Here is a 56,761-nt window from a genome sequence, read left to right as displayed (position 1 = left end):
GCCGGTGAGCACGGGCGTCGGGGCCACCCGGAACCGGTGTTCGCCGTGCACGGAGCCGACCGTGGCCGTCACCGTCGCGACGTCCACCGGGTCGGCGCCGGCGTGCAGGGTGCCGTCGGCGTCGATCGTCCCCGAGGACGTGGTCCAGCGCACGCCCTCGAGCGGCACGGTCGCGCCGTACTGGTCGGTGCCGGTCGCGGTGAGGTGCACCGTGCTCCCGGGGGCGACCGTCCTGGCGCCGCCGTCGAGGGCGACCGCGACGTCGGTCAGCCGGGCGTCGAGGTGCGAGGTGATCTGCGTCCGGGCCGGGACCGCGATCTGCCCGATCACGCGCTGCCCCTCGTAGACGTCGTAGGTGTGCTGGACGTCGTCGATGTTGTCGAGCACGTACGAGTACGTGCCGTCGGCGGCCCGGAACACCTGGCTGAGCGGGTTCGAGGTGTGCCGGTCGGTGACCTCGGTGCCGACGGTGCGGTTCGACATCGCCTGGTGGTAGACCAGGCCGGCCATCGACTGCCCGGTGACGGCCGGGTCCTGCTCCGCCCAGAGCGCCGCGTGCACGTCGGCGTAGGTGTCGGGGTCGTACTGGGCGAGGAAGCCGAGCACGACGTTGCCGAGGGCGTCGCCCATGTCGCTGAACACCGCCGCGGCGTGGGCCGTGTCGACACCAGGGCGGTGGTCGGTCAGGTCGACGCCGTACAGCCGGTCGATGGTCGCGGTGTCCGCCCGGTAGTCCGTGACCAGGAAGGACAGCAGCGGCGAGCGCACCGGCCAGTCGGCGGGCTGCCGGTCGGCGGTCGGACCGTCGAGCTCGGCGGGCACGAGGGCCGCTGGCAGGGTCTCCGGCGTCCAGTACGCGTCCGGGAACACCACGGTGCCGTCCTCGGCGACCGAGACGTACAGCGTGTCGGTCGCGCGGTCGTACAGCGGGTTCGCGGCCGTCCGGGCGGTGACGTACCCGGGGTGGTTCCGCTCGGCGGCGCGGACGGCGTCCTGCAGCTCGCGGATCGCCGCCGGTCGGTCCCGGGTGATGACGGCGTCGCCGTAGGTGCCGACGCCCCACCACTTCTTCGTGAGCATCTGCACGTGGCCCGCGTTGCCGCCGACCACGCCGTCCTGTCCGACGACCTGTGGTCGTGCGCGCATCATCTGCCGCATGAGCGACGCCGAGAAGTCCGGGTCCCAGCCGAAGTACGCGAACCACGGGGCGGTCGGCATCCACTGGATGCCGTAGATCCAGGCCGGGTCGCCCGAGAAGTACGTCGCCTCGGCCTGGCCGGAGTCGAACAGGATGCCCGCCTGTCCGGCCCGGTACGCCGCGGGGAACGCGCCGTTCCCGTCGTACGCCTTCGACGCGGGGTTGCCGTGCGCGTTCTGGTAGTAGTCCCGCACGGCCGCCCGCTCGGTGACGTACTGCATCGCGCCGGTGGCCTGCATCTCCTCGTCGCCGAGGACGGTGCCGAGCAGGAACAGCCCGGCCTCGGACTGGATCGCCTCGGACGACGACTCCTGGTTGTTGCCGCCCGGCGAGGAGACCCCGCCGGCGTTCGAGTGCCCGGTCCAGACGCCGAACGTCCGCAGGTACGGGAAGCGGGCGTCGTCGCGGTCCCAGTTCGCGTACTGCTTCGCGACCAGGGTGGCCATGCCGCCGTAGCGCTCGGCCCACGCCGGGTCGGCCCGACCGAGCATCGCGGTCGCGAGCGCGAAGTAGCCGTAGTGGAAGTGGTTGTCGTTGAACTGCGCCGAGCCGTACGAGTCGCCGAAGCCGATCAGGGCCTTCCACGTCGGGTACATCGCGAAGAAGTGCTCGCGCTCCCCGATGGAGTACGTGTACCAGTCGGTGAGCGCCCGTTCGAGCGTCGACCGGAGCCGCTCGGCGTCCGCGTCGTCGCCGATCTGGTCGGCGATCGTCATGTACGCGCCGAGCTGCTGCAGGTCCTTGCCGCCCCAGTAGGTGTCCCCGCCGTAGGTGGTCTTCGCGGCGTAGTCGGCGAGGTACCGCCGCATGACGTCCTCGCGGTACGGGTCGTCGCCCGTGGCCGTGGGTTCCGCGCCGACCGGAGTGAGCCCGCTGAACGCGTAGCGGAGCGTCCAGCCGTCGTGCCCGACGGTGGTGCGCATGGTGCCCCGGGGCGTCGCGTACGTGGCCCCGGTGAAGCGGAGGTCGTTCGTCGACTCGGCGTACTGGTGCTGGAGCCAGCCCTGCACGGTGTCGTGGTCGGTGCCCTGCAGCAGGTCGGTGCGGAGCGACCAGCGCTGCTCCACCTGTCCGGCCGCGGGGTCGTACGAGTAGGCCATCGTGGTGTCCCGCGGCACCGCGAACGCCGTGCGGTGCAGGTCGTCGAGCGTCAGCCCGTGCTCGGGCACCGCGCTGACCACCAGGTAGGGCGTGCCCGCGGACGCGTCCAGGACGTCGCCCGTGCGGGTGAACGTCGTGCCGGTCGGGGCGTGCACGCCGAACACGTGCCCGTCCTGGCGGATCTCGAAGCGGTCGGCCGTGATCGTGCCGGTCAGGCGCTCGCCGTCGCCGTCCGTGAGCGTCGCACCGGGCTGCAGCGTCAGCCGAGGGGTCGCGCCGTGGAACTCGAACCACTCGTAGGGCGAGCCCTGCACGCTCGTGACGTCGACGGACTGGCCGCCGGGGCCGTCCTGGGGCATCCGCCAGCTGACGTTCCAGTCGCCCCACCGCAGGGCGTCGGCCTCCTTCGCCGAGAACGTCGTGGAGGACCGCTCGGCGAGGCCGTCGGGCGCGTCGGTCAGCAGCACCTGGTCGAGCAGGACGTGCGCCCAGCCGGCGCGCAGGTCGTCGACCACGCGGAGCTGCGCGGTCCTGCCGCGGAGCGCCGAGACGTCCCACGACGCCCACCGGAGCACCTCGCTGTCGGTGCCGGTCGCCTGCTCGACGACCTGCCCGTCCACCAGGAGCTGCACCGCCTCGTGGTCGGGGTGCCGACCGCCGCCGACGAGGAACGCGAGCGTCGAACGGTCGATCGTGAACGCGGGCGAGGTGAGCGTGCCCGTCGCGCCGTCGCCGTCGTCGTCCGTGAAGGAGTCGAGGAAGCCCTTCCCGAGCCACCCCGAGACCGCGCTCTGCCCGCGTGCCGTGCCGGTCGCGGTCGTCGTGAACGCGTCGCCGGTCGCGGTCCAGTCGGCGGGGACGCCGTCCTCGAAGTCGGCGAGGAGCCGGTCGGAGGCGTCCGGGGTCGGCTCGACGGTCGCGCCGACGGTGATCGGGGCGTCGAGCCGCATGGCCGTGCCGTCGGCGTTCCAGGTGGTCGGGTAGCTGAGCTTCGTCCCCGCGGCGCTGTTCGACGACACGAACGGGTAGGCCCACATGTCGCCGGACCAGCGGCTGACGAGCAGGTCGGTCCACCACTGGTTGGTCGGCACCGGCTCGCCCGCCTGCGACGGGTCGACGTACAGGTGCTGGTCGACGGTGGCCTGCACGTCCGCGATGTCGGGCAGGCTCCCGGGCGGGGTCGGGGCGTAGGAGCCGGCGCCGACGCGGACGCCGTCCGCGGGCGGCCCGGCGGGCGCAGCAGCGGCGGCGGGTGCGGCGGGTGCGGCGGGTGCGGGTGCGGCGGGTGCCGGTGCGGCGGGTGCGGGTGCGGGTGCGGGTGCGGCAGCGGCGGGTGCCGCGGCTGCCGGGTGCGCGGTGCCGACGGCGGAGAGGGTGAGCGCGCCGACCACGAGCGCGACGACGGAGGAGCGGACGACGTCCACGGTGGGTCCCTTCCGGGGAGGTGGGTGTCGGCGGGGGCCGCGGCCGACGGTCGCGCTCGGGTGTCGCGGATCCCTGTCGGCAGTGCGGCGGCGCCCGTCAGCGTCCCGGGTCACGAGATCGAGGAAGTGTCGTGTCTGGTCCGGAGAGCGCGGCCTGGCCGGACGGGAGGCGCGGGTCGGGGCCGCCACGCGCCTCCCGGCCGGCGGGCGGGCACGACGGGAGGGACGGGTCGGGGCCGCCACGCGCCTCCCGGCCGGTCGTCGGTCCGGTCGTCAGTCCCGCGCGGTGGCGGCGGACCGTGCGGACAGCACGTCGGCGACGGCCGACGCGAACGCGTCGGCACCGGCGTGGTCGTCCGCGGTCACGGTGACCACGGCGTCGCGATCGAACAGCAGCATCTGGCCGTGTGCGCCGTGCAGCCGCCAGAGCTGCCCGGGGCCGTCCCACCCGGCCATCGCGTACCGCTCGTACCCGGGACCGGCGCCCTCGCGCTCCACCCAGTCGGAGTGCAGCGCCTCGCACCAGCGCGCCGCGACGACCCGGTGGCCGTCGACGACCCCGCCGTCCCGCACCAGGCGTCCGATGCGGGCGAGCTCCGACGTGCGCAGGGCGATGCCCTCGCCGCCGGCGACGAAGCCCCGCGCGCACCGCGCCCAGTCCACGTCCGCGATGCCGAGCGGTGCGAACACGCGCTCGGACACGAACGCGCCGACGTCCCCGACGTGTCGTTCGAGCACCCGCATCGCCGTGTACGTGCTCGCGTTCGCGTACTGGAACACCCGTCCCCGAGAGGGCCGCGACAGGAACTCCGCCGCGAGGTCCGGCCACTCGGTCAACTCGGTCGGCGACCACGGCATGTCCACGCCGCTCGTCATGGTGAGCAGGTGCCGGAGGGTGACCCGGTCGGTGCCCGCGCCGGTGCACAGGGCGGGCAGCGTGGCGGCGACCGGCCCGTCCACGTCGACCAGGCCGTCGTCGGCCGCGATGCCGACCGCCAGCACGGCGACGCCCTTGGCGACCGAGTGGACCTCCTCGCGCACGTCCGGGGTCCAGCGGTGCTCGACCGTGTCGTCACCGACCCGGACGTGCAGACCGTGCGCGCGGAAGCCGGTGGCGGCGACGTGCCGGACGAGGGCGTCGAGGGCCGCGTGCGCGGGGGTCGGCTCGGCCGGGGTCGGCTGCGCGGAGGCCGGCTCGGCCGGGGTCGGCTGCGCGGGGGTCACCGGGCCATCCTGCCGCGTCCGGTAGGCTCCTCGCTGTGTCCGGCACGGTGCCGGAGTGGTCGCGGAAGGCGATCCGGGCTGAAAACCCCACGACGCCTTCCCGAGAACGGAACCACTCCGCCATGCCCACCTCCCCGTCCACCGGCACCACGCCGACCGTCGGTCCTCCCGCCGCAGGCGCCTCCGCCGGGTCCGCTCCCGCGACCGGCTCGACGCCGACCGGCTCGACGCCGACCGGCCGGATCGACGCCCGCTCGCGGCTCGTGCTCGTCACGCTCGCCGCGGCGCAGCTGCTCGTCATCCTCGACACCACGATCGTGAACATCGCGATCCCGCAGGCCGCGACCGAGCTCGGCCTGACCGCCGACGGGCGGCAGTGGATCATCACGGCGTACGCGCTGACCTTCGGTGCCGTCCTGCTCATCGGCGGGCGCATCGCCGACTACTGGGGCCGCAAGCGCACGTTCGTGCTCGGTGTCGTCCTGTTCGCGGCGGCGTCGCTCCTCGCCGGGCTCGCGACCGTCCCCGCGATGCTCATCGGCGGCCGGGTGCTCCAGGGTGCCGGTGCCGCGCTCATGGCCCCCGCGGCGCTGTCGCTCGTGAGCGTCACCTTCCCGTCGGGTCGTGCCCGGAACACCGCGTTCGGGGTCCTCGGCGCGATCACCTCGAGCGGCGCGGCCGTCGGCCTCCTGCTGGGCGGGGTGCTCACCGAGTTCGTCGGCTGGCGCTGGTGCCTGCTCGTCAACGTGCCGGTCGCGGCCGTGGCCGTCGTCGCCGCGGTCCTCGTGCTCCGCGAGAGCCGTGCCGAGGGCCACGGACGACTCGACGTCGCCGGTGCCGTGACCATCGCCGTCGGGCTGGGCGCGCTCGTGTACGGCTTCACCCTCGCCGAGCGGGGCTGGGTCGAGGGCGGCGCGCTCGTCGCGATCGGCATCGGTGTCGTGTTCCTCGTCGCGTTCGTGCTCATCGAGCTGCGGGTCGCCGCGCCGCTGCTGCCGCTGCGCGTCGTGCTCGACCGGAACCGCGGCGGCGCCCTCGTCGTCCAGACCTGCGCCGGTGCCGTGATGGCGACCGTGACGCTCTACGTGACCTTCCACCTGCAGCAGGTCCTCGGCTTCGCGCCGCTCGTCTCCGGCGTCGCGACACTGCCGCTCGCGCTCGCCATCGGAGCGGTCATCCCCGTGCTCGTCAAGACCGTGCCGCGCACCGGCCCGAAGCCCCTCATGGTCGTCGGACCGGTCGTCGCGGGCATCGGCGTGCTGCTGCTCACCCGCGTCTCGGCCGACGGCTCGTACTGGACCGACGTGCTGCCCGGCCTGGTCGTGATGGGCGCCGGCATGGCCGCGATCTTCGTCCCCGCGCAGAACATGGCGCTGTCCCGGGTCCGCCCCGAGGACGCCGGCGCCGCCGCGGCCGCCGCGAACGCGACGAACCAGATCGGCGGTGCCGTGGGCCTCGCCGTGCTCACGAACCTGTACGTCGCGCACGCCGGGGCGGGGCGATCCGCCGGTGCACTCGTCGCCGGGTACGACGCGGTGTTCCTCGGCGCAGCCGTGGTGATGGCGATCGCCGTCGTCGCCGCGGTGGTGCTGCTCCGCAACCCGCAGCTCGGGGAGGACGCGGGGGCACAGCAGCTGCCGGCGATGCACTAGGCGGTCCGCCCGTCGCGGTCCGTCCGTCGCGGCGTGGCCGGCGCGACGCGGCCCGCGGCGCGGCCCGCGGCGCGGCCGGAGCGGCTCGACGCGGCTCGACGCGGCGCGGCCGGGCGGCGCGGCCGGTCGGCGCGGCCGGTCGGCGCAACGCGGCCGGAGCGGCGCGACGCGCGGGCGGCCGACCCTGCGTCGCGCCGGCGGCCGACCCGGCACCCGTCGGTCGGCCGGCGGCCGACCCGGAACACCCGGCGGTGCGTGGTCGGCGACCCGCGCACCGGGCGCACCACGGGCCTCCAGACCGTCACCGGGGTCGCGTCCTGCCGCAACCCTGACGCGTGGGACGCGCACCCGATCCACTGGCCGACCGACGGCTCGGCCGCGGGCCGCCGTCAGGGCAGGATCGCGTCGACGTACCCGCCGTCCGCGCGGACCGCACCGCCCGTCGTCGCCGAGGCCAGCGGCGACGCGAGGTACGTCACCATGTGCGCCACCTCCTCCGGCTCGAGCAGACGCTCGACCAGCGACTGCGGACGGTGCTGCCGCATGAACTGCCGCTGCGCCTCGTCCCAGGGCAGGTCCTCGCCGACCATCTCGGCGACGAAGTCCTCGACGCCGCCCGTGTGCGTCGGGCCCGCGAGCACGGTGTTGACGGTGACGCCGGACCCCTTGACGGCCTTCGCGAAACCGCGGGACACCGCGAGCAGCGCGGTCTTCGTCATGCCGTAGTGGATCATCTCGGCGGGGGTCACGACCGCCGAGTCGCTCGCGATCGAGACCACGCGGCCCCACCCCTGCTCGGTCATGCCCGGCAGGTAGGCGCGCATCAGCCGGACCGCCGCGAGGACGTTCACCTCGAAGTAGCGTCGCCACTCGTCGTCGGTGATCGCGAAGGGGTCCTCGCTGCCGAAGATGCCGAGGTTGTTCACGAGCACGTCCAGGCGCGGGAACCGGTCGAGGACCGTGGCGGCGCCCTCGGCGGTGGCCAGGTCGGCGGCGACGCCGTGCACCTGCGCTCCCGGCACCTGCTCGCGCACGGCGTCGACCGCCTGCGTGACGCGGTCCTCGCTCCGTCCGTTCACGACCACGGTCGCGCCGGCCCGGGCGAGGTCGACGGCGATGGCGAGACCGATCCCCTGCGTGGAGCCGGTCACGAGGGCGGTGCGGTGGTCGAGGTCGATGCTGGTCATGTCCAGCACGGTAGCCGCCGGGCGGACGGGATGGTCCACTGCGTAGGCTGTGGGCAACACCTGTCGTTCAGGACGACGGGAACCCGCAGGCAAGTCGAAGGAGAACGCCGATGCGCGCCGTGATGTTCGAGCAGTACCAGACCTTCCCGTCCCTCACCGAGGTCGAGAAGCCGGTCCCCGGTCCCGGGGAGGTGCTGCTCAAGGTCGCCGGAGCCGGCGCGTGCCACTCCGACGTCGCCGTGTACCGCGAGTTCCGCGAGGGCCAGCCCGGTGCGCAGGCACCCGGCTTCGTGCTCGGCCACGAGAGCTCCGGCTGGGTGGAGGCCGTCGGCGAGGGCGTCACCGGGTTCACCCCCGGGGAGGCCCACCTCGTCTACGGCCCCGTCGGCTGCGGGCACTGCTCGTACTGCTCGAAGGGGCAGGACACCTACTGCGAGAACGCCGCGACCAACCCCTACGCCGCGATCGGCCTCGGGCGCGACGGCGGCATGGCGGAGTACGTCACCGTGCCGGCGCGGAACCTCGTCCCGCTCGGGGACGCCGACCCCGTCGCCGCGGCACCCCTCGCCGACGCGGCACTCACGCCGTACCACGCGATCAAGGGCGCCCTCCCGGCCCTCGCCGGCGGCGGCAAGTACGCCCTGGTCGTCGGGCTCGGCGGCCTGGGCCAGATCGCGGTGCAGATCCTCACCGCGCTCACGGGCGCCACCGTCATCGCGACCGACGCCAAGCCGGAGGCGATGGAGCGCGCAGCAGCGCGTGGCGCGCTCACCGTGCCCGCCGGTCCGGACCAGGCAGCGGCCATCCGCGAGCTCACCGGGGGCAAGGGCGTCGACGCGGCCTTCGACTTCGTCGGGGTCACGCCCACCATCGCCACGGCACAGGCCTCGATGGCGATCGGCGGTCGCCTGGTCGTCGTGGGCATCGCGGGCGGGACCGTCGAGTGGAACTTCTTCTCGACGCCGTACGAGTCGACGATCACGAACACCTACTGGGGCACGATCGAGGACCTGCACGATGTCGTCGCCATGTACCGCGCCGGCCAGATCGAGCCGGACGTCGAGCGGTTCTCGCTCGACGACGCGCTCGAGGCGTACCGGAAGCTCGAAACCGGGGAACTCTCCGGGCGCGCGGTCGTCGTCCCCACGATGTGACGGGGCAGGCCGACCCCGGCGTTCCGGGGTCGGCCCGTGGATGTGCGTCCGTCCGGGCGGCGGTCAGCCGTTCCAGGCGTTGCCCGTCAGCCGTTCCAGGCTTCGCGGACCGCCTCGGCCAGCCGTACCCGGGCGTCGTCGTCGGTGGCGACCGCTCGCGGCCGGTCGATGGTGAGCCTGCCGTCGCGGAGCGTGAGCTGCGCGGTCTGCAGCTGGAGCTGACCGGCGATGCCGACCTGCACCGTGGTGCCGTCGGGGAGCACCGGCCGCACCGCCTGTACGAACGCGGGGACGTCGTCGATGCGCTGCAGGGTCGCGGAGATCGACGCGTTCGTGGTGGTCGTCGGACTCGTCGGCGTCGACGGGGACGGGCCGTCCGACGGGTCCGCGCCGAAGAAGGACGCCCGCGCGGGCAGGAAGGCGGTGAGGCTCCGGGCGACCGCCGCGGACGCACCGAGGCGATCGGCGGAGCCCTGCACGAGGAGCCCTTGGTGGTCCCCTGCGGCCGCCGCTGCCGACGACCCGACCGACAGCGTCCGCACGGGTGCGACCGGCGACGCCGCGGCGAGCGCCTCGGCCGCCACGAGCGCCGTGTCGACGTCGGCGGCGGTGACGGTGACCCCGGTGCGGGTGAGCTCGACCGCGGTGACCCCGGGACGTGCCGCAACACGGGCGAGCCGATCGGCCTCGGCGTACGTCCCGGCGTCCGGTCGTTCGTCGACGTCGTCACCCGGGTCGCGCTTCGTGACGACCCCGCCGTCCACGATCGCCGCGGCGTCCGGCGCTGCCCGCTCCAGCACGGCGGTCACGTCGGGCACGTCGGCCAGGTCCGCGATGTGGACGTGCACGAGTCCCCGGCGGACGGTGGCAGCGGTCAGCCGGTGCGCAGCGGCCACCTGTCCGAGGGCTGCGACCTCGGTCGCGGGATCGCCCGCCGAGTCCGTGATGGACCAGTCCGGTTCCCGCCGTCCGGTGGTGTCACGTGCCGGGTCGTTCCAGGCGCTCGCGGTCGCGGTGACGTCGTCCCACCCGGACCCGTCGGCGGCCGCCCGCACCGCCGTCCACCCGGTGACGAGGTCGGCGGGGTCCGCCACCTGCAGGTCGAGTGAGCGGACCTCGCCACGGACGGACAGCACCGCGCCGAGCCAGCGGTCGTCACCACGGAGCCCGTCCACGACGTCGAGCACCCGCGCGTTCGCCGTCCTGGTCGGCTGGACGGTGAAGACGAAGCCGTCCGCCTCGACGTCGGCCGAGTAGGTGACGCTGCCCCGGTGGTCGGCGATCCACTGTCCGACGGCGTCGGTGACCCGCTGCAGTCGGTCGTCCGACAGGCCGTCGTCGGTGACGACCGTCGCGGTCGTGGTCCCGGCGAACGGTAGATCGTTCGAGCCGTCCGCACGGACCGTCGCGACACCGTCGATCCGCGCGAGCTCGTCGCGGGCGGCGTCGGCACCGGCCGAACCGGCGTCGACGTGGCCCGTGCAGCTCGTGAGCAGGAGCGTGGCAGCGGCGAGCAGTGCGGCGACCGCGGTCGTCCGGGTGGTGGTCGAGCGCACGGAGCCTCCGTCGGGGCGTGCCGCCGACGACGGCTCAGTCATGGACGTAGCGGTAGGTCGGCTCCGGTCGATCGAGACTGCCGACCCAGAACCCGAGTACAGCACCCTCGCGGTACCCCGTGCTGACGCGGCGGTCGTCGGTGGCCAGCCGGACCGCGTGCGGATCCCCGTCGGCGAGACGCCACGTCCCGGTGAACGACACCGGCGCGGAGCGGTCGGCACACTCCGGGAGGCCCGACCACGGGGCGTCGACGTCGCAGGCGATGTCGTACGGCATGTCCACCACCGCGAGGGAGCCGTCCTCGTGCAGCACCATCCGGCTCGACGGGTCCGAGGACAGTGTCCACGAACCGACCGGGTCGACCGGTGGCGTCGTGGACACGGACGAGCAGCCGGTCGTCGCTGCGAGGGTCACCGCGGCGAGCACCGCGGCCACCGGCAGTCGGTCGTGCATCGTGCCCCCTCCCCCTGTGCACCGCTGCGAGCCGGACGGTCGCGTCCCCCGTAGCCCCTTCGTCCAGCCAACCAGATCGACGGCACACAGTGCTCACGGCAGAAAGCCACGAGTGTGTCGAGCCGTCCACGCGGGTCCGCCCGACCTTGACCCGAGATGGAGCCGTCGTTCCCTGTGCGGCGGGATCGGTCCGACCGCATTCCCACCTCTTGCACGCGAGGTACGGGACTTGGTGGGGACAGGAACGACACCTGGACAAGCGACGGCACCAGCGGCGACTTCGCCCCTCGCCACCAGCGCCCCGCAAGCGCTCAGCCGCAGAGCACGCTCATGACGAGTTCGATCGGGATACCCGCAGCGTCTGCGAGCTTGTGCGCAGAAAGATGCGCGCCAGCGAGCCGGATGGCTTCGTTGCGAAGTTCGAGAATCTCTGCGTGGTCTTGTCCTGCGATGAAGTTCGCTATGCGGTGCAAGGCTCCGACGGTTGCCGCCAGCGCAGGGCCGTCATCCGGAGCGAGGGATGGTGGCATCGGTCAAGCGTGGGGGTTTCGAGTCAGCGTCGCGACGAACAGCCCCCGGGTCGCCCTCCGCAGCAGCAACATGGGGCCGACGACCACGACGATGTGCGCAATGGCGAACGGCGTCGCTCCGGTGCTCTGCGACTGCGCCGGAGCGCCGGCAGGATACGCAGACGGGAAGCGGAAGGCGAGGCTGAATCTCAGTAGCGCCGTGCGGCCCTGTCCGTTTCGACTCGTGGTAGGTCCTGACACGTTCCCCCTCGTCAGCGAATCTGCCGTCGGCAGGCAGAGCGACCTCAACCTAACTTCTCTAGAACCACTTGTCTACGGCCCAGAGGTTGACGCGGTCTCCTGCGGCTCGGCCGAATACTCGCTCTGCACGGGGATCTCCCGCCGAGCGAACAGGAGTTTCAGATGGCTTTGACCAAACGTTGGGGGCGCTTTGAAGCGACGGCAGCAACGATGTGCACCGTCGTCGGCCTGACGCTCGTTCCCGCTGTATCAGCCTCCGCGACGAGCGATGATGCCGCGATCACAGCTCACATGAGCGACTGGTACGCCGCGCGCGGCGTCCCAGAGGCAACCTACGGCCCGCTCATCGACCGGTTCCTCGATGGCGGGATGATGGATTCGATGCGCGAAGGCCAGTCTCCGGCCTCGGTGAAGGTCCTCCAACGCGACGGATTCACGGTGACGCAGTACGTCTTCGCGGACGGTTCGATCTCCGAAACGGAGATGCAGAACCCGAACGCCGGTGGCGGGGCCGGCATCTCCCGACGAGCCGTGACCCCGCAGTCGGTGGGTCAGTGCGCGAGCACCACACCGAGTCACTACGACACTCGGTACAACAACTGTGTCGTCGCCGCGGACAACAGCTTCTTGCAAGTCGCCTTCCATGCCACGTACGACATCGTGCAGGGAGACAACAACGATCTGATCAACGAAGTCTCTGCACCGTACGCCTACGCGATTGCGGGTACGGCACCGACGCCGTCCCTCAAGATCACGAAGAGGAACGAGAACGCGTCCGGACCGGCGACCGCAACAGCAACGACTGTCTACAACTCTTCGAGGGGCGGCGGCTCCTTCACGGCGAGCCTCTCTCTCAAAGTCGGCAACAACAAGGCAACCAGCACCAAGGGAGGCTCCTGGTGAGCACGACGAACTCGGTCAAGAAGGTCACAATCACTGCCGTCGTCGTCGGGGCACTCTGCTCCGGCATGTTCGGCGCGCTTCCCGCTTCGGCCACGACGACGACCCAGGACCAGACAGCGCTCCGGGAATGGTTCACCAGCCAAGGTGTCCAGTCGGCGACGCAGGATGCGCTCATCGCCAAGCTCGACAGCGGCAGTCTCCTCGACTCGATGTCGCAATCCGTTGAACCGACCAGTACGACCAGCGTGCAAACAGCGACCGAGCTCGTGAGTCGATCCGTCTACCCAGACGGGTCCGTCGCCGTCACCTCGCTCGAGAAGCCGGCGGTCACCGCTGGGGGCGCGAAGGCCGGGTCTCGCTCGCTTCAACCCCAGCAGATCACAGGATGCAAGGAATCCAACGGTGGCGGCTACGTCGTCGAGTCCAACTGCAAGGTCGAGATCGCCACGGGCCCGTACGACCTCTGGTTCAACGCGACCTACGAGCGCTACACCGGAGGGGCACAGATCGACACCGCGAACAAGGCGAACGCGGTGGTGAAGTACGGCAATCTGGTTGCTGCACCGACCGTGACCATCAAGCGGAAGAAGCAGGACGGCTCCCTCGAGGCGTACGCACAGGAGCACGCGCTGTACAAGTCGACCAGCCTCGGATCGAGCGAGGATCTCTACGTCTCGCTGCGGGTCACGACATCGAGAGCTTGGACGACCAACTACTGATCGCGCGCTCGGCGTAGTGTCAGCGCAGACGAACCTGTCCGTCTTCTTGAGGGGAATCCAATGCTGATCCCAGGTTTCATCCCGGTCGTGCTCGTGGTCACGTTCATCCTGATCGGCACCGCGGTGCGGGGGTCCTTCAAGAAGGGACCGACCCAACGCCGCCAGGACTCGGAGGCACGCGACCGACGGGCACAGCACACGGGCGATCAGCCCTAGCGGTCAACAGGAGAGGCATGCCTTCGGGCGTGCCTCTCCTGTCTTGTGCGCGTGCATCGCTTCGTTCGAGCTGCAACCTCGTGCAGGATGCCCGCAACACCCGGAGCATCATCGGACGGAGTGCCGCTGGTTGGTTCGAACTACCTTCCGTTCCGCGCGAGGTGTTCGGCGCGTCCGCGGACGCCAGTGATGCGCCGATCCCGGACATCAGTGCTGACGGGCGTTCCACGGGTCCCGGGGATGCGCTCGTCGTCGACCGCCGCCGAGGGGAAGCCGGAGGCATCCGCTCCGCGCTCGACCAGGACCACCGGGGCGCCTTGCGCCCGCAACAGGACGAGGCTCGACAGGTCCTCTGCCGCTGGCGTGATGAGGTGCCCGGCGAGACGGCGTTCTTCGAAGAGGCCCACGTAGACGTGCTCCCGCTCGGCGGAGTCGTCGCTGTTACCGACCAGCACGGCGAGTCCGCATTCCGCAGCAGCGCCCTCGACGCTGCGGGCGACGTCCGAGACGAAGAGGTTCCCGGCGTCGAGCACGACGAGGCCGACCGTCGTGCTGCGTCCGGCGCGCAATTGTCTCGCCTGGTCGTTCAGAAGGAACCCGACTTCCGAGATGGCGCGCCGGATCCGGTCCGCCCGCTCCGCCTCCAGGATTCGAACCCGGACCTAACGGCACCAAAGGCCGTCGTGCTGCCGTTACACCAAGGCGGAACACACCCCTCGGGGTGCGCGACCATCCTCCCACGACCGTGCGGCTGGCCGTGTCCGACGGGTTCGGCCAAGATGGAGGGATGCCGCAGCAGGACGAGGTCGACCGGATCGTCGCTGCGTGGCGCGGGGAACGCCCCGACCTGGACTTCGGCCCGCTCGAGGTCCTGTCCCGCGTGGACCGGCTCGCCCGGCACCTCGACCGTGCTCGACGAGCAGCCTTCGATGCGAGCGACGTCGAGCCGTGGGAGTTCGACGTGCTCTCGGCCCTCCGCCGTGCCGGTGAGCCCTACGAGCTGAGCCCGAAGTCGCTGCTGCAGCAGACCCTGGTGTCGAGCGGCACGATGACGAACCGCGTCGACCGGCTCGCCGCCCGGGGCCTGGTGTCCCGCCGGACCGACCCGCGGGACGGCCGGGGCATCCTCGTGTCCCTGACCGCCACCGGTCGCGCGGCCGTCGACGCGGCGATCGCCGATCTGCTCCGCGCCGAGCGGGACATCCTGGCGGGTGTCGCCGACGACGAGCAGGACCAGCTGTCCGGCCTCCTGCGGCGGCTGATCCTCGGGCTGGGCGACTAGCGCGTCCCCCCGACGCACCGAGAGGGGTCGATGGAGCAGGAACCGTCGGCTGTACGCCCGTCACCCGACATCTCCTGCTCCATCCACGCGACCGGACGCGAGCCAGCGCCACCGCCGCCCGGAGATGTCAGACCCCGAGCACCTCGGCGACCTCGAGCCACCGCTCCTCGAGCTGCTCGACCTCGGCGTCGAGCGCCGCGAGCTTCGTCTGCAGCTCCCCGAGCCCCGCGTAGTCGGACTGGTCGTGCGCCGCGAAGGCGTCGAGCAGCTTCTGCCGGTCGGCACCGGCCTTCGCGATCTTGCGGTCGAGGGCGGACATCTCCTTCTCGGCGGTGCGACGGTCCGCACCCGACAGCGCCGGAGCCGAGCCGGCCCCACCGACCGGACCCGCGCCTCCCGACCCGGCCACGGACCCGGCCGAGCCCGCGGACCCGGCCGTGTCGGGCCTCCCGGCCGAGGCGGCGGCAGCCGCTGATGCGGTCTGCGGGACGGAACCCGTCGCGCGCAGCCGCACGTACTCGTCGACGCCGCCCGGCAGGTGCCGGAGGCGACCGCCGAGGACCGCGTACTGCTGATCGGTGACGCGCTCGAGCAGGTACCGGTCGTGCGACACGACGAGCAGGGTGCCCGGCCAGGTGTCGAGCAGGTCCTCCATCGCGGCGAGCATGTCGGTGTCGAGGTCGTTGGTCGGCTCGTCGAGGATGAGCACGTTCGGCTCGTCGAGCAGGATCAGCATGAGCTGGAGCCGGCGCTTCTGGCCACCGCTCAGGTCCTTCACCGGCGTCGACAGCTGCTCGGACGTGAACCCGAGCCGTTCCAACAGCTGCGACGGCGTCATCTCCTTGCCGTCGGCGACGTAGCTCGTCTTCTTGCGGGCGACGACCTCGCGGACGCGGTCGTTCGCGAACTGCGCGAGGTCGGCGAGCTGCTGGTCGAGCACCGCGACCTGCACGGTCTTGCCGGTCTTCACCCGGCCGACGGTGGGCTGCAGCTTGCCGGAGACCAGGTTGAGCAGCGTCGACTTGCCGGCGCCGTTCGGCCCGAGGATGCCGGTCCGCTCCCCCGGTGCGATGCGCCACTCGATGTCGCGCAGGATCACGTCGTCGCCGAAGGTGACGCCGATGTCGAGCAGGTCGACGACGTCCTTGCCGAGCCGCGCGGTCGCCGTCTGCGACAGCGCGACGGTGTCGCGGATCGGCGGGACGTCGTCGATGAGGGCGTTCGCCGCGTCGATGCGGAACTTCGGCTTGCTCGTGCGCGCCGGGGCACCGCGGCGGAGCCACGCGAGCTCCTTGCGCGCCAGGTTCTGGCGACGCTGCTCTGACGCCGCCGCCTGCCGGTCACGCTCGACCCGCTGCAGGATGTACGCCGCGTAGCCGCCCTCGAACGGCTCGACGACGCCGTCGTGGACCTCCCACGTGTCGGTCGACACCGCGTCGAGGAACCACCGGTCGTGCGTCACCACGACCATGCCGCCCTGGTTCGACGACCAGCGACGGTTGATGTGGTCGGCGAGCCACTGGATGCCCTCGACGTCGAGGTGGTTCGTCGGCTCGTCGAGGAACAGGACGTCCCAGTCGCCGACCAGGAGCTTCGCGAGCGCGATCCGTCGCCGCTGACCACCGGAGAGGTCATCGACGACGGCCTCCCACGGGATGTCCGACACGAGGCCGCCGATCACGTCGCGGATCTTCGGGTCGCCGGCCCACTCGTGTTCCTCGAGGTCGCCGACGACGGTCGCGCCGACCGTCGCACCGGCCGGCAGGACGTCGCGCTGGTCGAGGTACCCGACCGTCAGGCCGCGGCGGTGCGTGACGCGGCCGGCGTCCGGTTCGAGGCGCTGGGCCAGCAGGGCGAGCAGGGTCGACTTGCCGTCACCGTTCCGGCCGACGACGCCGATCCGGTCGCCCTCGTCGAGGCCGATGGTGACGCTGTCGAAGACGACACGGGTGGGGAACTCGAGATGCATGTTCTCGGCGCCGAGGAGATGAGCCACCCGTCAAGGGTAGGCGGCGCGCGGGGGTGCGGGGTGCGCGGGGTGGTCGCGGGGTGGGCGGGGGGGGCGGGGCGCGGGGCCGGGTGGGCGCGGGGGCGCGGGGGGGGGCGCGGGGCGCGGGGTGGTCACGTCGCGGTGCGACGTGCTCCCGCACAAGGGAAAGCACGTCGCGCCACGGCGAACCGTGGCGCGACGTGCCTCCGGTTGTGCGGGACGCACGACCGACCTCAGCGCATCGGGGTGCGACGTGCCTCCGGCCGCGCGGGAGGCACGACCCACCACAGCAGGTCACGTCGCGGTGCGACGTGCTCCTGAACAAGAGAAAGCACGTCGCGCCACGGCGAAGCGTGGTGCGACATGCCTCCGGTTGTGCGGGAGCCGCCGCGGCGGGCGGGCGGGCCACCGCGGCGGGCGAGCCGCCGCGCGCTGCGCCGCGCCGCACCGCGCCGCACCGCGCCGCACCACGGCGCACCGCAAGACCACTCAGAGCGACGCGACCCACTCGTCGGAGCCGTCGGTGAAGCGCTGGTGCTTCCAGATCGGGGTGCGCTCCTTGACGCGGTCGACCAGGTCAGAGCACGCCGCGAAGGCCTCGGCCCGGTGCGGTGACGACACCGCTGCGGCGAGCGCCACGTCCCCGACGACCAGGTCCCCCACGCGGTGCAGCACCGCGATGCGGACACCGGGGTGCTCCTCGGCGATCGACCGGGCGACCTCGGCGATGACCTCACCGGCGCTCGGGTGCCGCTCGTAGCCGAGCGCAGTCACGCCCTTGCCGCCGTCGTGGTCGCGGACGATCCCGGCGAAGGTGACGACCGCGCCGTCCTGCTCGGTCTCGACCGCTGCGGCGACCTGCTCGACGGACACCGCGACGTCGACGACGTCGGCGAGCAGGACCCGCTCGGCGGCGGTCACGAGGTCGCTCCTTCAGCGGTGCGTGACGCGTGGCCTGCACCGTCGGTCGTGCGCGGTGCGTGCCCCGCTCCGTGCACCTGCGCGAGCACGTGGTCGAGCAGGCCGTCGATGACCGCCAGCCCGTCGGCGACACCGCCGCGCGACCCGGGCAGGGTGACGACGAAGGCTCCGGTGGAGGCGATGCCGGCCACACCGCGGCTCAGCAGCGCCGTCGGACCCGCCCCCGCGAGACCACGGCGGCGGACCTCCTCGAGGACACCGGGGAGTTCGAGGTCGAGCAGCGGTGCGACGGCCTCCGGGGTGCGGTCGGTGGGCGTGACCCCGGTCCCGCCGGTCGTGACGACCACGCGGGCGTCGGCCAGCAGCGCTGCGGTGACGGTCTCGGCGATCGGTCCGCCGTCGGGCACGATGACGGGTTCCTCGACCACGAAGCCGCGCTCACGCAGCCACGCGGCGATGCCCGGGCCGGTGCGGTCGAGGGACGGCTCGGTCGCCGCGGAGGTGGAGACCACGAGGACCGCGGCGCGGCCCCTGGTCGTGGTGTCGTCGGTGGGTCGGTCGGTCATCGGGCGCTCCAGTCCCCGGAGCGTCCGCCGTGCTTCTCGAGCACGCGGACCTCCGTGATCACGGCCGCACGGTCGACGGCCTTCACCATGTCGTAGACCGTCAGCGCTGCGACGCTCGCACCGGTCAGCGCCTCCATCTCGACGCCCGTGCGCGAGGTCGTGCGCACGGACACCTCGATCCGGACGCGGTCGCCCTCGCCCGTGATGTCGACCTCGACGCCGGCGATGGGCAGCGGGTGGCAGAGCGGGACCAGGTCGGAGGTCTTCTTGACGGCCATGATCGCCGCGATGCGCGCGGTGCCGATTACCTCGCCCTTGGGCAGCGAGCCGTCGATGATCCGCCGGACGACGTCGTCCCGGGTGACCAGCGTCGCCGTCGCCGTCGCCGAGCGCGCGGTGACGTCCTTGTCGGAAACGTCGACCATGTGGGCGGTGCCGTCGGCGCGGACGTGGGACAGCTCGCCCGCGGCCTCCGCGGCGAGCGGAGCGTCGACGAGCGGAGCGTCGGCGCCCGGCGCGTCGCCGCCGCGGTCGGGTGTGCCGCGGTCCGGCTCGTCGTCGCCGTCCGGGGAGGCGCGGTGGTCGTCGGTCATCGGAGGCTCCAGACGGTCAGGGGGTCGCCGGGTTCGATGGTGTCGGTTCCGACCGGGACGTGGACGAGGTGGGTGGCGGCCGCCAGGCGCGCGAGCAGGTGCGAGCTCGGCCCGCCGACGAAGTGCACCCGGCCGTCGGCGACCCGACCGCGACGGACCTGGTGCTTGCCGACCGGCGAGGTCGCGGACTCGGCCGCCGGCAGCTGCTCGGCGGGCCGGTCGGGGGCGCCGACGGCCGCGGCGAGCACAGGGCGCAGGAACACCTCGAACGACACGAGCGCCGACACGGGGTTGCCGGGGAAGGCCACGACCGGGACGGTGCGGCCACCGAGGGTGACCGAGCCCGACGCCTGCGGCCCGCCGGGCTGCATCGCGACCGGGGTCACGGCGAGCCCGAGCGGTTCGAGGGTCTGCCGCACGACCTCGTACGCCCCGGCGCTGATGCCACCGGTCGTCAGCACGAGGTCGGCCCAGTCACCCACCGCACGGTCGAGTGCCTCGACGAAGCGCTCGGGATCGTCGCTCAGGCGCACGGCACGCGTCACCGCGCCGACCTCGGCCAGGGCCGCACGCAGCGCCACCCCGTTGGCGTCGCCGATCAGGGCCCCGGCGGCGCCCGGACCATCGAGACCGCCGAGGTCTGCACCACCGTCGGCACCGTCGCGGCCGTCAGCACCGTCAGCACCGTCAGCACCGACCGACTCCTCGCCGCGGAGCTCGCTCCCCGTCGAGACGACGAGCACCCGCACCGGCCGCACCACCTCGACGGAACCGACCCCCGCCGACGCGAGCGTGCCGAGCAGCGCGGGCGTCACCGGCGCCCCGGCCGGCGCGAGCTCGGCCCCGCGGGCGACGTCGCTGCCCGTCGTCCGCACGAACGTGCCCGCGGTCGTGCCGGTCGGGACGGTGAGCTCCGCGAGCGCGAGTGCCTCCGGGAACCTGCCGGGCCGGACTGCCTCGACCGGGACCACGGCGTCGGCACCGACCGGGATGCGCGCTCCGGTCATGATCGGCGCCGCGCTGTCCGGCGGCAGCGGGGCCGGCACGGTCCCCGCGGGCACCGGGTCGACCACGCGGACGGTCCGACCGGCGTCGCCCGCGCGCACGGCGAACCCGTCCATCTGGCTGTTGTCGAAGGTCGGCAGCGGGACCGGCGCGGACACCGCGGTCGCGAGCACGCGGCGGCCCCGTCCGGCGTCCGGGGCGACCGCGAGGTCGTCCGTCGAGCGGCGTTCCGATCCGAGCGCGGCGAGCACCGGCGCGAGCAGGGCTGCGACAGCGTCGCGGTGCTGACCGATCGTTCGCACGGGGGCCTCTCGAACAGGTGGGGTGGTGCAGTGGTCGCCCGGCTCTCGGCTGCTGCCGGAGGGGCGTCGCTAGCGTATCCAGGGCGCACCGCGCACCGAGGACATCCGGAGGACCTGTGGAGGACGACGTGAGCACGACCGCACCTGTGGACGGAACGACCGCACGCATCGGGGTGATCGGCGGCTCCGGCCTGTACCGACTCTTCGAGGAGGGCACGGCCGACGAACTCGTCGTCGAGACCCCGTTCGGCGCGACGTCGAGCCCGATCACCGTCGGCACCATGTCCGGCAAGCGCGTGGCCTTCCTCACGCGGCACGGTCGCGAGCACTCGGTCGCCCCGCACCTGATCAACCACCGCGCGAACCTGTGGGCGCTCCGCTCGCTCGGCGTCCGCGCGATCGTGTCCTCGAGCGCCGTCGGCGGCCTGCACCCCGACTACGCGCCGGGCACCTTCGTGGTCACCGACCAGCTCATCGACCGGACCTGGGGGCGCGCGGACACGTTCTTCGAGGACCAGGTGCAGCACCTGTCCTTCGCGGACCCGTTCGACCCCGTACTGCGTCGCGCGGCGATCGACGCCGTGGCCGCCCTCGGCGTGCCGTTCCGACCGACCGGCACGTGCGTCGTGATCCAGGGACCGCGCTTCTCGACGCGCGCCGAGTCCGTCTGGCTGCGCGAGGCCGGGGGCCACACCATCAACATGACGATGACGCCCGAGGTGCCGCTCGCGGCCGAGCTCGGCATCGGCACCGTCAACCTGTCGTTCGTCACGGACGCCGACGCGGGCCTCGCCCCGGCGACGGACGAGACGGCGGCTGGCACCACGCCCGCCGACGACACCGCGGCCCCCGTCACCCACGCCGCCGTGATGGAACGCCTGGCCCGCGCGAACGAGGTCATCGTCCGCGCCATCGGCGACATCGTCGCGGCGCTGCCGGACGACTACAGCCCGCGTGAGCTCGTGCCCGCGGCGGCCAGCGAGAGCGTCCTCCGCACGACGGTCGAGCCCCGCGCGTGAGCCGCCTGCTCGTCACCGGCGGCGCGGGCTTCATCGGCTCCGCGATCGTCCGTCGTGCACTGGCCGAGGGCCACGAGGTGCGCATCCTCGACTCCCTGCGCGACGACGTCCACGGTGACCCGGGCGAGGTCCTCCGCGCCCACGAGCAGCAGGGCATCGCCTTCGTGCACGGCGACGTGCGCGACCGCGTGGCGCTCGAAGCCGCACTCGACGGAGTCGACGTCGTCTGCCACCAGGCCGCCAAGGTCGGGCTCGGCGTCGACTTCCAGGACGCCCCCGACTACGTCTCGTCGAACGACGCCGGCACCGCCCACGTCCTCGCCGGCATGGACCGGAACGGCATCGGTCGCCTCGTCGTCGCGAGCTCGATGGTCGTCTACGGCGAGGGCGCCTACACGACCGCCGACGGTGAGCCGATGCGCCCGCCGGCCCGCCGCCGCGAAGACCTGGACGCCGGTCGCTTCGACCCGATCGGTCCGGACGGTCGTCCCCTGCTGCCGGGGCTGATCGACGAGTCGGCCGCCCTCGACCCGCGCAACGTCTACGCGCAGACGAAGGTCGCGCAGGAGCACCTCGCCTCCAGCTGGGCGCGCGCGACCGGCGGGACGGCCATCGCCCTGCGGTACCACAACGTCTACGGGCCGGGGATGCCCTCGAACACGCCCTACGCGGGCGTCGCGTCCCTGTTCCGCTCGGCGCTCGCCCGCGGCGAGGCCCCGCGGGTGTTCGAGGACGGCCGACAGCGCCGCGACTTCGTGCACGTGGACGACGTCGCCGGCGCGAACGCCGCCTCGATCGCCGCGACCGCGGACCTGCCGGCGGAGACGTTCCGCGCGTACAACGTCGGTTCCGGGGTCGTGCACACGATCGGTGACATGGCCGCGGCCATCGCCGGTCCGGACGGTCCGCAGCCCGTCGTCACCGGCGAGTACCGCCTGGGCGACGTGCGGCACGTCACGGCCTCGTCCGACCGGATCGCCGCCGAGCTCGGGTGGCGCGCGCAGGTCGACTTCGAGCGGGGCATGCGCGAGTTCGCCACCGCCCCGCTCCGCGCCGCCGTGCGCTGACCGAACCACCGGCAGCACCCGCCCACCGGCGCCTCCGGACCGACGCAGCGCATCGACCGCCCGGCGCACCGCGCCGGGCCCGACCGCGAGCACATCCGCACCCGCATCCACCGGCGCCCCGCGCCCGCCCCGCCACCCGCCCGACGCACGCGGCGAGCCGGGCGGGTGGCGCGCCTCCAGGCCGTCCCCCGAACGCGTGGCAGGACAGCCACAACACGCGCGGACCACCGCGCGGGGGACACCGATCCTGTACCCCGCTCCTCCGCGTCGTGTTCAGTCGACACCATGGACCACCCACCGGCCGACGCGCCCGACCCAGCCGCGCCCGCGACGCGCGCGACCGACGACGGAACCCGTCGATCCGGCGACCCGCACCGAATGGTCCACATGAACGTCGACGTGATCCTCCCCTGCCTGGACGAGGCCGACGCGCTCCCGACGGTGATCGGCGGGCTGCCCGAGGGCTACCGCGCGATCGTCGTCGACAACGGCTCGACCGACGGGTCGGCCCAGGTCGCGCGCGCCCACGGCGCCACCGTCGTGACCGAACCCGTCAAGGGCTTCGGGTCCGCGTGCGCCGCCGGTGTCGCGGCCGCGACCGCCGAGTACGTCGCCTTCTGCGACGCCGACGCCTCGATGGACCCGGCCGAGCTGCCCGACCTCGTGGCGCGCGTCGCCGACGGCCGCACCGACCTCGCCCTCGGCCGCCGCGTCCCGACCACGCGCGGCGCGTGGGCACCGCACGCCCGCTTCGCGAACCGCGTCCTCGCGATCCTCATGCGCCGCGCGACCGGCTACCGGCTGCGCGACCTCGGCCCGATGCGCGTCATGCGCCGCGCCGACCTCGTCGCGCTCGACCTGCAGGACCGCCGCAGCGGTTACCCGCTCGAGATGGTCCTCGCGGCGCACGCCGCGGGGTGGCGTGTCGACGAGTCCGACATCTCCTACGCCCAGCGCGTCGGCGACAGCAAGGTCACCGGCACGCTGCGGGGCACCGTCAACGCGGTGCGCGACATGTCGCGCCTGCTGCGCGAGTACGGCCGGGAGGCACGTCCCCGGACCGTCGCACCCGGTCCCGTCCGGCACACGGCCGGGTCCCACACGGAAGGAGCACGCCCATGACGGACGTCACGGTGGTCGTGGTGGCCAAGGAGTGCCTGCCCGGCAAGGTGAAGACCCGGCTGACGCCGGCGCTGACGCCGGCAGGCGCGGCACGCGTCGCGGCGGCGTCGCTGGCCGACACGATCGCCACGGTCCGCGCGCTCCCCGCCGCACGGCGCGTGCTGCTCTACGACGGGGTCGTGCTGCCCGAGGGCACCGACGACTTCGAGGTGCTGCACCAGGTCGGCGGCGGCCTGGACGAGCGGCTCGGCGCGATGTTCGACGCGATGACCGGTCCGACGCTCCTGGTCGGCATGGACACCCCGCAGGCGTCCACGTCCGACCTCGCCCCGGTGTTCGACGAGCCGGAGCGCGACGCGTGGTTCGGCCCGGCCGAGGACGGCGGCTTCTGGTCGCTCTACCTCCGCGAGCCCGACGGGGCCCTGCTCCGCGGCGTGCCGATGTCGCAGGACGACACCGGCGCGGTGCAGCGCTCGCGCCTGACCGAGGCCGGGCTCGACGTCGGCGTGCTCGAGACCCTGCTCGACGTCGACACCGTCCCCGACGCCGACCGCGTCGCCGCGCTCGTGCCGGAGTCCCGGTTCGCCGCGGCGCTCCGCGACGAGACCCTGACCGAACTCGCCGAGTGTGGAGGTACCCGATGACGATGCACGACACCGTGACCTTCGGCGCCGGCGGGGGCGAGCCCTACGCGAACGCCCTCCGCACCGACGGCCGCATCCGCCTGACCGACCCGGCACGCCCGGACGTCCACGTGACGATGGACGTGGGCCGGTGGAACGCGGCGGCGGACCGGGTCGACCGGTCGCTGCTCGACGGCGCCGACGGCCCCGTCATCGACATCGGCTGCGGACCGGGCCGGATGCTCGTCGCGGCACGGAACCTCGGCATCCCCGCGCTCGGGGTGGACGTCTCCGCCGAGGCCGTCGCGATCGCCCGACGCTCCGGCGGCACGGCCGTGCAGGGGTCGGTGTTCGACGAGATCCCGAGCGAGGGCCGCTGGGACACCGCGCTCGTGATCGACGGCAACATCGGCATCGGCGGTGACCCCGTCGCCCTGCTCGTCCGCTGCGCCGAGATCGTGCGCGACGGCGGCCGGGTCGTCGTCGAGACGCACACCGACCCCGCTGCCGACCGGTCCTTCGAAGCGCACGTGGTGGACGCCGACGGCAACCAGAGCGCGGCGTTCCCGTGGGCCGAGGTCGGCATCGACGCGCTGCTCGGGCACGCCGAGGTCGCGGGCCTCCGACCGCGACAGAGCTGGACGGTCGGCGGACGGACGTTCTGCGAGCTCGTCGCCTGACCGTTTCCCGCATCAGGCAACGCGCCTTTTCCCGCATCATGCAACGTGCCCTTTCTTGCATCATGCAACACAGGGGCGTAGGGTCGGGGTACCAGCCGACGGCGTCGTGACCGTCGGACCTGACGGCGCACGATCCTCGGCACGACGACGAGGAGCACCCGTGCAGATCCGACAGAACCCCTTCGGCGGCGCCTACGTCTCCGGTCTCGAGCACCGCGACGAGCTCGGTGCCTACGCGGTCCAGGCCGCCTGGCGCGCGGTCGGGAGCTACACCGGCACCGGCTCGGGCCGCGCGCTCGGCCGGTTCGTGGACGTGGAGACCCGCCGCCCGGGCACCGCGACGAGCTCGAACCGGACCGTCACCGGCTCGCTGCGCACCACGACCGGGTCGTTCCGCACCGCCTGAGCGCGGAGCGGACCCTTCCCGCGGCTCAGCCCGCGGGAAGGGTCACCCCGGTGCCGGGGGCAACAGGCTGCCGGGGTCCGCACGCTGCTGGGGCCGGGACCCTTTCGGCACGGTCGGTCACCGGCTGCTCCCCTGCTCGCGCTCGGGACGCAGCGGACGCGGGTGTTCGAGCCGTTCGACCAGCCCACGGAGCCACTCGACCGGGCTCACCCCGAAGTCCCCCTCGAAGTCGATCGCCGCACCGACCCAGTAGATGTACTCCAGAACGGATTCGTCGTCCGGCAGTTCCCGCTCGAGCAGGCGGGCCTCCGCGACGTACTGGTCCCGGGCGGTCGGCCTGAGACGGTCGAGGGAATCGGCGTAGAGCGACTCCGCATCGGGGTAGTCGAGGTCCCAGTCGTAGTTGAAGGACGCTGCCAAGAAGTCGTAGATGTGCGGCGCGAGCGCGCCGAGCTCTCGCAGGCGCTCAGGCGTCAGGCGCATCGAGGAGCCCTCGTACGTGTCGCCGCAGGTCCCCGAGCCACTGCGCCGGGGTCCGCCCGGTGTCGAGCGACGGGTCGAGGCCGGTGTCGATCGCGCCGAGCAACCGCTCGACCGCGTCGTCGGTAGGGTACTCGGCCGCGATGGCGCTGAGTTCGGCGTCTATCTCCTCGAGCCCGCCGCGGTTCATCCAACCGAACGCGTCGTCGTACGCGCGCTCCGCCGTCTCGTACTCGTCGCGCCAGTCGTAGTTGAAGTACGCGCCCATAAGGGTCCAGAAGTGCGGGTACTGCTTCGTCAGCGATTCGAGGTCCACGGGGCTCACTTCGTCGGGTACGAGGGGCAGCCCTCATGCTCGGTCAGCACGAGAGCACATCCTCGATGCGTGCTGCGATCTGCCGCAACCACGTCCGGTCGTCCAGGCCATCGTCCTCGGGGACGTAGTTGCAGTCGAGTTCGACCAGCCGTCCGCCGAGAGCTGCGGCGTCCGGCAGCACTTCGTCAAGGTCGCGCACGTCCACGAGCAACGCCTGCTGGTCCTCGTGCGACGTGACGGCCAGGAAGTGTTCGAGCGCGTCGGCGGCCCGGTAGGGAGCGTCCGCCCAGTCCTGGTGGAAGTAGGCCCCGACGAAGCCGTCGAACGCGCTGAAGTTCAGCGCGGTGGTGCTCGACAGCGCCGGGTAGGCGGTCAGGACCGTGTAACCGGCCGGCTGGTCCGGAGCAGCGGTCAGGACCACGCGGACGGCGTCGAGGTCCTGGACCCAGCCGAACGGCATGCCGCGGCCGGTGACGGCACCGGACACCGCGTAGACACGGAGTGGGCTCGGGCAGCCAGCGGCGACCCACGCGCGGATGCGCAGGTGGTTCACGTCGAGGGCTTCCGCGACGATCCGGTCTGCCTCAGCCGTCCCGCAGGTGAACACCGAGGTGCCGGTCCTGACGCTGTGTGACACGTTGCGCTCCTTCTTCGTGGTGACGGGACGGCTGATCGCGGCCGATGCGATCGTGCTCCGTCCAGCTGACGGGTACAGCTCCGTCGGTGCTGCCGGTCATCCGCTGCTCGACTCCCGGTGATCGGACGGGAGCGGACGCGGGTGTTCGAGCCGTTCGACCAGCCCACGGAGCCACTCGACCGGGCTCACCCCGAAGTCCCCCTCGAAGTCGATCGCCGCACCGACCCAGTAGATGTACTCCAGAACGGACTCGTCGTCCGGCAGTTCCCGCTCGAGCAGGCGGGCCTCCGCGACGTACTGGTCCCGGGCGGTCGGCCTGAGACGGTCGAGGGAATCGGCGTACAGCGACTCCGCGTCGGCGTAGTCGAGGTCCCAGTCGTAGTTGAAGTACGCCGCCAGGAAGTCGTAGACGTGCGGCGCGAGCGCGCCGAGCTCGCGAAGACGCTCGAGAGAGGGCTTCACTAGATCACCGGCGCCGGGAACGCCGTGAGGACGACGTACGGCGGATTGCGGCCGGGAACGTACTTGAGCACCGTGCGCACCACCGTGTCGTCGTGCATCTTCGGGGTCCTCGCGGGATTGTAACCACGACCGACGACGCGATCCGCCGGCCACTCGAAGGCCTTGGTCTTCAAGTCGATCTCACCTCGCTGCATCTGTCCGATCCACTCCTGCACTGCTCCGTGGTTGAAGTCGAGGTCGTTCGCGACGAGGCGGTTCACGTCCTCGACCGGGACGGTCCACGCGCTGTTCCGGATCGTCCCGCCCTTCCGGGATCGGATCCAGTCATCGAGCTCCTGCCCGTGCAGATCCTCCCGCACGTGCCGACTCAACGTGTGACCGCCGGCCTTCTCGGCGGCCGCGAGCCCGCCCGCGTCGATGAAGGGCTTCGACTCGACGCCGTGCGGGAGGGATCCTTCGTCGTGCGGACGGAGCAGGTCCGGGTGCTCGTCGACGAACTTCGCCATCTCGCCACGGAGCATCTGGTCGAACGCCCCGTCGCCCGCGCCCGTGCCCGGGGTGAAGTGCTCGCTGCCCGTGTAGTCCCGGTAGGTCCGGTCCACCAGGTCGTGCAGTGCGTCGATGCTCTCCTTCGAGGCGCCGTTCTCCACCCACGACCGCACGTCGCGGCTCAACCCGTGCAGCCCGAGCTTCCCGAGGCCCTCGGCGAGCTCGGCCGCCTTCGCGGTGTCCTTGGCCACGCCGCCGGGACCGGCGGCACCGAGACCGAGGCCCATCGCCGCTGCGCCGGCGGCGGCACCGGGGTGCTCCTGCGCCTCGGCCCACCAGTCGCCGATCGCCTTGCCTGCTGCGTCGTGCGCCTTCGCTGCCGCGCCGTTGCGGTCCGCCGCTGCGTCCAACCAGGCGAACGGCGACAGGAAGAGCCCGAGGGTCGCCGCGCCGTCGAGGACCCCGCCCCAGGTCGAGCCGAGGGTGTCGGTCGACCAGACGCCCTGGTTGTCGAACCCGAGCATGTGGATGCCGCTCTCCATGGAGTTGAGCAGCTCGGCCAACGCGCCCTCGGAGAACTGCTCGCCGCAGGTCTTCCCCTCGGCCGTGCCCACCGCGCTCCACGGCAGGTCCACGCCGCGTGCGTTGAGGTCGTTCTCCGCGGGGGCGACGTACGCGCCCGCGAGCGTCGCGCCCGACGCCTTCTTGATCGCCGTCGCGCAGTCGGCCTGCGCCTGCTCGAGCAGCGCGACCTGGGCGATGATCCGACGGATGAGCTCGTCGTTCTCGTGCTTCGTGACGACGTCCTCGTACCAGGGCACCATCGTGTCCTTCGGCGTCGGGTCGGTGCGGGTGGCGCCGTACGCGTTCCACGACCCGTCGACCTGGGGGCCGGTGCTCATGGCGTAGGGAGACGTGACCTTCGGGACGCCGCCCTGGACCCGGGCCCGGAACGCCGCGGCCTCGACGCGCAGGTCGTCGAGCTGCCGCTTCGGACCCGCGGCGTCGGAGGCGTACGTGTCGAGCGCCTTGGCCACCCCGCGCGCCGCGGCTCCGATGGTGTGCGTGTCCGCGACGACCGGGTCCATCAGGGCGAGCACCTGCCCCGACTCCGGCGCCTCGTAGACCCCGGCCAGGGCGTGCCACCGACCGGGGATCTCGTCGGCCACGGTCCGGAGGGAGTCCCCTCCCCCGGAGATGGTGCTCGCCGCGGACGACACGGCCGCGAGGTCGAGGTCGGCGCCCGGGATGCCGTCGGGGTCGACGAGCCCGTGGTCGCCGATCGCGACGCCGCTCACCGGTCGCTCCCGGGCACGCTCGTGCCACCTGGCTCGGCCGCCGAGCGCGCGAGCACCGACAGGTCGTTGGTCTCGTGCGCGGTCGTGCCGGCGCGCTGGACGTCGGCTGCCATCTGCAGATCGCCCTGCTCGTAGGCGCCCAGGGCACCGCGGACGCCCTGCACGCCGCCCACGAGTCGCAGCGTGACCTGCTCGACGTCGTCCGCCACCTGCGCGACGAACGCACCGAGGGCCTCGCCGACGACGGCTCCGGCCCCGCCCGCAGCGTCCGCGACCCCGGTCTGCACCGACCGCAGTGCGGTGGCCGTCCCGTCCAGCGACGTCTGCATGCCGTCGAGCACGCCCCGAACACCGGCGGGATCGATCTTCCAACCCGCTGCATTCATCGAACCTCCCCCGTCCGACCTCCATCGTGACCCGGCACCGGGCCGGGCCGCAACCTGTCACCACGGACCTCCCGGGCCAGGTGGGCCGCGGCACGCCACCGCTCGGGTTCCGCGCCGTCGAACCAGAAGAGCGCTCCGGGGGTCCGCACCGGACCGACGGGACGACCGCCGAGTGCCGCGACGGAGGCCGTCAGGCCCCGCGCCCGCAGGGCGCGCGCCCCGGCGAACACCGCGAGCGGTGTCGCCGGTCCCCGCAGGACCGCGTCGGTGACACCGTCGACGCGACCACGGCTGGTCGAGAACAGGCCGGACTGCGGGTGGCGACCCAGACTCGCCGACCGGAGGCCCGCCTCCAGTCCGTCACGCAGGCCGCCCGGGTCGTCGATCGCGACCACGACACGGAGGGTCTCGAACACCGACCGCGGGCCGCGTTCGACGACGAGCAGCCCGCCGACGCCCCGGTCGGCCCCGCCGACGACGAACGTCGTCGGCGCGGGCGACCGACGTTCGGCGATCTCGGTGACGGAAGCGGCGGTGAGCGGCGCGTCGCCCTCGTGCCGCGACCACGACGGTCGTCGGCCGAGGGCCGCGAGGAAGCGTTCCGACGCGGGACCGAGCAGGGTGCGCGGCGACGGAGCGTGCTCGACCGTCAGGTCGACGTGGAGGAGGTCACCGACCGGCGCGCCCGCGTCCCCCGCTCCCGCCGCCGGCCGCCACCGCCACCCGTGCTCCGCGAGCAGGTGGAGCGCGGGCCACGACAGCACCGCGCCCGGCGCGGTCTCGACGACGCGTTCCCCGTCGTGTCCCAGCCGAGCCGCGAGCGCGGCGTCCGCGCGGACGATCGTCATCGTGCTCTCCCCCGTCGGGCCACCGTCCGTGGTCCCGCCGGCAGCCTACGCAGCCAGCCGTCACCCTCGGACACCCGGACGGGGCTGGTGCCAGGATGGATCCATGAACGACCGCGCCGGCACCCCCGCGACCGCAGACGACCTCGTCGACCTCGACGCCCTCCTGGCCGCGTACCACGAGCGTGTCCCGGACGTGTCGATCCCCGAGCAGAAGGTGGTGTTCGGCACGTCCGGGCACCGCGGTTCCTCGCTCGACACCGCGTTCAACGACACGCACATCGCCGCCATCACGCAGGCGATCGTCGAGTACCGCACGCAGCAGGGCACCGACGGTCCGCTCTTCATCGGCCGCGACACGCACGCGCTCTCGGCCCCCGCCGAGCAGACCGCGCTGCAGGTGCTCGCCGCGAACGGCATCCGCGTACTCGCCGACGACGCCGACGGCTTCGTCCCGACCCCGGCCCTGAGCCACGCGATCATCCGGTACAACCGCGCGGGCAACCCCGACACGGCCGACGGCATCGTGATCACGCCGAGCCACAATCCGCCGCGGGACGGTGGCTTCAAGTACAACCCGCCGCACGGCGGCCCCGCCGACAGCGACGCCACGTCGTGGATCGCCGACCGGGCGAACGCGATCATCGCCGGCGGGAACGCCGAGGTGCGCCGCCAGGAGACCACCGACGCCGAGGGCTACGACTACCTCGGCACGTACGTCGCCGACCTCGAGCACATCATCGACATCGACGCGATCAAGCGCGCCGGCGTGCGGATCGGGGCGGACCCGCTCGGCGGCGCCTCGCTGCCGTACTGGGAGCGCATCCGCGACCACTACGGACTCGACCTGACCGTGGTGAACCCCGAGGTCGACCCGACGTGGGCGTTCATGACGCTCGACTGGGACGGCAAGATCCGGATGGACCCGTCGAGCGCGAGTGCGATGGCGTCCGTCGTGGCCCGCAAGGACGAGTTCGACGTCCTCACCGGCAACGACGCCGACTCCGACCGACACGGCATCGTCACGCCCGACGCCGGGCTGATGAACCCGAACCACTACCTCGCGGTGGCCATCGAGTACCTGTACGCGCACCGACCGGAGTGGCGCGACGACGCCGCCATCGGCAAGACCCTGGTGTCGTCGAGCATCATCGACCGCGTCGCGGAGTCGCTCGGCCGCCGCCTGTGGGAGGTCCCGGTCGGCTTCAAGTGGTTCGTGCCCGGGCTGATCGACGGCTCGGTCGCGTTCGGCGGCGAGGAGTCCGCGGGCGCCTCGTTCCTGCGCAAGGACGGCACCGCCTGGACGACCGACAAGGACGGCATCATCCTGGCGCTCCTGGCGTCGGAGATCACCGCCGTGACTGGCAAGACCCCGTCGCAGCTGTACGCCGAGCTCACCGAGCGGTTCGGCGCGCCGGTCTACCAGCGCGTCGACGCCGCGGCGAGCAAGGAGCAGAAGGCCCGCCTGTCGAAGCTCGACGGTGACGCGATCACCGCCGACACGCTCGCCGGCGACCCGATCACCGCGAAGCTGTCGAAGGCGCCGGGCAACGACGCCGCGGTCGGCGGCGTGAAGGTCGTCACCGACAAGGCCTGGTTCGCGGCCCGGCCCTCCGGTACCGAGGACGTCTACAAGATCTACGCGGAGAGCTTCGTCGGGCAGGAGCACCTCGAGCAGGTGCAGCGCGAGGCGAAGGAGATCGTGGACGCCGCACTCGGCGCCTGATCCCGAGACCGGCCCCACCGCCGGTCAGCACACCACCCACGACGAGACGCCGCCGGTCACCCCGGCGGCGTCTCGTCGTCCGGCGAACGGCACCCGGCACCCGGCACCCGGCACCCGGCACCCGGCGTACGCTCCCGGTCATCTGAGCGACTCCCTGCCGATCCGTTCAGGAAGCCCCTCCCCGTGCGCCGATCAGTTGCGGCGGATGTAACTTTGCAGGACGCGCAAGTTCACCACCTCCTCCAGGAGCCACTCCGCATGACCCAGACGGCGACCGCACCCGCGGCACCCACCACGTCCTCGAACGCGGTGATGAACCACCGGCAGATCCTGCTCGTGATCTACGGCCTCATGGCCGGCATGTTCCTCGGCGCCCTCGACCAGACCATCGTCGGCACCGCGATCCGCACGATCGGCGACGACCTGCACGGGCTCGACCAGCAGGCGTGGGTGACGACCGGGTACCTGATCGCCTCGACCGTCACGACCCCGATCTACGGCAAGCTCTCCGACATCTTCGGCCGCCGGCCCCTGTTCCTCACCGCGATCGGCATCTTCATCGTCGGCTCGTTCGCGGCGTCGTTCTCGACGTCGATGCTCATGCTCGCCGGGTTCCGCGCGCTGCAGGGCCTCGGCGCCGGTGGTCTGATGTCCCTGCCGCTGGCGATCATGGGCGACATGCTCGCCCCCCGCGAGCGCGCCAAGTACCAGGGCTACTTCCTCGCCGTGTTCGGCATCTCGTCCGTCATCGGTCCGCTGGTCGGCGGCCTGTTCGCCGGCGCGTCCCAGATCCTGTTCGTCAGCGGCTGGCGCTGGGTCTTCCTGATCAACGTCCCGATCGGCATCGGCGCGCTCGTCATGGTCCTCACGTTCCTGCACCTGCCGAAGTTCGGCGACCGCAAGAAGCCGCGGATCGACTGGTGGGGCGCGACCCTGGTCATCGTCACCCTCGTCCCGCTGCTCCTCATCGCCGAACAGGGCCGTGAGTGGGGCTGGGACTCCCCCGGCGCGTTCGCCTGCTACGGCATCGGCGCACTCGGGCTGATCGCCTTCGTCATCGTCGAGCGGTCGATGGGTGACGACGCGATCCTGCCGCTCAAGCTCTTCGGCTCGCGCGTCTTCTCGATGGCCGCCGTGCTGAGCGTCCTCGTCGGCTTCGGCATGTTCGGCGCGATGCTCACCATCCCGCTGTACCTGCAGATCGTGAAGGGCGTCACGCCGACCGAGTCGGGCTTCGCGATGCTCCCGATGGTGCTCGGTCTGATGATCTCGTCGATCGCCTCCGGCCAGATCATCTCCCGCACCGGTCGGTACCAGGTGTTCCCGATCACGGGCACGGCCTTCACCGCGATCGGCTTCACCGTCCTGACGTTCCTGACGGCCGACCGACCGCTCTGGTTCCTCATGCTCGGCATGTTCGGCATCGGCCTCGGGCTCGGGCAGCTCATGCAGACGCTCACGCTCGCGGCGCAGAACTCCGTCAGCCCCCGGGACATCGGCGTGGCGACGAGCGCGGCGACGTTCTTCCGCCAGATCGGCGGCACGATGGGCACGGCGGTGCTGCTGTCGGTCCTGTTCTCCCTCATGCCGACGAACATCACCGGCGCGATGCAGGACGAGTCCACGCTCAAGCCCGCACTGAACGCCGCCCTGACACCCTCCGTCGCGAACGCGTCGGACAACAAGGGCGTGATGGACCAGATCTGGTCGAAGATCGTCCGCCCCGTGCAGCAGAACGTGCAGAAGGGCCTCGACCAGGGCGCCGCGGCGGCGAAGCAGGCGGCCGACCAGGCCGTGACGCAGAAGGTCACGTCCGCCGTGCAGCAGCAGGTCGCGTCCGGCGCGATCCCGGCCTCCGCAGCGGACGCCGTCATCGCCCAGCAGGTGGCCGCCGCGAAACCGCAGGCCGAGCAGCAGGCGCTCGAGACGGTCGCCGCGAAGGCGAACGCCGAGGTCGTCGACGGCACGGTCCAGGTCGACTACAGCAACGCCGACCAGCGCCGCGCCGTCGTGGACGAGGTCGCGCCGAAGCTCGTCGACCAGCTGAAGCAGGGCAACACCGCCGCGAGCTCGGGAGCCGGGTCCGCCACGAGCGACACCTCGTTCCTGAACGGCGCCGACCCGCGGCTCACCCGTCCGTTCCTCGTCGGGTTCAGCAGCTCGGCGGTGGTCGTCTACTGGGTCGGCCTCGCCGTGATCCTGCTCGCCTTCGTCCTGACCTGGTTCTTCCGCGTGCCGCCGCTCCGCAAGGTCTCGGCGCTGCAGGAACAGGCCGACGCCGCGAAGGGTGCGCAGCGCGCCGCCGACGACGAGCGGTCCGCCGCGGACCGTCTGGCCGCCGACGCCCAGCGGGCCGCGGCGAACACCGGATCACTCGTGACGCCCGACACCGGCTCGATGCGCACCGTCCCGACCTCACCGGACGTCGCGGCGCAGCCCCGCCCCGCCGGCTCGGCGGTCGGGTCCGGTCGGACGGGAGGCGCGTCCTCCTCCGCCGCTGCGGGTCACGGGACGCGCGACCAGGCCGTCCAGACGACGCACGGCGCGCACGCGGCCCCGGCACCCGTCGACGAGCCGCCCGCGGTCACCGGCGCGCTGCGCACGCACCCGGCGCACGCCGCCGGGACCGAGCCGGGCAGCGCCTCCCGACCGGACGCCGACGAGCACCCGCACGGGCGGCACTCGGCCGAGTAGCCGCACCCGGCGGCCGACGGCCGCCCCCACCAGACGAGCAGGGCGCTCGGCGTGACCACGCCGAGCGCCCTGCTCGTCTGCGTCCCCGGCCGTGCCCGGCCGTCCGGAGCGATCAGGAGTCCGCGGTGGGACCGTCGTCCGAGGTGGCGTGGCACGTGACCGCACCGGGGTGCACGGCGGACGCCTTGCCCGTGCCACCGGCGAAGACCTCGACGGCCTTGCCCGCGTGCAACGCGGTGGGGACGACCACGTCGTGCGGGTCCGTGATGCCGCCGACCTCGGCGTCGACGCGGTACTCGACCGACGCCGAGGCGCAGTCGGTCGTGGGCGTCACCGCGATCGCGACACAGGAGTCGCCGTCGCAGCCGTCCGGCAGGTCGGCGGCGTCGGGGTGTGCGTCGATGTCCTGGGTGGCCGAGACCCGGTCGGCCGCGGCGGCGTCGCCCGAGGTGCAGGACACGTCGCCGATGGTCGAGTCCTCCTCGTCCTGGTACGACACGGCGAGCACGAGCGGCACGTCGGCGGACAACTCGACCGTGCGCTCCTCGACCCGGCTGGGCTCCTCGTCGTCCATGTCGGCGAAGTACCCGATCGTGACGACCGCGAGGCACGACCGGTCCGTGTCGATCTCGTACGGGTCGCAGAGGTCGTCGACGTCGGTCGTGCCGCACGTCGCGTCCCACTCGTCGTCACCGTCCAACCAGGACGCGGTCGTCGACCCGTCGTCGGACGACCACACCTCGACCGGGCCGTCGTCGGAGTACCCGTCCGCGGCCGCGGCCGCTGCGGCGATCGACTCGGCCGTGTGCGCGATCGGCGGCGCGACGGCGAACGAGGCGCCCGCCACGAGCACGAGGCCCGCGACCCCGGCGGTCAGGACGGTCAGCACGCGGTCGACCCGGGCGCTCAGACGGGACGGCGCGCCCTCGTGGAAGGGGTGCGCCGCGGGGACCGACCACGCTGCGGCGTCCCACGCGGCGGACGCCGTGTGCGGGTCGGTTCCGGGGTGCGCGGCACGGGCCCGTTCGGGCAGCTCGATCGCGCGGCGGCGGGCGGCCTCGGCGAGGACCGCGGCGAGGGCGGCCCGCCGACGGTCGGCGAGCCGGACGGCCCCGACGACCCACAGCGCGACCCCCGCGATCAACGGCACGAGGACGGCCAGTGCGGCGACCGCGAGGGCGCCCGTGTCGGCACCGGCGACGACGAGCCCGACGAGCACGCCGAGCGACAGGACGGCCACCCCGGCCCCGACGGTCGTCGCGACGACGAGCGACCGAGGCTGACGCCGGCGGAGCACCCGGGTCGGCACCCAGAACACCCAGCCGCGGGGCGCGGGCGGGACGTCGTCGGCCGGGGTCCACCCGGCGGCGGGCTCGGCGCCCTGGAAGAGCTCGACCCACTCGGCGGACGGCGTCGGCCAGCCGGGCGGGGTGCGGAAGCGCAGGGGGGTGGTGGTGTCGTGCACGTCGTGATGCTAGTGCCGGGCGGGAGCGCTCACAGCCCCACGTTCGGGAGCGCGCGCCCGACCGGTTCCGAGGCCGGGGGCGTACGGTCCCCTGCATGGCAGCACCCGAGGTCCGCAACGACACCGACGCACAGCAGTACTCCCTCGTCGAGGACGGCGCGGTGATCGGCTTCGCGGCGTACGAGGTCGACGGCGACGAGATCCGGTTCACCCACACCGAGGTCGACCCGGCACACCGCGGCGGCGGGCACGCGTCGATCCTCGTGCAGCACGCCCTCGACGACGTCCGCGAGGGCGACCGGCGCGTCGTGCCGCTGTGCAGCTACGTCAAGGCGTGGATCGAGCGGCACCCGGACTACCAGGAGCTCACCACCCGCTGACCGACCCCGGTCAGGCCCGACCGACTGCGCTCAGTACGGCCGGTCGAGCGTCCCGGGCCGTGCCTCGTGCCGCCCGGCCCCGCGGACGGCCGGCACGCGGATGAGCACGGTCCCGCTGAGCAGGTCGTGGTCGTGGTCGGCGGGCGTCGGCGCCTCCCGCGGCAACCGCGACTGCCGTTCGGCCTCGGCCTGTGCCTCGTGCCGCGTCGGCGCGAACACCTCGTCCATCATCGACACGACACCGCCGGATCCGCCGCTCCGGGTGGCCTTGTTCGACAGGTCGATCCACCCCGCGCGATCGGCGATCCCCATCACGACGGCCGCCACGGCCACCGCCCCCAGGAAGATCAACCAGTTCACGGGCACGACGCTACGTCAGGGGCTCGGAGCGGGCCTCCGCCGCGCGGATGATCTCGACGATCCGGCCGGACGAACCTGACCCGAGGCGACCCGGCCGGACGAACCTCGCCCGAGGCGACCCGGCCGGACGATCCCGGCTCAGGGCACCCGCTCGAGCCACTCCCGCGTGTCGAACTTCGTCGCCACGAGCTCCTGCGCCCGGGCCCGCTCGGCCTCGGTCACGTGCCCCTCGTGCGCCCCGTACAGCTTCGTGAAGGTGCCGATCAACCGGTCGATGATCTCGGCGCGGGTGAGCCCGGTCTGCGAGCGCAGCGGGTCGACGCGCTTCGCCGCCGAGGTCGTGCCCTTGTCGCTCATCTTCTCGCGACCGATCCGCAGGACCTCGACCATCTTCTGGCCGTCCATGTCGTAGCTCATCGTGGCGTGGTGCAGCAGTGCACCGGTGCCGAGGCGCTTCTGGGCGGCGCCGCCGATCTTGCCCTTGGTCGAGGTGATGTCGTTGAGCGGCTGGTAGTACGCCTCGATGCCGAGCGACTTGAGTGCCTCGATCACCCACTCGTCCAGGTAGGCGTACGAGTCGGCGAAGGTCATGCCCTGCACGAGGTCGGTCGGCACGTAGAGCGAGTACGAGATGATCGCGCCCGCGTCCATGAACATGGCACCGCCGCCGGAGATCCGACGGACCACCTGCACGCCGTACTTCTCAGCGCCTGCGGGGTCGACCTCGTTCTTCAGCGACTGGAACGACCCGATCACGACGGCGGGCTGGTCCCACTCCCAGATGCGGAGGGTCGGGCCGCGGCGTCCGGCGCCGACCTCCTCGGTCAGGACCTGGTCGAGTGCGAGGTGCTCGTTCGGGCTGATCGGGCCCTCGTGCACGATCTCCCAGTCGTACTCCTGCCACGTCGAGGCCCGCGAGAGCGCCCGGCGCACGGCGACGCCGACGGACTCGGGCGTGAAGCCGAGCAGGACCGCGTCCGCGGGCAGGGCACCGCGGACGGCGGCGGCGATGCCGGCCGCGTCGGTGGTCGCGGGCAGGCCGTTGACGGCCTGGTCGATGAGCGGAAGCGCGTCGTCGGGTTCGAGGAAGAAGTCACCCGCCAACCGGAACTCCTGGATGCTCCCGTCGACGACCTCGAGGTCGACGACGACCAGCTTGCCTCCGGGGACCTTGTACTCACCGTGCACGCGTCGAGCCTACGCCCGCCACGCGGTGGCCCGTCGGCCTGCCGCCGGACGGGAGGACCGTGGCGGGGCCCGCCCCGCGCCTCCCGTCCGCACCCGGGTACCGACGGGAGGCCCGTGGCGGCCCCGCCCCGCGCCTCCCGTCCGCAGCCGGTCGCGTCAGCGACCCACGTGCCCGTCCAGCCACGCGACCAGGTCGGCGACCACCTCGTCCCGGTTCGTCTCGTTGTAGACCTCGTGCCGGGCCCCCTCGTAGACGTGCACCTGCACGTCCGACAGGCCCCCGCGACGGCGGTACGCCTGCGCGAGCCGCTCGATCGACCGCGGACCGCCGAGGGTGTCCTCGGAGCCGACCTGCAGCAGCATCGGCAGGTCGTGCGGGATGCCCCGCCGCGGCACCCCGAGCAGCCGCAGCGTGTCGCGCAGGCCGAAGAGCTTGAGCACGTCCGCGTCGACCGCGAGCGGGTCCGCCTGGATCGTCTCGATGATCGCCCGGTCGCGGCTGATCCACTCGTACCGCGTGGGGCCGGAGCCGGCGTGCCGGGCGTTCAGGTCGCCGCTGTTCATCCAGCCGGGCAGTCGGTAGGCGGTGGCGGAGAGCACGACCCCGTCGTACGCGTCCGACGACGTGTTCACGATCCGCTGCGCCATCAGGGAACCCCAGGAGTGCCCGAGCAGCACGAGCGGCAGCCCCGGGTCCTGTTCGCGGGCGACCGCGGTCATCTGCTCGACGGCGGCGATCGCGGCCCGCAGTCCGCCGGGGCCGAGCCTGCCCAGCCGGGCGTGGTCGCCGTGCCACTGCGCGAGGCCGGTCCGGCCGTGCCCGCGGTGGTCGTTCGCGTGCACGGTCCAGCCGGCGCGGACCAGGTCCTGCGCGAGCGCCTCGTACCGGAGGGAGTGCTCGCCGACACCGTGGGCGATCTGCACGATGCCCCTCGGCCGACCGGCACGCCACGTCGAGTACACGATCTCGACGCCGTGTGCGTCGGTGAACGAGGAGTCCCCTCGGGCTGCGGAGAACGTCGGCATGGCTGCATCCTGGCAGACGGCAGCCCGGCCCAGCGTGTTCATCCGGCGTTCACGCAGCGGGGGCGCAGCGGGCCTACCGTTCCGCGCATGGACGTCCTCGTCACCGTCGTGCTGGTGATCCTGGTGGCCCTCGTGTTCGACTTCACGAACGGCTTCCACGACACCGCGAACGCCATGGCCACCTCGGTCGCCACCGGAGCCCTGAAGCCCCGGACCGCCGTGCTCATCTCCGCCGTCCTCAACCTGGTCGGCGCCTTCCTGTCCACCGAGGTCGCGAAGACCGTCTCGCAGGGGATCATCCGCGAGGGGCAGGACGGCATCCAGATCACCCCGACGATGATCTTCGCGGGCCTCGTCGGGGCCGTCCTCTGGAACCTCGCCACCTGGTACGCCGGTCTCCCGTCCTCGTCCACGCACGCGCTGTTCGGCGGGCTGATCGGGGCGTCGGTGGTCGGCGCCGGGCTGCAGTCCGTCGACTGGGCGACCGTGCTGTCCAAGGTCGTGCTCCCGGCGCTGCTCTCCCCCGTCATCGCCGGGGTGATCGCGCTCGTCGCGACGTACCTCGCGTACACGCTGACGCGGAACGCGACGACGCACGGTGCCGCGACCGGGTTCCGGCACGGACAGACGATCTCGGCGTCGCTCGTCTCGCTCGCACACGGCACGAACGACGCCCAGAAGACGATGGGCGTCATCACGCTGACGCTCGTCGCCGCCGGGTACCAGCCGTCGGGCAGCGGCCCGGCGCTGTGGGTGGTGCTCGCGTGCGGCCTGGCGATCGGCCTCGGCACGTACACGGGCGGCTGGCGGATCATGCAGACCGTCGGCAAGAAGATCTCGGACGTGCAGTCGCCGCAGGGCTTCGCCGCCGAGACGAGCTCCGCCGCGACGATCCTGGTGTCGTCGCACCTCGGCTTCGCCCTGTCCACCACCCACGTCACGAGCGGCTCGGTGGTCGGCTCCGGCCTCGGCAAGAAGCTCGCGGACGTGCACTGGTCGGTCGTCGGGCGGATCGCCGTGGCCTGGGTCGTCACGCTGCCGGCCGCCGCGGTCGTCGGTGCCCTGGCGACGCTCCTGGCCTCGACGAGCACGATCGGGCTCGTCGTCGTCGCCGTCCTGGCCCTGCTCGGCGGTCTGGCCTTCGCCGCCCTGGCCCGACGCCGACCGGTCACCCGCGAGACCGTCAACGACGAACGACCGGCCGCCGAGCCGGTGTCGGCCTAGGGAGGCGCACGTGTCCATCGACCTCAGCAGCATCGGGATCGTCGCGGGCGTCGGCTTCGTGGCCGCCGTCGGCATCGTGCTCGTGTACACGCTCGGCCTGCGCCTCCTCGGGGCCGGGCAGCCCGTCGACGTCGACGGTGAGCGCACCCGCGACGCGGACGAGACCGCACGCACCGGGCGGACCCCGGCGGCCGCGCGCTTCGGTGCCGGCGTGTGCTTCACGGTCTGCGGCGCCGCGGTCCTGTACGGGATCTGGCTCACCGTCCCCCAGTTCCACTGACACGGCGGTGGCTCCGTCCCTGGGCGGAGCCGCCTGCCTGCTGATCCCCCACCACCGCCAGCACCACAGCCACAGCCACAGCCACTGCCACCGCAGCCGCCAAACCAGTTCGTTCGCTGAACTAATGAGGTAGGCTAACGGTCGTGCCCGACACCTCCCTCGCGACCGACCTGCGCATCGCCGTCAACCGGCTCTCGCGGACGCTCCGCGCGCAGAAGGCCGACGCGGCGATGACCGACGCCCAGTTCTCCGCGCTCGCCCGGTTGCACCGCGAGGGCGCGATGACCCTCGCCGAGCTCAGCCGGCAGGACGGCGTCACCCCGCCCTCGATGACGAAGACCGTCGCGGTGCTCGTCGAGCGCGGCCTCGCGACGAAGGGCGACCACGGCGACGACCGCCGCAAGGTCCGGATCTGCGTGACGCCCGCCGGCTCGGCCGTCGTCGAGGAGACCCGTCGCCGCCGTGACGGCTGGCTGTCCCCACGCCTGGGCACGCTCACCCCCGACGAACGCCGCACGCTGGCCGACGCCACCGAGATCTTGAGGAGGCTGGCCCAGCAGTGACCGCCATGTTCCGTTCCCTGGCCGCCCGCAACTACCGCATCTGGTTCGCCGGCGCCCTGGTGTCCAACGTCGGCACCTGGATGCAGCGCACCGCGCAGGACTGGATCGTCCTCACCGAGCTGTCCGACAACGACGCGGTCGCCGTCGGCGTCACGATGGCCCTGCAGTTCGGGCCGCAGCTCCTGCTCCTGCCGCTCACCGGACTGGTCGCCGACCGCTTCGACCGCCGGAAGATGCTCATGCTCACGCAGGGGCTGATGGGCGCGCTCGGCCTCGGACTCGGGCTCATGGTCCTCACGCACACCGCGACGCTCTGGTCGCTCTACGGCTTCGCGCTCGCGCTCGGTGTCGTCGCAGCGTTCGACACCCCGATCCGGCAGACCTTCGTGTCGGACGTCGTCCAGGGTGAGCACGTGTCGAACGCCGTCGCGCTGAACTCGGCGTCGTTCAACGCCGCGCGGCTCGTCGGCCCGGCGGTCGCGGGCGTGCTCATCGCCGCGATCGGCTCCGGGTGGGTCTTCGTCATCAACGCGGCCTCGTTCCTGGCCGTGCTCGTCGCGCTGCGGTTCGTCGACCCGCGACAGCTCGCCGACCGCCCGAGGGCCGGCCGCGGCAAGGGCCAGGTCATCGGCGGCTTCCGCTACGTGCGCACCCGGCCGGACATCCTCGTGGTGCTCTGCATGATCTTCGTCGTCGGCACGTTCGGCGTGAACTTCCCGATCTTCACCTCGACCATGGCCCGCGTCGAGTTCGGCAAGGGTGCCGGCGAGTTCGGCCTGCTCAACTCGGTGATGGCGATCGGCTCGGTGGCGGGCGCACTGCTCTCCGCCCGTCGTGACCGGCCGCGGATGCGCACGCTCGTCGTGGCGTCGGCGGGCTTCGGGATCGCCTGCACCGCCGCGGCGTTCGCCCCCACCTACTGGACGTTCGCCGCCGTCCTGGTGTTCGTCGGGCTCGCCTCCCTGACGTTCATGACGACCGCGAACGCACTCGTGCAGACCACGACCGCGCCGGCGATGCGCGGCCGCGTGATGGCGCTGTACATGGCCGTGTTCGCCGGCGGCACCCCGCTCGGCGCGCCCATCGTCGGCGCCGTCGCCGACGCGTTCGGCCCGCGCTGGGCCATCGGGGTCGGCGCGACCTCGGGCTTCGTGGCGCTCGCGATCGCGCTCGTCTGGCTCGTGCGGTGGCAGCGCCTGCGGCTGCGCTACGACGCCGAGGCGCCGCTGCACCTCGCAGTCACGCACGCGGTGCCCGTGGTCGGGACGCGCGCGTCGCGCGCCGCGCTGCGGCGCGAGCTCGAGCGCGAGGAGGCCGTCGCGGACCGGTCCAGCGCCGTCTGACCCGACCGGCGACGGACGCCAGGCGCGGTGCCGCCCCGCCACGCGCCTCCCGGCCGCCACGCGCGCGGCCGCAGAGCCCGCCGCACCGCGGTCACGCACCTCCGGGTCCGCCACCGTCGGACGGGAGGCACGGTGCCGCCCCGCCACGCGCCTCCCGTCCACCACGCGCACGGCCGCAGGGCCCGCCGCACCGCAGTCACGCGCCTCGCGGCAGCCGGGTGGCGGGCCGGCGCGGACCACCCGGAGACCGGCCGCGCCGGCCCGGTGCGCTCAGCGCACCGGCGCCGGCGCGAAGACGCGAGCGCCGAGCGCGTCGACCACCGCGTCGACGCTGGCGGCCAGGCGGGCGACCGCGGCCCGCAGCGCGTCCTCCGGCCCGCCGACGTCGATCCGGCCGAGTGCCGCACGTGCCCGTCGGAAGCCGTCGACCTCGTCGGCCAGGCACGCCGGCGCCACGTCGTCGAGACAGTCCTCGGCGCGCTGCGCCAGGAACGCGAGCGAGCGGGGACTCGTGGCGTCGTGCAGCAGGAACGACGCGACGTCGGCGGGCCGCGGCGGACGGTGCCCGTGCCCGCGCCGGAACGCCTCGACCGCACCGCACGCGCGCAGCGCCGTCGTCCACGCGTGCGCCGACGGCGCGCGGTCCTGGTGGGTGGTCGGTGCCGGGTCGTCCGGTGCCGCGCCGGCCGACGCACCGGCTCGTCCCGACGTCGACACCGGCTCGGGACGGTCCGGGGCCGGGGGCCCGCCCGGGCCGGTGTGGACGAGCTCGGAGGCGAGCAGGCGTGCGGTCACCGCGCACCGGAGCAACGACCGGCCGAGCGTGAAGAACTCCCAGACCTCGTCGCGGCTGGCGTCCCCCTCGACCACGCCGACGGCGAGGGCGCTCCGCTCCCGGACCCACCCGAGGAACTCGTGCGACCGGTCGAGCGCGACCTTCCGGGGCATCCGGGACCGCGTGGCGTCGAGGCAGTCCCAGAGCTCGGTCGCGACCACCTCGCGGGCACGTCGGGCGTGGTCGCGGGCCACCCCGACCGCGTGCGCGATCGACGCGGGTTCGTGCCGGTCCAGCGCGAGCGCGTCGACCGTGGCCGCGGCACCGGGGTCGCGCTGCCGCCCCTCGGCGCCGAGGACGGAACGCAGCGCGGCGGTGCTCGCGACCCCGTCGGCACCGAGGTCGGCGCGCACGACGTAGACGTCGAGCATCCGGGCCACCACGTCGGCACGCTCGACCGCGCTCCCGACGTGGAACACACTGCCGGCGAGACGGTTCAGCACGTCGGCTCCTGCATGGGGCGAACCTACTGACGGGGCGTTGCGACGGTGTTTCGGGCGGAGGTCCCCGGTGTTGCGGGTGTGTCGCACCAGCCGTTCTCCGCGCACTCGCTAGACAACCTAACTAGAGCGTCTAGCATTGTCCGCATGACGACCGAGGTGACGGACACCACCACGGGCTTCTGGTACGGAACGGATTCCAGGGTCGACGCGGTGGACGTGCTCAACGCGCTCCGGCGGTACCGGAGTGCCGAGAGTGCCGCACAACGACGGGCACGCGAGGCGCTCGGCATCGGCGAGAACGCCCTGCTCGCACTCCGCGTCCTGCTCGACGCCGAGGCCGCGGGCCGCGCCGTCAACGCCAAGGAACTGGCCGACCGGCTCGACATCACGCCGGCGTCCACCTCGGCCCTCGTCGACCGACTGGTCCGCAGCGGTCACGTCGAGCGCCACGCCGACCCCCACGACCGCCGCGGGGTGCTCCTCACGGCGACGGGTGGTTCCATGCGCCAGGTCCTGCAGGTCATCGACGAGCTCGACAACCGCGCGATCGAGGTCGCGGAGCACCTGCCGCCGTCGGACATGGCCGTGGTCGTCGGGTTCCTCGAGCAGATGGCCCGCGTGGTCGGCCGCGACATCGAGTCGGCCGATCCCGCCCGTCGGAGCGCGTAGCCCGGTTCGACCGTGTGCTCGCCGCCGGGTCCCGGGGTGCGCGCGTAGCCTGACGCCATGTCCGCCGACGACGCTCCCCGTACGGCACCGGCGCACGACCCCGAGGACGACATGCCCTACGCGGAGCTCGACGCCCGGGCCCGCGCCGACGCCGCACTCCGGCGCATCCGGGGTGGTGCCGACCCGGCCCGCGAGGCGTTCGACCTCGCCAACACGATGAACGACGAGGCGGTCGGGCGGCTGGCCGGTGCCGTCCGGCGGTGGTTCCGCCGGTCCTGAGTCGCGGGCCCGGGTCACCGTGCCCGCGCGGACGTCGGCACCGCACGCGAGCACGGCACCGACGTCGTCGTCAGAAGGCGGTACCGACCGCGGCGATGTCGTCGTCCCCGTGCCCGGCCGCACTCGCGTCGCGGTAGACCCGGTCGAGTGCGTCGAGCAGCGTCGTCGACACCCCGGTCGAGCGTGCCGCGTCGGTGATGAGGCCGATGTCCTTGCGCAGGCCGTCGAGCGCGAACTGGGCGGGGAACTCCCCCGCGAGCATCGACGCGCCCTTCGTGTGCGCGTAGGCCGAGTCGCTCGCCGATCCCTCGATCGCGTCGAGGAAGAGCTGCGGGTCGACGCCGAGGGCGCGTGCCACCGCGAGGGACTGGCCGGTGGCGGCCGTGATCGCAGCGATCCACGCGTTGGCGGCGAGCTTCACCGCGGTGCCGTCGCCCACACGCTCGCCCGCGCGGACCGTCTTCGCACCGATCGCGTCGAGGACCGGCTGCACGCGGTCCAGCACGTCGGCGGGGCCGGCGGCGAGCATCGTGAGCTTCCCCTGCTCGGCGGGGCCCTTCGTGCCGAGCATCATCGCCTCGACGAGGGTCACGCCGGACTCCTCGGCGAGCCGCACGACGGTCTCGGTCCCGGAGGTCCCGATCGTCGACGCCTGCACCCACACGGCGTCCCGCGGCGCGGCACTCCCGGCCGCCCGCAGCACGTCGACGACGGCGTCCGTGTCGAAGAGCGTGAGCAACACGACCTCGGCCTCGGCGACCGCGCTCGGGGCGTCCTGTGCGACCGTGGCGCCGTCGGACGCGAGCGGGGCGGCCCGTTCGGCGCTGCGGTTCCACACGGTGACGTCGTGGCCCTCGCGGAGGAGTGACCGGGCGACGCCGGCCCCCATCGTCCCTGTTCCCAGCACCGTCACGCGCACGTCGAGTCTCCGTCCCGTGACGGCACCGTGCCGCCACCCGGCCGACCGTACGCGCCGGGTCCGGGGATCGACGGGGCGCACGAGGGATGCGCGAGGGCACGGCTGAACATCGGCGCAGCCGCGGGCTCCCCTGGCCGGGTCACAGCACGCCGCGTGCCGCCAACCAGGGCTCCGGGTCGACGGGGACGCCGCCGACGATGACCTCGAAGTGCAGGTGCGGCCCGGTCGAGACCCCGGTGCTGCCGACCGCGCCGACCTGCTCGCCGGCGGTCACGACCTGCCCGACCCGGACGTCGATGCGGGAGAGGTGTCCGTACCGGGTCCGCGTGCCGTCCGGGTGCTGGAGCAGGACCTGGTTGCCGTAGCCGCCGAGCACCCCGGCCGAGACGACCCGCCCGGACATCGCCGCGAGGGCGGGGCTGCCGCTCGGCGCGGCGAAGTCGAGTCCGTGGTGGTCCGTCGAGCACGCCCCGCAGCCGGCGACGTGTCGACCGCCGAACCCGCCGGCGATCGGGACCACGCCCTCGACCGGTCGGACCACGGTCGAGGTGATCGTCGTGCGCGGCCACCGGTGCCCGTCGTCGTCGACCTCGTACTCGTCGCGGGTGATCGTGGTCGTCGGTGCCGGCGGCGCGGCGAAGTGCTGCGTCGCCAGGCGTCCGGCCGCGGGCGTCGTGGGGACCGCGGTCGCCGTCCGGGCGTCACCGACGGCGACGAACAGGCACGCGGCGAGCACGGCGGCGGTGACGGGGACGAGCTTGGCGGACGCCTTGTGGGCGGCCGCGCTCCGTTCCGTCCGGGCCGGTGCGCCGACGAACGGACGCGCCTGCGGCGTCGCGCCGACGATCGGAGCCGCCCGCCTCGTCGTACCGGGGCGCGGCCCCGCCGACGGCGTCGCGCCCCGGATCGGGGCGGCACGACGGGCGGCGCGACGCGGGGATGAGACCGGGACGGCGGAAGGGGGGACCGCCGCCCCGGTGGTCAGGGGGCGTCCGGCACCGCGTGCGGCACCGGTAGGCGTCGGGGCAGCAGCACGGCGTGCAGCCCGGCGCGGAGAGGAGACCGGAGCGGCGGCAGGGGGGACCGCCGCCCCGGTGGTCGGGGGCCCGGCGACACCGGCTCGCGAGGAGCGACGGCCCGGGGCGACGTGTCGAGCGCCGGCACGTCGTCGCGGGGCGGCGCGCATCGGAAGGAACTCGGTGGCGGACATGATCGGACCGGACGGAGAGCGGTCAGGCGCGGACGACACCGTCGCGGGTGATGCGCTCGAGCTCGTGCACGACCGCGTCGACGACCACGCGGGTCAGGGCGTCGGCGACTGCCTCGACGAGGCCGAACTGCTCCGCACCGACGACGTGCTCGTTCCCGAGCGCCGCGCGCGCCTGCGCCGGGATCGCGTCGATGGCGGTCACGAGTGCGGCGGGCACGAGGGCGGACTGCTGCGGCGGGACCGGTGCAGCGAAGGGAGAGGTCGGCGCGGTGACCGAGGTGACCGACGACACCACCGGGACGGCACGGTCGGCGTCGTCACGCGCGGTGCCCGTGCGTCCGGGGTTCGAGCGACCGGTGTTCGAGCGACCGGTGACCTCCGCGGCGGCGTCCGCCTGGGCGGTGCCGGTGCTGCTGACCGGGCCCCGACGGGAGGCGCGGTCGGCGATGGAGTCGAATAGCGGGGTGGAGGACATGCTGCGTGCCTTCTGATCGAGGTCGGGTGGTCCGGCCCGCCGAGCGTTCGGACGCTCGCGGGCACGTCCCCGATTCAACCACTGATATGCAGAATGTGCAATAGCGTGCTCCAGGATCAGTCCGGTTCGACCGCCTGGGTCGGGTCGTCCCGCCGGAGCACCTGCCGCACGCGCTCGACGATCGTCGACGGCGGGTTGTTGTACGCGTTCGCCGGCTCCTGCCCGCTCAACGCCTGGATCGCCGCCATCACGGCGTCGGTCGCGTGGCGTCGAGCCCGCCCGGACGACGCATCACCGAAGCCGGACAGGTCCATCGGCGCGCCGAACTCGATCGTCACGCGGGCGAGCTTCGGCACCTTCGAGCCGACCGGCTGCACGTCCTCGGTGCCGGTCAGCGCCACCGGTACGACGGGGGCGCCGCTGGTGAGGGCCAGCCAGGCGACCCCGGTCCGACCCTTGTAGAGCCTGCCGTCGAGGGAGCGCGTGCCCTCGGGGTAGATCGCGAACGCCTCCCCCGCCTCGAGCCGTTCCAGCCCCAGGTCGAGGGCCTGCTGCGCCGCCGCACCCGCACCGCGCTCGACGCCGATCGCGCCGATGCCTCCGAAGAACGCCCTCGACACCGCACCGCGGAAGCCCGTGCCCGTGAAGTACTCCTGCTTCGCGAGGAACGAGACCTTCCGCGGCGCCATGAGGGTGATCGCCGGGGAGTCGATGAAGGACCGGTGGTTGCTCGCCAGGATCACGGCGCCGCGCTTCGGCACGTTGCGCCGACCGACGATGCGGGGGCGCCAGAGCATCCGGGCGAGCGGGGTCACCACCGCGCGACTGAGCGTGGTGGTGATCTTCGTCGAACCGGACACCGGGGCCTCCTCGTGGCGGGGTCTCCGAGTGTAGTGAGCGCGCCGGGACCCGCATGCCGCGTGCGGCATGGGTCCGCGGTAGGTGCCCGGGACACCGCGCAGCGGCCCCGGGTCAACGCCCGCCGTGCGCTCCGCGCCGGTCAGTCGGCGTGCGAGGACACCACGTCGAGCACGGCACGGCCGTAGTGCTCGAGCTTCGCCGCACCGACGCCGGAGATCTCGGCGAGCTGGTCCTGGTCGGCGGGACGCACGGCCGCGATGCCGCGCAGGGTCGCGTCGTTGAAGACCACGTACGCCGGGACGCCCTGCTCGCGGGCCTGCGCCGCACGCCAGGCCCGCAGCGCCTCGAACAGGCCCACGGCCTCCTGCGGCATGTCCGTCACGGCCTGCCGCCTGGTCCGGGACGTGCGCGGCGCCTTGACCGGGTCGCGGCGCATGAGCACCCGGACCCGTCCGCTCAGGACGTCGGCGCTCGTGGGGCTGAGCACGATCGTGCCGTAGCCGTCGCCCGACACCGCGGCGTAGCCCTGCGCCAGGACCTGCCGCGCCACCGCGCGCCACTCCCCCTCGCTCAGGTCGCTGCCGATGCCGAACGTCGCCAGCGAGTCGTGCCGGAGCTCCTGCACGCGCGGCGACTGCTTGCCGACGAGGATGTCGACGAGGTGCGCGACGCCGTACCGCTGCCCGCGCTCACGTTCGAGCCGGACGACCGTCGACAGGAGCTTCTGCGCCGCGACGGTGCCGTCCCAGGGCTCGGGCGGCGCGATGCACGTGTCGCAGTTGCCGCACGGCGTGGACTCCTGGCCGAAGTACGCCAGCAGCCGGACCCGGCGGCACTCGATCGTCTCGCACAGGGCGAGCATGGCGTCGAGGTGGGCGCTGAGCTGCCGACGGTGTGCGGCATCGCCCTCGGACTGGTCGATCATCCGGCGCTGCTGCACCACGTCGTTCAGGCCGTACGCGAGCCACGCGGTCGAGGGCAGGCCGTCCCGCCCGGCACGACCGGTCTCCTGGTAGTAGCCCTCGACCGACTTCGGCAGGTCGAGGTGCGCCACGAAGCGGACGTCGGGCTTGTCGATGCCCATGCCGAACGCGATCGTGGCCACCATGACGATGCCGTCCTCGCGGAGGAAACGGGACTGGTTGCGCTCGCGCACCTTGGCGTCGAGACCGGCGTGGTACGGCAGTGCCGGGATGCCCTGGTCGGCGAGCGCCGCGGCCGTGCGCTCGACCGAGTTGCGCGACAGGCAGTAGACGATGCCGGCGTCCCCGCTGTGCTCCGTGCGGATGAACGTGAGCAGCTGCTGCATCGCGCCGGTCTTCGGCTCGATCCGGTACTGGATGTTCGGCCGGTCGAAGTCGGCGACGAAGTGCGCGGCGTCGTCGAGGCCGAGCCGCCCGGAGATCTCACGGTGGGTCTGCGGCGTCGCCGTGGCGGTGAGCGCGACCCGCGGCACGGTCGGCCACCGCTCGTGCAGGATGCTCAGCTCGAGGTAGTCCGGCCGGAAGTCGTGGCCCCACTGGGCGACGCAGTGGGCCTCGTCGATCGCGAACAGGGCGATGCGGGCGCGGTCGAGCAGGGTGCGGGTCGACTCGAGCCGCAGGCGCTCGGGCGCGAGGTAGAGCATGTCGACCTCGCCGGAGACGACGGCACGCTCCACCCGCGAGCGCTCGTCGGGCCCCTGGGTCGAGTTGAGGAACGCCGCGCGCACGCCGTTCGCCGCGAGGGCGTCGACCTGGTCCTGCATGAGGGCGATCAGCGGCGAGACCACGACCCCGACGCCGTCGCGGACGAGTGCCGGGACCTGGTAGCAGAGCGACTTGCCGCCACCGGTCGGCATGAGGACGAGGGCGTCCCCACCGGACACGACCTGGTCGATGATCGCGGCCTGTTCACCCCGGAAGTCGTCGTAGCCCCACACCCGGCGCAGGACGTCGAGCGCCGCCGAGCGTGACGGGGACACCGGCGCGACGGCGGGCGCGGGCGTGGAACTCATGGCACGAGCCTACGGGCGACGGGCGACACCCACCGCGCTGTCCACACCCCGTCCGTCGGAACCGACCCGGTCACCGGAGCCCACCCGCTCACCGGACCCGGTGGGGTCACCCGACCCGGCCACGTCGTCGACACGCGCCGGCGCGTCCGACCAGCCTGCGCCTCCCGGCCGGAACCACCGCGACCCACCCGCGAACCCGGGCGGTGTCCCGCGGAACCGGGGCGCCTCGTGACCGGCGAACCGCCGGTCCAGCCCCCGCCACGTCGCGAGCACCTCGACCATCCCCCAGTAGAGCAGTGACGTGCCGAGCGTGACGAGCCACCCGCCGACCGTGCCCTGTGCGTCCTGCGACGTCAGGTCGATCCGCGACCACCCCGGCGCCTGCAGCACGAAGATCATGATGTTGTTGAAGGCGTGCTGGAGGACCGTCGCCTCCATGCCGCCGGTGCGCAGCACGATGATCGCGGCCACGAGACCGAACGAGCCGACGTCGAGGATGCCCCAGACGTTGTAGCCGTTCGGGATGTGCAGCAGGGCGAACACGACGGTCGAGACGACGACCGCGACGACCGTGCCGACCACGCGGACCGGGATCCACGAGCCGATCGTCTGCATGAGGAAGCCGCGGAAGACGTACTCCTCGGCAGCGCCCTGGAACGGCACGAGCAGCAGGACCAGGACGATCGTCAGCGTGAGCGTGCCCGCCGAGACCGTCGAGTGCCCGATGGCGGCGTGGTCCCACCCGAAGCCGCCGTCGAACGTGAACATGCCGATCGTCTGGACCGAGAACATGATCGCCGCGACGACGAGCGTGGGCAGCAGGCACCACGCGGTCCACCGCCACCGCACCCGGAAGCGCGTCGACGACAGGACGTTCGCGGGACCGAGCTTCGCGAGCTTCACGGCGAGCAGGATCCCGGGCAGCAGCACCACGAGGGACACGAGCGACAGCGACAGGACCAGCGGGTCGGTGGGGTCGAGTGCCCCGCTCGACAGCTCCTGCTGGAAGCGCATCAGCCCCTCGGGACCCTGCGAGGCTCCGATCGGGACGAAGTACGCGACCGCGAGCACGACCTGGGTCGCGACGTACCAGCCGGCCAGGACCGCGAGCGCGACGAACGGGCGCCACCACCGCCAACGGGCGTCGACGCGGGGCAGGCGGTGGTACGGAACGCTCACCCTGCGCAGGCTACCGGGCCGGGCAGGATGGGACCCGTGACCATCGTGCTGCTCGCCCTGACCGGGGCCGTCGTCTACGGCGCCGCCGACTTCCTGGGCGGTGTCGCGGCGAGGCACCTGCGTGCCGTCACGGTCGCGGCGGCCACCGCCGCGGTCGGGCTGGTGCCGCTCCTGGTCGGGGTCCCGCTCGTCGGTGCCGACCTCTCGGGGGCTGCCGTCGGCTGGGGGCTCGTCGCCGGGTGCTCCGGCGGGATCGGCGTCCTGCTCCTGTACCGCGCGCTCGCCGTCGGGCCGATGAGCGTGTTGTCGCCCCTCACGGCCGTGTTCGCGGCCGTCGTGCCCGTGGTGGTCGCCCTGGTGCGGGGCACGGTGCTGTCGCCGACGGGGTGGGCCGCGCTCGTGGTGGCGGTCGTCGCGGTGGTGCTCGTCGCGGCGGTGCGCGACACCTCGGGCGCGCGGGTCACGGCCGTCGGACTGGTCACGGCAGCGGTCGCGGGGTGCGGCTTCGGCGGGATCGTGCTCGCCTACGACGCGACGCCGGACGGGTCCGGGGTCGCGCCGCTGCTCGTCGCGCGCGGGGTGCAGACGGTGCTGCTCGGTGCGGTGGCGGTGGTGGTCGCGGTGCGCACGGGTGGCGCGGGGCGGCCTGGAGGCGCGGTGCCGGCGGGCGGGTCGGCGCGGCCCGGTGCGTCGCTGCGGTCGGGAGGCGCGGTGCCGGTCGGCGGGGCGGGGCGCGTGGGCGGGTGGTCGCGTCGGGTCGTCGCGACGGTCGTCGCGTGCGGCGTGCTGGACGCGTTGGCGAACGTCTGCATCCAGGCGGCGCTGCGCGCCGGGGAGGACCCGTCGACCCTGCCGGTCGTGAGCGTGCTCAACGCGCTGTACCCGATCGGGACGGTCGCGCTCGCGGGGGTGGTGCTGCGCGAGCGGCTCACCGCGGTGCAGTGGAGCGGGGTCGGGCTGGCGTTCGCGGCGGCCGTCGGATTGGCGCTCGTGTGACGTCGGTGGGGCTGCTGGGCCGGGCTCGCTCGCGTGACGTCGGCGGGGCTGCCGCGTCGGGCTCGCTCGCGTGACGTCGGTCAGTCGTCGGCGACGAGGCGCTTGCCCAGGGACACCGCGTGGTCCTCGGCGTACCCGAGCGAGGCGTAGAAGCCGAGCACCTGCTCGTTGCCGGCGCGCACCTGCACGTTGACCTTCGGGCAGCCGCGCTCGAGCAGCAGCCGCTCGAACTCGGCCATGAAGGCACGGCCCAGGCCGGTGCCCTGCTGGTCGGGCCGGACCGCGAGGTAGTTCACCCAGCCGCGGTGCCCGTCGTAGCCGGCCATGCCCGCGCCGAGCAGGGCCGGGGTCCCGTCGTCGTCCGGATCGGTCTGTTCGGCGACCAGGAAGAGCTCGGGCTGCTCGGCGGTCTTGCGGGCGATGTCCCGGTGCGGGTCGTTCCACGGACGGAGGAGTCCGCAGGCGTCCCACAGTGCGACGACCGCGTCGGTGTCGTCCTCGTGGAAGGTCCGGAAGCGGTACGGCACGTCCACAGGCTAGCGCGGCCCACACCGGACGGACGCTCACGTCTGCTATACCTGGTCGACCACCGCATCCGTCGGATCAGGAGCACCGTGACCGCACACGACACCATGCCGTCGCGGCGATCCGCGCGGGGCGAGGACGACACCCGGACCGGTCGACGGCGTCCCCGTCAGACCGTCGGTGGTGCGCTCGTGTCGCTCGTCGCCGAGCTGCTCATCATCGCCGGTGCCGGCACGGGACTGTACGTGCTGTGGACGGCGTGGTGGACGGACGTCGTCGCGGTGAACGAGCAGACCGCCCTCGTGCAGGACCTGGAGCAGACGCCGGTACCGACCGCCGCCGGGACCGAGCACCGGGACGCCGCGCCCGTGCTGCCCGAGCCGCCGGACGTCACCTCGGTCTTCGGCACGATGCAGATCCCCCGCTTCGGCGCCGACTACGTTCGCCCGATCGGCGAGGGCACCGACCGCGAGAAGGTCCTCAACACGATCGGCCTCGGCCACTACCAGGACACCGCGATGCCGGGCGCCGAGGGCAACTTCGCCGTCGCCGGGCACCGCGTCACGTACGGCAAGCCCCTCAACCAGATCGCCGACCTCAAGGACGGCGACTCCGTCGTCGTGCGCGTGACCGACAAGGCGAAGGGCTTCGACGTCTGGTACGTCTACAAGGTCACCGACTCGCAGATCGTCACGCCCGACAAGATCGAGACGATCGCACCGGTGCCGAACCAGCCCGGTGTGGCGCCCTCCGCCGAGGACCGCTGGCTCACGCTGACCGCCTGCCACCCGATGTGGTCCGCGAAGGAGCGGTACGTCACGCACGCCAAGCTCGACTACTGGATGCCCGCCTCGGAGGGCACCCCGAAGGAACTCTCGGAGACCCCGCAGTGATCTTCCCGTTCGTCTGGCGCGTGCTGCCGGGTCCCGTCGTCCTCAAGGTCCTCGAGCTGCTCGTGCTGCTCGCCGCGGTCGTGTGGGTGCTCTTCACCTTCGTGTTCCCGTGGATCGCGGCCGACATCCTGCCGCCGCCCGACGGGACCGTGGACGTCTCGCCGACGCCCTGACCCGCCGGCACGGTGGACGTCACGCCGACGCCCTGACCCGCCGGCACGGTCGGTCCCGGGCGGTGGGGGTCAGACCGTCGTCGTGACGCGGGACCCGCCACCCGGCGCGCGACGGACCGCGATCCGCTCGGGGATCCGCTGCTTGAGCTCCTCGACGTGGCTCACGATGCCGACCTGCCGACCGCCGGCCGTCAGGCGCGAGAGCTGCCCGATGACGTCGTCGAGCGTCTCGGGGTCGAGCGTGCCGAACCCCTCGTCGACGAACAGCGTGCCGAGGGCGACCCCGCCCGCCTCGGCCTGCACGACGTCGGCCAGCCCGAGCGCGAGGCACAGGGACACCGTGAACGTCTCGCCGCCGGACAGGCTGCCCGGGGCGCGGAGCGTGTCGGTGGTGTGGTCGTGCACCGCCAGTGCGAGGCCGGTGCGTCGGGCGCGTGACCCGGCCTCGCGCTCGTCGGACGTCTCGAGCGTGAAGCGGCCCGCGAGCATCCCCCGCAGCCGGTCGTTCGCGGCGGCGACGACGTCCTCGAAGCGCCGCATGAGCACGTAGGTCCCGAGGGTGATCCCGCTCGGGTTCACCGAGGCGACACCCGAGGCCACGTCGGCGAGCCGCACGACCGCGCGGCTGCGGGCCGAGGTGGCGTCGCGCGACCGGACGGCACGGTCGAGGTCGGCGGCACACGCCGCGGCCGCTCCGGCTCGGTCGGCCGCGGACTGGGCGGTCCGGGTCGCCGTGTCGGCACGGTCGGCGGCCTGCACCCGGGCCTCGTGTGCGGCGTCGACGTCGAGCGGCTCGTCGCCGAGCGCGGCCGCCTCGACGACGTCCGGTGCGGCGAGGCCGGCCTCGACCACGGCCCGCTCGCGCTCGGCGGTCGTCACCTCGGCGCGCAGGCGCTCCTCGTCGGCGGCGGTCAGGCGAGCTGCCCGGGCGTCGGCGACGTCGGCGAGGCCGTGCTGGTCGAGCGCTGCCCGGACGTCGCGCTGCCGGTCCTCGGCGATGCGCTCGGCCGTCGTGACCCCGGCCTCGGCGACGAGGACCGCGTCGAGCTCCGCGACGAGGTGGTCGAGCGCTGCGACCGCCTCGTGGAGGGTCGCTGGACCGTCGGTGGACGGGTGCGCGCTCGACGCCGGACGACCCGTGGGCGCTCCGGTCGGGTGCTGGTCGGGTGTCTGCGCCCCGCCAGTCCGCGGTTCCGCCCGCAGGTGGTCGCGCGCCCGTCCGAGCGCGGCGTCGACGGCGGCGGTGTCGTCCGCGAGCCGTCGGTCCTCGTCCGCGCCGGTGGCGACCAGCACCGCGTGCCGGGACCGGACGGCGTCCCGCTCGCGTTCGAGGGTCGTGGTGCCCTCGTCGTGTGCGTCCCGCTGCCGGTCGAGGTCACGCACCTGGACCGCTGCCTGCTCGGCGGCGGCCACCCGGGCGTCGGCCGCGGCGGCGCGCTCCGCGAGCGTCGCGGCGTCGAGGGCACCGACCGTCTCGTCGAGCCGCTCGAGGAGCGCCCGGGCGACGGCGAGGTCGGCCGCGGCGTCGGAGAGTGCCGTCTCGGCGATCCGGGTCGCCCGGGACGCCGCCTCGACCGCCTCGACCGCGGGGTGGTCGTCCTGCGGTGCCGCGGGGTCCGGGTGCTCGACCGCGCCGCACACCGGGCACGGCGCCCCGGCTTCGAGGGCCGCACCGAGCTCGCCCGCGAGGCCCGCGATCCGCCGCGACCGCACGTCGTGCTCGGCCGCGAGTGCACGCTCGGCCGTGGCCCGCGCGGTCGCGACGGCACGCTCGGCCGTCTCAACCGACCCGCGCGCCAGGTCCCGTGCGGCCAGTTCGGCACGCAGGTGCGCGACCCGCTCGACCTCGAGCCGCGCAGCCTCGGCGTCCGCCGCGCGCTCGGTGGCGGCGCGGAGCCGTTCGACGAGCTCGGCACGCTGGGTCGGACGACCGGCGATCTCCTCGTCGAGCGCCGCCGCGCGGTCGAGCAGCTCCGCCACCCGTCGGCTCGCGTCGGACCGTGCTCGACGTCGGGCTCCCAGGGAGTCCTCGACCGCCACGAGGTGCCGGACGTTGCCCAGGAACGCGGTCAGCGCAGCGCGTCGTCCGGTGGCGTCGGCGTCGGGCCGGAGGCCGATCCGGGCACGGAGCGCCGCAGCAGCCTCGGCCGCCCGGGTCGCACGCTCCCGAGCGGAACCGAGCGCATCGGCGGCGAGCACGACCGGGGTCGCCCTGGCGGCGAGTCCGAGCCGTTCGCGCACGGTGGCGATCCGGGCGGCGCCGTCGTCGAGCGCGCGCTGCCGGTCGAGCAGTGCGGCCCGGCGCTCGCGGGCGGCGACCCGGGCGCGGACCGTCTGCTCCCGGAGCGCCGCAGCCTGTGCCGCGGCGACGGCGGCGTCCCGCGCGGCCGCGGCCTCGTCGGCGGTGGACCGCAGGGCGGCGACCGTCGCGTCGACCTGCTGCTCGTCGGGGTCGTCGACCCCGGCCGCCTGGGCGAAGCGGCTGAGGGCGTCGCGCACGCGGGCGTCGGCGCCCTCGACCTCGGCCTGCACGGCCCGGCGTCGGGCGGCGAGTTCCTCGGCGGTGCGGTCGTAGACCTGCGTGCCGAACAGCGACTGCAGGAGCTTGCGGCGTTCCTCGCCCGGGGACCGCAGGAAGCGCGCGAACTCCCCCTGCGGCAGGACCACGGTCTGCAGGAACTGGACCTTGTCGAGTCCGACGATCCGCGCGACCTCGAGCCCGACCTCGGGGATGCGGGACGAGACCGGCTCGCCCACGGTGTCGGCGGGGTGCGCGAGCCGGAACAGCTGCGCGGACGCCTGCTGCCGCACGGTGCCCGTGCCGCGCTGCTTGGGGCGGTCGTACTGCGGGGTGCGTCGGACCCGGTACACGCCGGCACCCGTCTCGAACACCAGGTCGACGAAGGGCTCGACCCCGGGGTCGGCGTGCTGGCTGTGCAGCCGGTCGGGCGTGGAGGACTCGCCCGCCAGCCCGCCGTACAGGGCGAACACGACGGCGTCGATGATGGTGGA

At 73.3% G+C, this 56,761-nt stretch carries 56 protein-coding genes and 1 tRNA gene (2 of these 57 running past the window's edge); 24 read left to right on the top strand and 33 right to left on the bottom strand.

Annotated elements, in window-relative coordinates; all coding sequences use genetic code 11:
* On the bottom strand, positions 1-3,723 hold the 5' portion of the coding sequence (locus QOL16_RS03780; RefSeq protein WP_071282474.1) for a discoidin domain-containing protein. Its footprint begins 1,758 nt before the window's first position; only the first 3,723 of its 5,481 coding nucleotides appear in the window; its start codon is at positions 3,721-3,723; the stop codon falls past the left edge of the window.
* Between the two features lie 273 nt (positions 3,724-3,996).
* Positions 3,997-4,947 carry a serine hydrolase gene (locus QOL16_RS03775; protein ID WP_083395059.1) on the bottom strand — a complete coding sequence of 317 codons (951 nt, stop codon included), beginning with the start codon at positions 4,945-4,947 and terminating at the stop codon, positions 3,997-3,999.
* 122 nt (positions 4,948-5,069) lie between these two features.
* On the opposite strand from QOL16_RS03775, the gene QOL16_RS03770 reads away from it, so the two are divergent.
* Complete coding sequence (locus QOL16_RS03770) at positions 5,070-6,599, top strand: MFS transporter (protein WP_083395058.1); 1,530 nt, start codon at positions 5,070-5,072, stop codon at positions 6,597-6,599.
* Between the two features lie 389 nt (positions 6,600-6,988).
* Here the strand turns inward: QOL16_RS03770 and QOL16_RS03765 are convergent, their stop codons facing one another.
* Entirely contained in the window at positions 6,989-7,786 is a 798-nt protein-coding gene (locus QOL16_RS03765; protein WP_065964970.1) for an SDR family NAD(P)-dependent oxidoreductase, read from the bottom strand.
* A gap of 110 nt (positions 7,787-7,896) precedes the next feature.
* Between QOL16_RS03765 and QOL16_RS03760 the strand changes: the two genes are divergently transcribed.
* Positions 7,897-8,940: an NAD(P)-dependent alcohol dehydrogenase gene (locus QOL16_RS03760; RefSeq protein WP_065964975.1), complete on the top strand. Its 1,044-nt coding sequence runs from the start codon at positions 7,897-7,899 to the stop codon at positions 8,938-8,940.
* Positions 8,941-9,026: 86 nt separating this feature from the next.
* Here QOL16_RS03760 and QOL16_RS03755 read toward each other — a convergent pair whose 3' ends face one another.
* The 3 genes from QOL16_RS03755 to QOL16_RS03745 form a co-directional block, all read right to left on the bottom strand.
* Positions 9,027-10,496 (bottom strand): hypothetical protein, encoded by a 1,470-nt coding sequence (locus tag QOL16_RS03755; protein ID WP_071284863.1) that lies wholly within the window; start codon positions 10,494-10,496, stop codon positions 9,027-9,029.
* Positions 10,497-10,530: 34 nt separating this feature from the next.
* Complete coding sequence (locus QOL16_RS03750) at positions 10,531-10,950, bottom strand: hypothetical protein (RefSeq protein WP_139266440.1); 420 nt, start codon at positions 10,948-10,950, stop codon at positions 10,531-10,533.
* 311 nt (positions 10,951-11,261) lie between these two features.
* Positions 11,262-11,480: a hypothetical protein gene (locus QOL16_RS03745; RefSeq protein WP_139197600.1), complete on the bottom strand. Its 219-nt coding sequence runs from the start codon at positions 11,478-11,480 to the stop codon at positions 11,262-11,264.
* Between the two features lie 402 nt (positions 11,481-11,882).
* Here QOL16_RS03745 and QOL16_RS03740 point away from each other — a divergent pair, with 402 nt between their 5' ends.
* The 3 genes from QOL16_RS03740 to QOL16_RS03730 are packed head-to-tail and all read left to right on the top strand — an operon-like array spanning position 11,883 to position 13,558.
* Positions 11,883-12,623, top strand: a complete 741-nt coding sequence (locus QOL16_RS03740) for a hypothetical protein (protein ID WP_139266439.1) — start codon at positions 11,883-11,885, stop codon at positions 12,621-12,623.
* Positions 12,620-13,342 carry a hypothetical protein gene (locus tag QOL16_RS03735; protein ID WP_065965087.1) on the top strand — a complete coding sequence of 241 codons (723 nt, stop codon included), beginning with the start codon at positions 12,620-12,622 and terminating at the stop codon, positions 13,340-13,342. Before QOL16_RS03740 ends, QOL16_RS03735 begins: the two co-directional genes overlap by 4 nt.
* Before the next feature lie 60 nt (positions 13,343-13,402).
* A complete protein-coding gene (locus QOL16_RS03730) occupies positions 13,403-13,558 on the top strand; it encodes a hypothetical protein (protein WP_175473101.1) in 156 nt (51 codons plus the stop codon).
* A 140-nt stretch (positions 13,559-13,698) separates the two neighbouring features.
* On the opposite strand, the gene QOL16_RS03725 is transcribed toward QOL16_RS03730, so the two are convergent.
* Positions 13,699-14,127 (bottom strand): LacI family transcriptional regulator, encoded by a 429-nt coding sequence (locus tag QOL16_RS03725; RefSeq protein ID WP_071284861.1) that lies wholly within the window; start codon positions 14,125-14,127, stop codon positions 13,699-13,701.
* A 66-nt stretch (positions 14,128-14,193) separates the two neighbouring features.
* Positions 14,194-14,265, bottom strand: a tRNA-Gln gene (locus QOL16_RS03720).
* 80 nt (positions 14,266-14,345) lie between these two features.
* Here QOL16_RS03720 and QOL16_RS03715 point away from each other — a divergent pair.
* A complete protein-coding gene (locus QOL16_RS03715; RefSeq protein ID WP_065965091.1) occupies positions 14,346-14,840 on the top strand; it encodes a MarR family winged helix-turn-helix transcriptional regulator in 495 nt (164 codons plus the stop codon).
* Between the two features lie 127 nt (positions 14,841-14,967).
* Here the strand turns inward: QOL16_RS03715 and QOL16_RS03710 are convergent, their stop codons facing one another.
* The 5 genes from QOL16_RS03710 to QOL16_RS03690 all read right to left on the bottom strand — a co-directional run bounded on the left by QOL16_RS03710 (position 14,968) and on the right by QOL16_RS03690 (position 20,217).
* A complete protein-coding gene (locus QOL16_RS03710; protein ID WP_071284860.1) occupies positions 14,968-16,836 on the bottom strand; it encodes an ABC-F family ATP-binding cassette domain-containing protein in 1,869 nt (622 codons plus the stop codon).
* Between the two features lie 483 nt (positions 16,837-17,319).
* Positions 17,320-17,751, bottom strand: coding sequence for a molybdenum cofactor biosynthesis protein MoaE (locus tag QOL16_RS03705; RefSeq protein ID WP_065963556.1), 432 nt, complete (start codon positions 17,749-17,751; stop codon positions 17,320-17,322).
* On the bottom strand, positions 17,748-18,317 hold the full coding sequence (locus QOL16_RS03700) for a molybdenum cofactor biosynthesis protein B (RefSeq protein ID WP_071284859.1): 570 nt from the start codon (positions 18,315-18,317) through the stop codon (positions 17,748-17,750). Before QOL16_RS03700 ends, QOL16_RS03705 begins: the two co-directional genes overlap by 4 nt.
* Positions 18,314-18,742, bottom strand: a complete 429-nt coding sequence (moaC, locus tag QOL16_RS03695) for a cyclic pyranopterin monophosphate synthase MoaC (protein WP_175473103.1) — start codon at positions 18,740-18,742, stop codon at positions 18,314-18,316. The genes QOL16_RS03700 and moaC overlap by 4 nt, the downstream gene beginning before the upstream one ends.
* Positions 18,743-18,906: 164 nt before the next feature.
* Positions 18,907-20,217: a molybdopterin molybdotransferase MoeA gene (locus QOL16_RS03690; RefSeq protein WP_071284858.1), complete on the bottom strand. Its 1,311-nt coding sequence runs from the start codon at positions 20,215-20,217 to the stop codon at positions 18,907-18,909.
* Between the two features lie 128 nt (positions 20,218-20,345).
* Between QOL16_RS03690 and QOL16_RS03685 the strand changes: the two genes are divergently transcribed.
* The 6 genes from QOL16_RS03685 to QOL16_RS03660 all read left to right on the top strand — a co-directional run bounded on the left by QOL16_RS03685 (position 20,346) and on the right by QOL16_RS03660 (position 25,134).
* Complete coding sequence (locus QOL16_RS03685) at positions 20,346-21,236, top strand: MTAP family purine nucleoside phosphorylase (protein WP_253181670.1); 891 nt, start codon at positions 20,346-20,348, stop codon at positions 21,234-21,236.
* A complete protein-coding gene (locus tag QOL16_RS03680; protein ID WP_071245155.1) occupies positions 21,233-22,303 on the top strand; it encodes an NAD(P)-dependent oxidoreductase in 1,071 nt (356 codons plus the stop codon). Before QOL16_RS03685 ends, QOL16_RS03680 begins: the two co-directional genes overlap by 4 nt.
* Positions 22,304-22,681: 378 nt before the next feature.
* A complete protein-coding gene (locus QOL16_RS03675; protein WP_071284857.1) occupies positions 22,682-23,425 on the top strand; it encodes a glycosyltransferase family 2 protein in 744 nt (247 codons plus the stop codon).
* Positions 23,422-24,069 carry a DUF2064 domain-containing protein gene (locus tag QOL16_RS03670; RefSeq protein WP_065963546.1) on the top strand — a complete coding sequence of 216 codons (648 nt, stop codon included), beginning with the start codon at positions 23,422-23,424 and terminating at the stop codon, positions 24,067-24,069. Before QOL16_RS03675 ends, QOL16_RS03670 begins: the two co-directional genes overlap by 4 nt.
* Positions 24,066-24,728 (top strand): bifunctional 2-polyprenyl-6-hydroxyphenol methylase/3-demethylubiquinol 3-O-methyltransferase UbiG, encoded by a 663-nt coding sequence (locus QOL16_RS03665; protein WP_083230314.1) that lies wholly within the window; start codon positions 24,066-24,068, stop codon positions 24,726-24,728. Before QOL16_RS03670 ends, QOL16_RS03665 begins: the two co-directional genes overlap by 4 nt.
* A 160-nt stretch (positions 24,729-24,888) precedes the next feature.
* Positions 24,889-25,134 (top strand): hypothetical protein, encoded by a 246-nt coding sequence (locus tag QOL16_RS03660; protein WP_071284856.1) that lies wholly within the window; start codon positions 24,889-24,891, stop codon positions 25,132-25,134.
* 117 nt (positions 25,135-25,251) lie between these two features.
* On the opposite strand, the gene QOL16_RS03655 is transcribed toward QOL16_RS03660, so the two are convergent.
* From QOL16_RS03655 to QOL16_RS03625, 7 genes are all read right to left on the bottom strand, one after another.
* Positions 25,252-25,617, bottom strand: a complete 366-nt coding sequence (locus tag QOL16_RS03655; RefSeq protein ID WP_139266436.1) for a hypothetical protein — start codon at positions 25,615-25,617, stop codon at positions 25,252-25,254.
* On the bottom strand, positions 25,601-25,930 hold the full coding sequence (locus tag QOL16_RS03650; RefSeq protein WP_139266435.1) for a contact-dependent growth inhibition system immunity protein: 330 nt from the start codon (positions 25,928-25,930) through the stop codon (positions 25,601-25,603). Before QOL16_RS03650 ends, QOL16_RS03655 begins: the two co-directional genes overlap by 17 nt.
* A gap of 43 nt (positions 25,931-25,973) precedes the next feature.
* Complete coding sequence (locus QOL16_RS03645) at positions 25,974-26,567, bottom strand: contact-dependent growth inhibition system immunity protein (RefSeq protein WP_071284853.1); 594 nt, start codon at positions 26,565-26,567, stop codon at positions 25,974-25,976.
* Positions 26,568-26,663: 96 nt separating this feature from the next.
* Positions 26,664-27,029 (bottom strand): contact-dependent growth inhibition system immunity protein, encoded by a 366-nt coding sequence (locus tag QOL16_RS03640; protein ID WP_071245163.1) that lies wholly within the window; start codon positions 27,027-27,029, stop codon positions 26,664-26,666.
* On the bottom strand, positions 27,029-28,816 hold the full coding sequence (locus tag QOL16_RS03635; RefSeq protein WP_071284852.1) for an RNase A-like domain-containing protein: 1,788 nt from the start codon (positions 28,814-28,816) through the stop codon (positions 27,029-27,031). Before QOL16_RS03635 ends, QOL16_RS03640 begins: the two co-directional genes overlap by 1 nt.
* Entirely contained in the window at positions 28,813-29,202 is a 390-nt protein-coding gene (locus tag QOL16_RS03630) for a DUF6507 family protein (RefSeq protein ID WP_139266434.1), read from the bottom strand. Before QOL16_RS03630 ends, QOL16_RS03635 begins: the two co-directional genes overlap by 4 nt.
* Positions 29,199-30,050 (bottom strand): DUF6177 family protein, encoded by an 852-nt coding sequence (locus tag QOL16_RS03625; protein WP_305411362.1) that lies wholly within the window; start codon positions 30,048-30,050, stop codon positions 29,199-29,201. Before QOL16_RS03625 ends, QOL16_RS03630 begins: the two co-directional genes overlap by 4 nt.
* Positions 30,051-30,153: 103 nt before the next feature.
* Between QOL16_RS03625 and pgm the strand changes: the two genes are divergently transcribed.
* Both pgm and QOL16_RS03615 read left to right on the top strand, forming a co-directional pair.
* A complete protein-coding gene (gene pgm / locus QOL16_RS03620) occupies positions 30,154-31,773 on the top strand; it encodes a phosphoglucomutase (alpha-D-glucose-1,6-bisphosphate-dependent) (RefSeq protein WP_071284851.1) in 1,620 nt (539 codons plus the stop codon).
* A 258-nt stretch (positions 31,774-32,031) separates the two neighbouring features.
* Entirely contained in the window at positions 32,032-34,467 is a 2,436-nt protein-coding gene (locus QOL16_RS03615) for an MDR family MFS transporter (protein ID WP_071284850.1), read from the top strand.
* Positions 34,468-34,579: 112 nt separating this feature from the next.
* Here the strand turns inward: QOL16_RS03615 and QOL16_RS03610 are convergent, their stop codons facing one another.
* Positions 34,580-35,932 (bottom strand): hypothetical protein, encoded by a 1,353-nt coding sequence (locus QOL16_RS03610; RefSeq protein ID WP_071284849.1) that lies wholly within the window; start codon positions 35,930-35,932, stop codon positions 34,580-34,582.
* Positions 35,933-36,027: 95 nt separating this feature from the next.
* Here QOL16_RS03610 and QOL16_RS03605 point away from each other — a divergent pair, with 95 nt between their 5' ends.
* Positions 36,028-36,312 carry a GNAT family N-acetyltransferase gene (locus tag QOL16_RS03605; protein ID WP_071284848.1) on the top strand — a complete coding sequence of 95 codons (285 nt, stop codon included), beginning with the start codon at positions 36,028-36,030 and terminating at the stop codon, positions 36,310-36,312.
* 30 nt (positions 36,313-36,342) lie between these two features.
* Here QOL16_RS03605 and QOL16_RS03600 read toward each other — a convergent pair whose 3' ends face one another.
* From QOL16_RS03600 to QOL16_RS03590, 3 genes are all read right to left on the bottom strand, one after another.
* A complete protein-coding gene (locus QOL16_RS03600) occupies positions 36,343-36,672 on the bottom strand; it encodes a hypothetical protein (RefSeq protein ID WP_071245174.1) in 330 nt (109 codons plus the stop codon).
* 138 nt (positions 36,673-36,810) lie between these two features.
* On the bottom strand, positions 36,811-37,860 hold the full coding sequence (locus QOL16_RS03595) for a biotin/lipoate A/B protein ligase family protein (protein ID WP_065963523.1): 1,050 nt from the start codon (positions 37,858-37,860) through the stop codon (positions 36,811-36,813).
* A gap of 156 nt (positions 37,861-38,016) precedes the next feature.
* Complete coding sequence (locus QOL16_RS03590; protein ID WP_071284846.1) at positions 38,017-38,886, bottom strand: alpha/beta hydrolase; 870 nt, start codon at positions 38,884-38,886, stop codon at positions 38,017-38,019.
* An 87-nt stretch (positions 38,887-38,973) separates the two neighbouring features.
* On the opposite strand from QOL16_RS03590, the gene QOL16_RS03585 reads away from it, so the two are divergent.
* The 4 genes from QOL16_RS03585 (at position 38,974) to QOL16_RS03570 (ending at position 42,296) form a co-directional block, all read left to right on the top strand.
* Positions 38,974-40,110 (top strand): inorganic phosphate transporter, encoded by a 1,137-nt coding sequence (locus tag QOL16_RS03585; protein WP_071245176.1) that lies wholly within the window; start codon positions 38,974-38,976, stop codon positions 40,108-40,110.
* A 10-nt stretch (positions 40,111-40,120) separates the two neighbouring features.
* Positions 40,121-40,390, top strand: a complete 270-nt coding sequence (locus QOL16_RS03580) for a hypothetical protein (protein ID WP_071245177.1) — start codon at positions 40,121-40,123, stop codon at positions 40,388-40,390.
* Positions 40,391-40,533: 143 nt separating this feature from the next.
* Entirely contained in the window at positions 40,534-40,953 is a 420-nt protein-coding gene (locus QOL16_RS03575; RefSeq protein WP_071284845.1) for a MarR family winged helix-turn-helix transcriptional regulator, read from the top strand.
* The gene (locus tag QOL16_RS03570) at positions 40,950-42,296 is read left to right on the top strand and encodes an MFS transporter (RefSeq protein WP_083230313.1); all 1,347 of its coding nucleotides are present in this window, start codon (positions 40,950-40,952) and stop codon (positions 42,294-42,296) included. The genes QOL16_RS03575 and QOL16_RS03570 overlap by 4 nt, the downstream gene beginning before the upstream one ends.
* 270 nt (positions 42,297-42,566) lie before the next feature.
* Here the strand turns inward: QOL16_RS03570 and QOL16_RS03565 are convergent, their stop codons facing one another.
* Positions 42,567-43,574, bottom strand: coding sequence for an alpha-E domain-containing protein (locus QOL16_RS03565; RefSeq protein WP_071284844.1), 1,008 nt, complete (start codon positions 43,572-43,574; stop codon positions 42,567-42,569).
* A gap of 144 nt (positions 43,575-43,718) precedes the next feature.
* Here QOL16_RS03565 and QOL16_RS03560 point away from each other — a divergent pair, with 144 nt between their 5' ends.
* Together QOL16_RS03560 and QOL16_RS03555 are read left to right on the top strand one after the other, a co-directional pair.
* Complete coding sequence (locus QOL16_RS03560; RefSeq protein ID WP_065963032.1) at positions 43,719-44,243, top strand: MarR family winged helix-turn-helix transcriptional regulator; 525 nt, start codon at positions 43,719-43,721, stop codon at positions 44,241-44,243.
* 57 nt (positions 44,244-44,300) lie between these two features.
* Positions 44,301-44,522, top strand: a complete 222-nt coding sequence (locus QOL16_RS03555; protein WP_065963034.1) for a hypothetical protein — start codon at positions 44,301-44,303, stop codon at positions 44,520-44,522.
* Between the two features lie 70 nt (positions 44,523-44,592).
* On the opposite strand, the gene QOL16_RS03550 is transcribed toward QOL16_RS03555, so the two are convergent.
* The 6 genes from QOL16_RS03550 to QOL16_RS03525 all read right to left on the bottom strand — a co-directional run bounded on the left by QOL16_RS03550 (position 44,593) and on the right by QOL16_RS03525 (position 51,162).
* On the bottom strand, positions 44,593-45,522 hold the full coding sequence (locus tag QOL16_RS03550; RefSeq protein ID WP_254780284.1) for an NAD(P)-dependent oxidoreductase: 930 nt from the start codon (positions 45,520-45,522) through the stop codon (positions 44,593-44,595).
* A gap of 58 nt (positions 45,523-45,580) precedes the next feature.
* Positions 45,581-46,177, bottom strand: coding sequence for a M23 family metallopeptidase (locus QOL16_RS03545; RefSeq protein ID WP_071284843.1), 597 nt, complete (start codon positions 46,175-46,177; stop codon positions 45,581-45,583).
* 496 nt (positions 46,178-46,673) lie between these two features.
* On the bottom strand, positions 46,674-47,126 hold the full coding sequence (locus tag QOL16_RS03540) for a hypothetical protein (protein ID WP_065963037.1): 453 nt from the start codon (positions 47,124-47,126) through the stop codon (positions 46,674-46,676).
* Between the two features lie 116 nt (positions 47,127-47,242).
* On the bottom strand, positions 47,243-47,986 hold the full coding sequence (locus tag QOL16_RS03535) for a 1-acyl-sn-glycerol-3-phosphate acyltransferase (protein ID WP_065963039.1): 744 nt from the start codon (positions 47,984-47,986) through the stop codon (positions 47,243-47,245).
* 140 nt (positions 47,987-48,126) lie between these two features.
* Entirely contained in the window at positions 48,127-49,983 is a 1,857-nt protein-coding gene (recQ, locus tag QOL16_RS03530) for a DNA helicase RecQ (RefSeq protein WP_071284842.1), read from the bottom strand.
* A gap of 9 nt (positions 49,984-49,992) precedes the next feature.
* The gene (locus QOL16_RS03525) at positions 49,993-51,162 is read right to left on the bottom strand and encodes a CPBP family intramembrane glutamic endopeptidase (protein WP_071284841.1); all 1,170 of its coding nucleotides are present in this window, start codon (positions 51,160-51,162) and stop codon (positions 49,993-49,995) included.
* A 36-nt stretch (positions 51,163-51,198) separates the two neighbouring features.
* Here QOL16_RS03525 and QOL16_RS03520 point away from each other — a divergent pair, with 36 nt between their 5' ends.
* Complete coding sequence (locus QOL16_RS03520) at positions 51,199-52,158, top strand: EamA family transporter (protein WP_083395054.1); 960 nt, start codon at positions 51,199-51,201, stop codon at positions 52,156-52,158.
* An 80-nt stretch (positions 52,159-52,238) separates the two neighbouring features.
* Here the strand turns inward: QOL16_RS03520 and QOL16_RS03515 are convergent, their stop codons facing one another.
* Complete coding sequence (locus tag QOL16_RS03515; protein WP_065963077.1) at positions 52,239-52,685, bottom strand: GNAT family acetyltransferase; 447 nt, start codon at positions 52,683-52,685, stop codon at positions 52,239-52,241.
* A gap of 87 nt (positions 52,686-52,772) precedes the next feature.
* Here QOL16_RS03515 and QOL16_RS03510 point away from each other — a divergent pair, with 87 nt between their 5' ends.
* Positions 52,773-53,576 (top strand): class E sortase, encoded by an 804-nt coding sequence (locus QOL16_RS03510; protein ID WP_253181661.1) that lies wholly within the window; start codon positions 52,773-52,775, stop codon positions 53,574-53,576.
* The gene (locus QOL16_RS03505; protein WP_171898792.1) at positions 53,573-53,749 is read left to right on the top strand and encodes a hypothetical protein; all 177 of its coding nucleotides are present in this window, start codon (positions 53,573-53,575) and stop codon (positions 53,747-53,749) included. Before QOL16_RS03510 ends, QOL16_RS03505 begins: the two co-directional genes overlap by 4 nt.
* Positions 53,750-53,818: 69 nt before the next feature.
* On the opposite strand, the gene QOL16_RS03500 is transcribed toward QOL16_RS03505, so the two are convergent.
* Positions 53,819-56,761, bottom strand: partial view of an AAA family ATPase gene (locus tag QOL16_RS03500; RefSeq protein ID WP_071284839.1) — the 3' portion only. Its footprint extends 123 nt past the window's final position; only the last 2,943 of its 3,066 coding nucleotides appear in the window; its start codon lies off the right edge, out of view; its stop codon occupies positions 53,819-53,821.

It is taken from the genome of Curtobacterium sp. MCBA15_004 (genome assembly GCF_001865055.2).
Lineage (GTDB): Bacteria > Actinomycetota > Actinomycetes > Actinomycetales > Microbacteriaceae > Curtobacterium.
The sequence above is the reverse complement of the archived record's forward strand: the minus strand, read 5'-3'. Positions and strand labels throughout refer to the sequence as shown.

Excerpts from the sequence above, each read along its gene's own strand:
- QOL16_RS03770 (WP_083395058.1), top strand. The coding sequence starts at position 5,070 with ATGCCCACCTCCCCGTCCACCGGCACCACGCCGACCGTCGGTCCTCCC.
- QOL16_RS03765 (WP_065964970.1), bottom strand. The coding sequence starts at position 7,786 with ATGACCAGCATCGACCTCGACCACCGCACCGCCCTCGTGACCGGCTCC.
- QOL16_RS03760 (WP_065964975.1), top strand. The coding sequence starts at position 7,897 with ATGCGCGCCGTGATGTTCGAGCAGTACCAGACCTTCCCGTCCCTCACC.
- QOL16_RS03750 (WP_139266440.1), bottom strand. The coding sequence starts at position 10,950 with ATGCACGACCGACTGCCGGTGGCCGCGGTGCTCGCCGCGGTGACCCTC.
- QOL16_RS03745 (WP_139197600.1), bottom strand. The coding sequence starts at position 11,480 with ATGCCACCATCCCTCGCTCCGGATGACGGCCCTGCGCTGGCGGCAACC.
- QOL16_RS03740 (WP_139266439.1), top strand. The coding sequence starts at position 11,883 with ATGGCTTTGACCAAACGTTGGGGGCGCTTTGAAGCGACGGCAGCAACG.
- QOL16_RS03730 (WP_175473101.1), top strand. The coding sequence starts at position 13,403 with ATGCTGATCCCAGGTTTCATCCCGGTCGTGCTCGTGGTCACGTTCATC.
- QOL16_RS03715 (WP_065965091.1), top strand. The coding sequence starts at position 14,346 with ATGCCGCAGCAGGACGAGGTCGACCGGATCGTCGCTGCGTGGCGCGGG.
- QOL16_RS03700 (WP_071284859.1), bottom strand. The coding sequence starts at position 18,317 with ATGACCGACCGACCCACCGACGACACCACGACCAGGGGCCGCGCCGCG.
- moaC (WP_175473103.1), bottom strand. The coding sequence starts at position 18,742 with ATGGTCGACGTTTCCGACAAGGACGTCACCGCGCGCTCGGCGACGGCG.
- QOL16_RS03675 (WP_071284857.1), top strand. The coding sequence starts at position 22,682 with ATGGTCCACATGAACGTCGACGTGATCCTCCCCTGCCTGGACGAGGCC.
- QOL16_RS03670 (WP_065963546.1), top strand. The coding sequence starts at position 23,422 with ATGACGGACGTCACGGTGGTCGTGGTGGCCAAGGAGTGCCTGCCCGGC.
- QOL16_RS03665 (WP_083230314.1), top strand. The coding sequence starts at position 24,066 with ATGACGATGCACGACACCGTGACCTTCGGCGCCGGCGGGGGCGAGCCC.
- QOL16_RS03655 (WP_139266436.1), bottom strand. The coding sequence starts at position 25,617 with ATGCGCCTGACGCCTGAGCGCCTGCGAGAGCTCGGCGCGCTCGCGCCG.
- QOL16_RS03630 (WP_139266434.1), bottom strand. The coding sequence starts at position 29,202 with ATGAATGCAGCGGGTTGGAAGATCGATCCCGCCGGTGTTCGGGGCGTG.
- QOL16_RS03625 (WP_305411362.1), bottom strand. The coding sequence starts at position 30,050 with ATGACGATCGTCCGCGCGGACGCCGCGCTCGCGGCTCGGCTGGGACAC.
- pgm (WP_071284851.1), top strand. The coding sequence starts at position 30,154 with ATGAACGACCGCGCCGGCACCCCCGCGACCGCAGACGACCTCGTCGAC.
- QOL16_RS03615 (WP_071284850.1), top strand. The coding sequence starts at position 32,032 with ATGACCCAGACGGCGACCGCACCCGCGGCACCCACCACGTCCTCGAAC.
- QOL16_RS03605 (WP_071284848.1), top strand. The coding sequence starts at position 36,028 with ATGGCAGCACCCGAGGTCCGCAACGACACCGACGCACAGCAGTACTCC.
- QOL16_RS03590 (WP_071284846.1), bottom strand. The coding sequence starts at position 38,886 with ATGCCGACGTTCTCCGCAGCCCGAGGGGACTCCTCGTTCACCGACGCA.
- QOL16_RS03585 (WP_071245176.1), top strand. The coding sequence starts at position 38,974 with ATGGACGTCCTCGTCACCGTCGTGCTGGTGATCCTGGTGGCCCTCGTG.
- QOL16_RS03560 (WP_065963032.1), top strand. The coding sequence starts at position 43,719 with ATGACGACCGAGGTGACGGACACCACCACGGGCTTCTGGTACGGAACG.
- QOL16_RS03555 (WP_065963034.1), top strand. The coding sequence starts at position 44,301 with ATGTCCGCCGACGACGCTCCCCGTACGGCACCGGCGCACGACCCCGAG.
- QOL16_RS03540 (WP_065963037.1), bottom strand. The coding sequence starts at position 47,126 with ATGTCCTCCACCCCGCTATTCGACTCCATCGCCGACCGCGCCTCCCGT.
- recQ (WP_071284842.1), bottom strand. The coding sequence starts at position 49,983 with ATGAGTTCCACGCCCGCGCCCGCCGTCGCGCCGGTGTCCCCGTCACGC.